At 65.2% G+C, this 56,871-nt stretch carries 52 protein-coding genes (2 of these 52 only partly in view); 33 read left to right on the top strand and 19 right to left on the bottom strand.

Going from position 1 to position 56,871, the window contains the following annotated elements:
- The 21 genes from gyrA to mnhG form a co-directional block, all read left to right on the top strand.
- Positions 1-2,581 carry the 3' portion of a DNA gyrase subunit A gene (gene gyrA / locus J2X92_RS22680; RefSeq protein ID WP_307578957.1) on the top strand. It extends 65 nt beyond the left edge of the window, so only the last 2,581 of its 2,646 coding nucleotides appear in the window; the start codon falls outside the window, past its left edge; its stop codon occupies positions 2,579-2,581.
- Positions 2,578-3,168 (top strand): DUF2059 domain-containing protein, encoded by a 591-nt coding sequence (locus J2X92_RS22675; protein ID WP_093018375.1) that lies wholly within the window; start codon positions 2,578-2,580, stop codon positions 3,166-3,168. Before gyrA ends, J2X92_RS22675 begins: the two co-directional genes overlap by 4 nt.
- Before the next feature lie 70 nt (positions 3,169-3,238).
- On the top strand, positions 3,239-4,306 hold the full coding sequence (gene serC, locus J2X92_RS22670; protein ID WP_307578994.1) for a 3-phosphoserine/phosphohydroxythreonine transaminase: 1,068 nt from the start codon (positions 3,239-3,241) through the stop codon (positions 4,304-4,306).
- A gap of 24 nt (positions 4,307-4,330) precedes the next feature.
- A complete protein-coding gene (gene pheA, locus J2X92_RS22665; RefSeq protein WP_307578954.1) occupies positions 4,331-5,452 on the top strand; it encodes a prephenate dehydratase in 1,122 nt (373 codons plus the stop codon).
- 16 nt (positions 5,453-5,468) lie between these two features.
- Positions 5,469-6,350 carry a prephenate dehydrogenase gene (locus J2X92_RS22660; protein WP_307578952.1) on the top strand — a complete coding sequence of 294 codons (882 nt, stop codon included), beginning with the start codon at positions 5,469-5,471 and terminating at the stop codon, positions 6,348-6,350.
- Position 6,351: 1 nt separating this feature from the next.
- Positions 6,352-8,364: a bifunctional 3-phosphoshikimate 1-carboxyvinyltransferase/cytidylate kinase gene (locus tag J2X92_RS22655; RefSeq protein WP_307578950.1), complete on the top strand. Its 2,013-nt coding sequence runs from the start codon at positions 6,352-6,354 to the stop codon at positions 8,362-8,364.
- Between the two features lie 228 nt (positions 8,365-8,592).
- Positions 8,593-10,281: a 30S ribosomal protein S1 gene (gene rpsA, locus J2X92_RS22650; protein WP_055799200.1), complete on the top strand. Its 1,689-nt coding sequence runs from the start codon at positions 8,593-8,595 to the stop codon at positions 10,279-10,281.
- Positions 10,282-10,352: 71 nt separating this feature from the next.
- A complete protein-coding gene (locus tag J2X92_RS22645; protein WP_019654766.1) occupies positions 10,353-10,679 on the top strand; it encodes an integration host factor subunit beta in 327 nt (108 codons plus the stop codon).
- A gap of 52 nt (positions 10,680-10,731) precedes the next feature.
- On the top strand, positions 10,732-11,073 hold the full coding sequence (locus J2X92_RS22640; protein ID WP_307578946.1) for a LapA family protein: 342 nt from the start codon (positions 10,732-10,734) through the stop codon (positions 11,071-11,073).
- On the top strand, positions 11,063-12,241 hold the full coding sequence (gene lapB / locus J2X92_RS22635; RefSeq protein WP_307578944.1) for a lipopolysaccharide assembly protein LapB: 1,179 nt from the start codon (positions 11,063-11,065) through the stop codon (positions 12,239-12,241). Before J2X92_RS22640 ends, lapB begins: the two co-directional genes overlap by 11 nt.
- 144 nt (positions 12,242-12,385) lie before the next feature.
- Positions 12,386-12,748, top strand: coding sequence for a ComEA family DNA-binding protein (locus tag J2X92_RS22630; RefSeq protein ID WP_307578942.1), 363 nt, complete (start codon positions 12,386-12,388; stop codon positions 12,746-12,748).
- Positions 12,749-12,972: 224 nt separating this feature from the next.
- The gene (locus J2X92_RS22625; protein ID WP_307578940.1) at positions 12,973-13,941 is read left to right on the top strand and encodes a TRAP transporter substrate-binding protein; all 969 of its coding nucleotides are present in this window, start codon (positions 12,973-12,975) and stop codon (positions 13,939-13,941) included.
- Positions 13,942-13,985: 44 nt separating this feature from the next.
- Positions 13,986-14,519: a TRAP transporter small permease gene (locus tag J2X92_RS22620; protein WP_307578937.1), complete on the top strand. Its 534-nt coding sequence runs from the start codon at positions 13,986-13,988 to the stop codon at positions 14,517-14,519.
- A 21-nt stretch (positions 14,520-14,540) separates the two neighbouring features.
- Positions 14,541-15,854 (top strand): TRAP transporter large permease, encoded by a 1,314-nt coding sequence (locus J2X92_RS22615; RefSeq protein ID WP_307578936.1) that lies wholly within the window; start codon positions 14,541-14,543, stop codon positions 15,852-15,854.
- 23 nt (positions 15,855-15,877) lie between these two features.
- A complete protein-coding gene (crcB, locus tag J2X92_RS22610) occupies positions 15,878-16,255 on the top strand; it encodes a fluoride efflux transporter CrcB (protein ID WP_055799221.1) in 378 nt (125 codons plus the stop codon).
- 76 nt (positions 16,256-16,331) lie between these two features.
- Positions 16,332-19,274 carry a monovalent cation/H+ antiporter subunit A gene (locus J2X92_RS22605; RefSeq protein WP_307578933.1) on the top strand — a complete coding sequence of 981 codons (2,943 nt, stop codon included), beginning with the start codon at positions 16,332-16,334 and terminating at the stop codon, positions 19,272-19,274.
- Positions 19,274-19,627: a Na+/H+ antiporter subunit C gene (locus J2X92_RS22600; RefSeq protein ID WP_307578931.1), complete on the top strand. Its 354-nt coding sequence runs from the start codon at positions 19,274-19,276 to the stop codon at positions 19,625-19,627. Before J2X92_RS22605 ends, J2X92_RS22600 begins: the two co-directional genes overlap by 1 nt.
- A gap of 8 nt (positions 19,628-19,635) precedes the next feature.
- Entirely contained in the window at positions 19,636-21,327 is a 1,692-nt protein-coding gene (locus tag J2X92_RS22595; RefSeq protein WP_307578929.1) for a monovalent cation/H+ antiporter subunit D, read from the top strand.
- Positions 21,324-21,812 carry a Na+/H+ antiporter subunit E gene (locus tag J2X92_RS22590; RefSeq protein WP_307578926.1) on the top strand — a complete coding sequence of 163 codons (489 nt, stop codon included), beginning with the start codon at positions 21,324-21,326 and terminating at the stop codon, positions 21,810-21,812. The genes J2X92_RS22595 and J2X92_RS22590 overlap by 4 nt, the downstream gene beginning before the upstream one ends.
- The gene (locus J2X92_RS22585; protein ID WP_307578924.1) at positions 21,809-22,087 is read left to right on the top strand and encodes a K+/H+ antiporter subunit F; all 279 of its coding nucleotides are present in this window, start codon (positions 21,809-21,811) and stop codon (positions 22,085-22,087) included. The genes J2X92_RS22590 and J2X92_RS22585 overlap by 4 nt, the downstream gene beginning before the upstream one ends.
- Before the next feature lie 85 nt (positions 22,088-22,172).
- Complete coding sequence (mnhG, locus tag J2X92_RS22580) at positions 22,173-22,532, top strand: monovalent cation/H(+) antiporter subunit G (protein WP_307578922.1); 360 nt, start codon at positions 22,173-22,175, stop codon at positions 22,530-22,532.
- A 21-nt stretch (positions 22,533-22,553) separates the two neighbouring features.
- Here mnhG and J2X92_RS22575 read toward each other — a convergent pair whose 3' ends face one another.
- Genes J2X92_RS22575 through J2X92_RS22545 form a run of 7 tightly spaced genes read right to left on the bottom strand, consistent with a single transcriptional unit; the run spans position 22,554 to position 30,264 of the window.
- Positions 22,554-23,585 carry an XdhC family protein gene (locus J2X92_RS22575; RefSeq protein ID WP_307578920.1) on the bottom strand — a complete coding sequence of 344 codons (1,032 nt, stop codon included), beginning with the start codon at positions 23,583-23,585 and terminating at the stop codon, positions 22,554-22,556.
- 16 nt (positions 23,586-23,601) lie between these two features.
- Positions 23,602-24,255, bottom strand: coding sequence for a CoxG family protein (locus J2X92_RS22570; RefSeq protein ID WP_307578918.1), 654 nt, complete (start codon positions 24,253-24,255; stop codon positions 23,602-23,604).
- Between the two features lie 33 nt (positions 24,256-24,288).
- On the bottom strand, positions 24,289-25,503 hold the full coding sequence (locus tag J2X92_RS22565; protein WP_307578916.1) for a vWA domain-containing protein: 1,215 nt from the start codon (positions 25,501-25,503) through the stop codon (positions 24,289-24,291).
- A gap of 25 nt (positions 25,504-25,528) precedes the next feature.
- Positions 25,529-26,431, bottom strand: a complete 903-nt coding sequence (locus J2X92_RS22560) for an AAA family ATPase (protein ID WP_055799247.1) — start codon at positions 26,429-26,431, stop codon at positions 25,529-25,531.
- Positions 26,432-26,489: 58 nt separating this feature from the next.
- Positions 26,490-27,281, bottom strand: coding sequence for an FAD binding domain-containing protein (locus J2X92_RS22555; protein ID WP_307578913.1), 792 nt, complete (start codon positions 27,279-27,281; stop codon positions 26,490-26,492).
- 21 nt (positions 27,282-27,302) lie between these two features.
- Positions 27,303-29,753 (bottom strand): xanthine dehydrogenase family protein molybdopterin-binding subunit, encoded by a 2,451-nt coding sequence (locus tag J2X92_RS22550; protein WP_307578912.1) that lies wholly within the window; start codon positions 29,751-29,753, stop codon positions 27,303-27,305.
- Positions 29,754-29,766: 13 nt separating this feature from the next.
- On the bottom strand, positions 29,767-30,264 hold the full coding sequence (locus J2X92_RS22545; RefSeq protein WP_307578910.1) for a (2Fe-2S)-binding protein: 498 nt from the start codon (positions 30,262-30,264) through the stop codon (positions 29,767-29,769).
- A gap of 181 nt (positions 30,265-30,445) precedes the next feature.
- Here J2X92_RS22545 and J2X92_RS22540 point away from each other — a divergent pair, with 181 nt between their 5' ends.
- Positions 30,446-31,588, top strand: a complete 1,143-nt coding sequence (locus J2X92_RS22540) for a helix-turn-helix domain-containing protein (RefSeq protein WP_307578908.1) — start codon at positions 30,446-30,448, stop codon at positions 31,586-31,588.
- A 4-nt stretch (positions 31,589-31,592) separates the two neighbouring features.
- Here J2X92_RS22540 and J2X92_RS22535 read toward each other — a convergent pair whose 3' ends face one another.
- Positions 31,593-31,970 carry a nuclear transport factor 2 family protein gene (locus J2X92_RS22535; protein WP_307578906.1) on the bottom strand — a complete coding sequence of 126 codons (378 nt, stop codon included), beginning with the start codon at positions 31,968-31,970 and terminating at the stop codon, positions 31,593-31,595.
- 248 nt (positions 31,971-32,218) lie between these two features.
- Between J2X92_RS22535 and J2X92_RS22530 the strand changes: the two genes are divergently transcribed.
- From J2X92_RS22530 to J2X92_RS22500, 7 genes are all read left to right on the top strand, one after another.
- Entirely contained in the window at positions 32,219-33,535 is a 1,317-nt protein-coding gene (locus J2X92_RS22530; protein WP_307578903.1) for a DUF6531 domain-containing protein, read from the top strand.
- An 83-nt stretch (positions 33,536-33,618) separates the two neighbouring features.
- A protein-coding gene (locus tag J2X92_RS22525) for an IS3 family transposase (RefSeq protein ID WP_307578901.1) occupies positions 33,619-34,862 on the top strand; the annotation gives its coding sequence in 2 pieces (ribosomal slippage) (positions 33,619-33,916 and positions 33,916-34,862; 1,245 coding nt in all).
- A 118-nt stretch (positions 34,863-34,980) separates the two neighbouring features.
- The gene (locus J2X92_RS22520) at positions 34,981-38,103 is read left to right on the top strand and encodes an RHS repeat-associated core domain-containing protein (RefSeq protein ID WP_307578899.1); all 3,123 of its coding nucleotides are present in this window, start codon (positions 34,981-34,983) and stop codon (positions 38,101-38,103) included.
- On the top strand, positions 38,100-38,678 hold the full coding sequence (locus J2X92_RS22515; RefSeq protein WP_307578897.1) for a hypothetical protein: 579 nt from the start codon (positions 38,100-38,102) through the stop codon (positions 38,676-38,678). Before J2X92_RS22520 ends, J2X92_RS22515 begins: the two co-directional genes overlap by 4 nt.
- A gap of 202 nt (positions 38,679-38,880) precedes the next feature.
- On the top strand, positions 38,881-39,534 hold the full coding sequence (locus J2X92_RS22510) for an RHS repeat-associated core domain-containing protein (protein WP_307578895.1): 654 nt from the start codon (positions 38,881-38,883) through the stop codon (positions 39,532-39,534).
- Complete coding sequence (locus tag J2X92_RS22505; RefSeq protein ID WP_307578893.1) at positions 39,531-39,941, top strand: hypothetical protein; 411 nt, start codon at positions 39,531-39,533, stop codon at positions 39,939-39,941. Before J2X92_RS22510 ends, J2X92_RS22505 begins: the two co-directional genes overlap by 4 nt.
- 54 nt (positions 39,942-39,995) lie before the next feature.
- A complete protein-coding gene (locus J2X92_RS22500; protein WP_307578891.1) occupies positions 39,996-40,340 on the top strand; it encodes a hypothetical protein in 345 nt (114 codons plus the stop codon).
- A gap of 501 nt (positions 40,341-40,841) precedes the next feature.
- On the opposite strand, the gene J2X92_RS22495 is transcribed toward J2X92_RS22500, so the two are convergent.
- The 10 genes from J2X92_RS22495 to J2X92_RS22450 form a co-directional block, all read right to left on the bottom strand.
- The gene (locus J2X92_RS22495; RefSeq protein ID WP_307578889.1) at positions 40,842-41,699 is read right to left on the bottom strand and encodes a substrate-binding domain-containing protein; all 858 of its coding nucleotides are present in this window, start codon (positions 41,697-41,699) and stop codon (positions 40,842-40,844) included.
- A complete protein-coding gene (locus J2X92_RS22490; RefSeq protein ID WP_093018432.1) occupies positions 41,696-42,415 on the bottom strand; it encodes an ABC transporter ATP-binding protein in 720 nt (239 codons plus the stop codon). Before J2X92_RS22490 ends, J2X92_RS22495 begins: the two co-directional genes overlap by 4 nt.
- The gene (locus J2X92_RS22485) at positions 42,412-43,170 is read right to left on the bottom strand and encodes an ABC transporter permease (protein WP_307578887.1); all 759 of its coding nucleotides are present in this window, start codon (positions 43,168-43,170) and stop codon (positions 42,412-42,414) included. Before J2X92_RS22485 ends, J2X92_RS22490 begins: the two co-directional genes overlap by 4 nt.
- A 95-nt stretch (positions 43,171-43,265) precedes the next feature.
- On the bottom strand, positions 43,266-44,738 hold the full coding sequence (locus J2X92_RS22480) for a M81 family metallopeptidase (protein WP_307578885.1): 1,473 nt from the start codon (positions 44,736-44,738) through the stop codon (positions 43,266-43,268).
- Complete coding sequence (locus J2X92_RS22475) at positions 44,735-45,991, bottom strand: Zn-dependent hydrolase (protein ID WP_307578883.1); 1,257 nt, start codon at positions 45,989-45,991, stop codon at positions 44,735-44,737. The genes J2X92_RS22480 and J2X92_RS22475 overlap by 4 nt, the downstream gene beginning before the upstream one ends.
- Positions 45,992-46,024: 33 nt before the next feature.
- Positions 46,025-46,735: an ABC transporter ATP-binding protein gene (locus J2X92_RS22470; protein WP_307578881.1), complete on the bottom strand. Its 711-nt coding sequence runs from the start codon at positions 46,733-46,735 to the stop codon at positions 46,025-46,027.
- Positions 46,732-47,502, bottom strand: a complete 771-nt coding sequence (locus tag J2X92_RS22465) for an ABC transporter ATP-binding protein (RefSeq protein WP_307578880.1) — start codon at positions 47,500-47,502, stop codon at positions 46,732-46,734. Before J2X92_RS22465 ends, J2X92_RS22470 begins: the two co-directional genes overlap by 4 nt.
- Positions 47,499-48,461 carry a branched-chain amino acid ABC transporter permease gene (locus J2X92_RS22460; protein ID WP_307578878.1) on the bottom strand — a complete coding sequence of 321 codons (963 nt, stop codon included), beginning with the start codon at positions 48,459-48,461 and terminating at the stop codon, positions 47,499-47,501. The genes J2X92_RS22465 and J2X92_RS22460 overlap by 4 nt, the downstream gene beginning before the upstream one ends.
- Positions 48,462-48,469: 8 nt before the next feature.
- Entirely contained in the window at positions 48,470-49,330 is an 861-nt protein-coding gene (locus tag J2X92_RS22455; RefSeq protein ID WP_307578875.1) for a branched-chain amino acid ABC transporter permease, read from the bottom strand.
- 25 nt (positions 49,331-49,355) lie between these two features.
- A complete protein-coding gene (locus J2X92_RS22450) occupies positions 49,356-50,561 on the bottom strand; it encodes an ABC transporter substrate-binding protein (RefSeq protein ID WP_307578873.1) in 1,206 nt (401 codons plus the stop codon).
- 187 nt (positions 50,562-50,748) lie between these two features.
- Between J2X92_RS22450 and J2X92_RS22445 the strand changes: the two genes are divergently transcribed.
- The gene (locus J2X92_RS22445; protein WP_307578871.1) at positions 50,749-51,534 is read left to right on the top strand and encodes a FadR/GntR family transcriptional regulator; all 786 of its coding nucleotides are present in this window, start codon (positions 50,749-50,751) and stop codon (positions 51,532-51,534) included.
- A gap of 256 nt (positions 51,535-51,790) precedes the next feature.
- Here J2X92_RS22445 and J2X92_RS22440 read toward each other — a convergent pair whose 3' ends face one another.
- A complete protein-coding gene (locus J2X92_RS22440) occupies positions 51,791-52,759 on the bottom strand; it encodes a LysR family transcriptional regulator (protein WP_307578870.1) in 969 nt (322 codons plus the stop codon).
- Between the two features lie 107 nt (positions 52,760-52,866).
- Here J2X92_RS22440 and J2X92_RS22435 point away from each other — a divergent pair, with 107 nt between their 5' ends.
- The 3 genes from J2X92_RS22435 to J2X92_RS22425 form a co-directional block, all read left to right on the top strand.
- Positions 52,867-54,222, top strand: a complete 1,356-nt coding sequence (locus J2X92_RS22435; RefSeq protein WP_307578868.1) for an aspartate aminotransferase family protein — start codon at positions 52,867-52,869, stop codon at positions 54,220-54,222.
- A 71-nt stretch (positions 54,223-54,293) separates the two neighbouring features.
- The gene (locus J2X92_RS22430; RefSeq protein ID WP_307578866.1) at positions 54,294-55,400 is read left to right on the top strand and encodes a substrate-binding domain-containing protein; all 1,107 of its coding nucleotides are present in this window, start codon (positions 54,294-54,296) and stop codon (positions 55,398-55,400) included.
- Positions 55,401-55,435: 35 nt separating this feature from the next.
- Positions 55,436-56,871, top strand: the 5' portion of a protein-coding gene (locus J2X92_RS22425) for an MFS transporter (RefSeq protein ID WP_307578864.1). 4 nt of this gene lie beyond the right edge of the window; 1,436 of the gene's 1,440 nt are visible here — the first part of the coding sequence; it begins with the start codon at positions 55,436-55,438; the stop codon falls past the right edge of the window.

Raw genomic sequence — 56,871 nt, 5'->3', positions numbered from 1 at the left:
CGATTACGCCATGAGCGTGATCGTTGGCCGGGCGCTTCCCGATGCGCGCGACGGCCTCAAGCCGGTGCACCGGCGAGTGCTGTACGCCATGCACGAGCTCAACAACGACTGGAACCGGGCCTACAAGAAGTCCGCCCGTATCGTGGGCGACGTGATCGGTAAGTACCACCCGCACGGTGACCAGTCGGTCTACGACACCATCGTGCGGCTGGCGCAGGACTTTTCCATGCGTCATATGCTGGTCGACGGCCAAGGCAACTTCGGGTCGGTCGACGGAGACAACGCGGCCGCAATGCGGTATACGGAAATCCGGCTCGCCAAAATTGCGCACGAAATGCTGGGCGATATCGACAAGGAAACTGTCGATTTCCAAGACAATTACGACGGTTCGGAAAAAGAGCCCAAGGTCTTGCCGAGCAAACTGCCCAATTTGCTGGTGAATGGCTCCGGCGGTATTGCAGTGGGCATGGCCACCAATATTCCACCGCACAATCTCAATGAAGTGGTGGACGCCTGCCTGCACTTGCTGCGCAATCCGGAGGCCTCCATCGACGAGTTGATGGAAATCGTGCCGGCGCCCGACTTCCCCACCGCCGGCATCATTTACGGCATCAATGGCGTCCGGGACGGCTACCGCACGGGCCGCGGCAAGGTCGTGATGCGCGCCAAGTGCCACTTCGAGGACATCGACCGTGGCCAGCGCCAGGCGATCATCGTCGACGAGCTCCCCTACCAGGTCAACAAGAAGACGCTGCAGGAGCGCATGGCCGAGCTGGTGCACGAAAAGAAGATCGAAGGCATCAGCCACATCCAGGACGAGTCTGACAAGTCGGGTATGCGCCTGGTGATCGAGCTCAAGCGCGGCGAAGTGCCCGAGGTGGTGCTCAACAACCTCTATAAGCAGACGCAGCTGCAAGACACCTTCGGCATCAACATGGTGGCGCTGGTCGATGGCCAGCCCAAGCTGTGCAATCTGAAGGACCTGATCCAGGTCTTCCTGCAGCACCGCCGCGAAGTGGTCACGCGCCGCACCGTCTTCACCCTGCGCAAGGCCCGAGAACGCGGCCACGTACTCGAAGGCCTCGCGGTGGCGCTGGCCAACATCGACGATTTCATTTCGATCATCCGCAACGCCCCGACGCCGCCGGTCGCCAAGGCCGAACTGATGACCCGCAGCTGGGACAGCAAGCTGGTGCGCGAAATGCTCACGCGTTCACGCGCCGATGGCGGCGTGGTCAATGCCGACGACTACCGCCCCGAGGGCCTGGAGCGCGAGTTCGGCATGGGTTCGGACGGTCTCTATCGCCTGTCGGAAACCCAGGCCCAAGAAATCCTTCAGATGCGCCTGCAGCGCCTGACCGGTCTCGAGCAGGACAAGATCGTTGCCGAGTACAAGGAAGTCATGGCAGAGATCGACGACCTGCTCGACATCCTGGCCAAGCCCGAGCGTGTTTCGGTCATCATCGGTGACGAACTCGGCACCATCAAGCAGGAGTTCGGCCAATCGAAGCTCGGCGCGCGCCGCAGCCTGGTCGAGCACAGCGCTTTCGATCTCTCGACCGAAGACCTGATCACCCCGACCGACATGGTGGTGACGCTCTCGCACAGCGGCTACATCAAGAGCCAGCCGCTCCACGAATACCGGGCGCAAAAACGCGGCGGGCGCGGCAAGCAGGCCACGGTCACCAAGGAAGACGACTGGATCGACCAGCTCTTCATTGCCAACACGCACGACTACATCCTGTGCTTTTCCAACCGCGGCCGGCTCTACTGGCTCAAGGTGTGGGAAGTGCCGGCGGGATCGCGCGGATCGCGCGGCCGCCCGATCGTCAACATGTTCCCGCTGCAGGAAGGCGAGAAGATCAATGTGGCACTTGCCCTGACCGGCGAGAAGCGCAACTTCCCGGCCGACCAGTATGTGTTCATGGCCACCTCCATGGGCACGGTCAAGAAGACCACGCTCGACGAATTCAACAACCCCCGCAAGGGCGGCATCATCGCAGTCAACCTCGATGAGGGCGACTACCTCATCGGCGCCGCCCTCACCGACGGCAAGCACGACGTGATGCTGTTCAGCGACGGCGGCAAGGCGGTGCGCTTCGACGAAGAGGACGTGCGTCCGCTGGGGCGCAATGCTCGCGGCGTGCGCGGCATGTCGCTCGACCCGGGCCAAGGCGTAATTGCCATGCTGGTGGCCGAGGACGAGCAGCAAAGCGTGCTCACCGCCACCGAAAATGGTTACGGAAAGCGCACAAGCATTACCGAGTACACCCGTCATGGCCGGGGAACCAAAGGCATGATTGCGATTCAACAGAGCGAGCGCAACGGCAAAGTCGTTGCCGCCACCCTCGTGCATGCGGACGATGAGATCATGCTCATCACCGACAAGGGCGTGCTAGTGCGCACCCGGGTTGCCGAGATTCGTGAACTGGGTCGCGCGACGCAAGGCGTCACGCTGATCGGGCTCGACGAAGGCGCCAAACTCAGCGGGCTACAGCGAATCGTCGAAAACGACGCCAACGGCGAGACCGAGCCGGGCGCAGACGATACTTCCACATCTTCAACGGAGAACCCTCAGTGAAAAAATTCAAGCTCGCACTTCTGACTGTCGCCCTGGCTGGCAGCTCGATGGCCGCCATGGCGCAGGACAAAGCCGCGCTTATCAAGCAGTTCGTGGACGTGCAACGCCCCGGCATCGAATCCCTCGCACGCGGACTGGTCGAGCAATCGAGCGCGCCCATCGCGCAGGCTGGTTCGCAGTACCTGCAAACGCAAGTGCCCGAAGCCAAGCGCGAGTCGGCTGCCAAGGCCGCCGACGCCGAACTGAAGAAGTACTTCGACGAGGCCTATCCGATCGTGCGCGACAAGGCCGTGCAGCTGGCACCAGGCGCCCTCACCCCGCTGCTCGAGCAGAACTTCAGCGAAGAAGAACTCAAGCAACTGCTGGCCTGGATCAACTCGCCGCTCAGCAAGAAGTACCAGGACCTGAATCCGAAGATGCAGACCGCCCTGACCGAAAAGCTCGTGACCGAAACGCGCGGAACCATCGAACCCAAGATGCGCGCACTCGACGAAAACGTGGCCAAGGCGCTGGGTGCTCCGACCGGCGGCTCGCAACAAGGCGCCGCTCCCGCCAAGGCCCCAGCCAAGGCTCCCGCCAAGAAGTGACGTGACACAACAGCAGCAGCCCAAGCCCGTCGGCACACGCCCGTACAACTTTTCCGCAGGTCCGGCCGCCATGCCGGAGGCGGTGCTGCAACGCGCCGCCTCCGAAATGCTCGACTGGCAAGGCAGCGGAATGAGCGTGATGGAAATGAGCCATCGCGGCAAGGAGTTCGGCGCCATCTGCACCCAGGCCGAAGCCGACATCCGCACACTGCTGGCTGTGCCCGAGAATTTCCACATCCTCTTCATGCAGGGTGGCGGGCTCGGTGAGAACGCCATCGTGCCGATGAACCTGTCGCGCGGCAAATCCGCCGACTTCGTCATCACCGGCAGCTGGAGCATAAAGTCGCAAAAGGAAGCGCAGCGCTATTGCACGGCGAACATCGCCGCCAGCAACGCCGCCGACCATCACACGCGGCTGCCCGACCCGTCGACCTGGCAACTGACGCAAGACACCTCGTACGTGCACTTGTGCACCAACGAGACGATCAACGGCATCGAATTTCATCAACTGCCCGACCTGGCGGCCCTTGGCAGCAATGCGCCGCTGGTCATCGACTTTTCGTCGCACGTGGCCTCGCGCAGCATCGACTGGCGCCGCGTCGGCCTGGCATTCGGCGGAGCCCAGAAGAACCTCGGCCCGGCCGGCCTCACGCTCGTGATCGTGCGCGACGACCTGCTCGGCCATGCGCTCGAGATCTGCCCCAGCGCCTTCAACTACAAGATCGTTGCCGACAACAAGTCGATGTACAACACCCCGCCGACCTGGGGCATCTACATCGCGGGGCTTACTTTCCAGTGGCTGCTGCAGCAAACCGAAGGCACGCTCACGGGCGTGGCCGCCATGGAGCAGCGCAACGTCGCCAAGGCCAAGCTGCTGTACGACTTCATCGACGCGTCTTCGTTCTACGTCAACAAGATCGATCCGGGCTGCCGCTCCCGAATGAACGTACCGTTCTTTCTCGAGGACGAGTCCCGGAACGACGCCTTCCTGGCCGGCGCCCGCGAGGCCGGCCTGCTGCAGCTCAAGGGCCACAAGTCGGTCGGCGGCATGCGTGCGAGCATCTACAACGCCATGCCGCTGGAAGGCGTACAGGCACTTGTGGGCTACATGCGAGAATTCGAGCGATCGCATGCCTAGGCGCATGCCCAGCTGCTCGCACCGATGACCGCCTCCGCTCCAACTCCGCCCTCCTCTTCCGACAACTCCGAGAGCCTTGCCGGTCTGCGCGTGCAGATCGATTCGCTCGACCAGCAACTGCTCAGCCTGCTCAATGAGCGGGCACACGTGGCCGAGCTGGTCGGCGAGGTCAAGAAGCGCGAAGGTACGCCGTATTTCCGCCCCGACCGCGTGGCGCAAGTCATCGAAAAGATGCAAAAGAGCAATGGCGGTCCGCTCAAGGACCTGCATGTTGCGGCCATCTGGCGCGAGATCATGTCGGCCTGCCTGGCGCTGGAATCACCCCAGCGCGTCGCCGTGCTGGGCCCCGAAGGCACCTTCTGCGAACAGGCCGCCATCGAGTACTTCGGCGGCGCCGCCGACCTGATCTACTGCGCCAGCTTCGACGAGGTGTTCCACGCCACGGCGGCGGGCAGCGCCCAATATGGCGTGGTGGGCGTCGAAAACTCGACCGAAGGCGTGGTCACGCGTTCGCTCGACCTGTTCCTGCACTCGCCCACCCACGTGGTCGGCGAAGTCAGCCTGCTGGTGCGCCACCATCTGCTGCGCAGCAGCAGCACGCTCGATGGCGTCGAGGCGGTGCTGGCCCACCCGCAGGCGCTGGCCCAGTGCCAGACCTGGCTGTCCAAGCACCTGCCCAACGCCGAGCGGCGCGCCGTTTCGAGCAATGCCGAAGGCGCGCGGCTCGCGGCCACCAATCCGGCCTGGGCCGCGCTGGCCGGCGAACGTGCCGCCACCCGCTTCGGCCTGCACATCGTGGCGCACGCCATCCAGGACGACTCCTACAACCGCACCCGTTTCTCGGTCATCTGCCTGCCCCAGACGCTGGCCATGCCGCCAGCCTCCGGACGCGATTGCACGAGCCTGATCGTTTCCGTGCCCAACCGCCCCGGCGCCGTGCACGACCTGCTGGTGCCGCTGAAGGTCAACAACGTGTCGATGACCCGTTTCGAGTCGCGGCCCGCCCGCACCGGCCAGTGGGAGTACTACTTCTACATCGACCTGGACGGCCATCCCTCGCAGCCCAACGTGGCTGCCGCCCTGGCCGAGCTCCGCGGTCTCTGCGCGTTCTACAAGGTGCTTGGCGCCTACCCCGTCAAAGCCTGAGCCGGACAGCAAACACATGTTCGAGCAATTGGGATTGATCGGCTGCGGCCTCATGGGCGGCTCCTTTGCGCTTGCGCTCAAGCGCGCAAAACTCGTGAAACGCGTGGTCGGCTACAGCAAGTCACCCTCCACCACCGAGCGGGCGCGCCAGCTCGGCGTGATCGACGTGGTGGCGCCTTCCGCGCTGCTGGCGGTCTCGGGCTCCGACCTGGTGCTGCTGGCCGTGCCGGTCGCAGCTTCGGAAGCCACCTTCAAGGCCATTCGCCACGGCATTTCGAACGACACGCTGGTGATGGACGTGGGCTCGACCAAGGGCGACGTGATCGAAGCCGCGCGCAACGGCCTGCAGGACCAGTTCGCCCACTTCGTTCCGGCCCACCCAATTGCCGGCAAGGAGGTGTCGGGCATCGAGCACGCCGACGCTTCGCTCTACGCCGGCCGCAAGGTCGTGCTGACTCCCGTCAAGGCCACGCTACGCTCCAACGTGCAGCGCGCTTCCCAAGTCTGGAGCGGCATTGGCGCCAACGTGGTCACCATGACGCACGAGGAACACGACAGCGCCTTCGCGGCCGTAAGCCACCTGCCGCACCTTTTGGCCTTCGCCTATATCAACGCCCTTGTCGCGCAGCCGCAGGGCGACCGCTTCCTGGGCCTTGCCGGTCCTGGCTTTCGCGACTTTTCGCGCATCGCGGCCAGCGACCCGGTGATGTGGCGCGACGTGCTGCTTGCCAACCGCGAGCAGGTGCTGCTGCAATCACAGGCCTTCCGCAAGGCACTGCTCGAAATGGAGGCGCTGATGGCGGCCACCGACGCGCAGGCGCTGGAGCATGCGATTGCCGCCGCCAGCAAGGTCCGCACCGGCTGGCAGCCCAACACCGGCCCTTCGCAGGACGCCTGACATGTTCTCGACGGCCTTCCTGGACATTCCTCCCCTGGCGTCTGCGTCGGGCACCGTGCGGCTGCCCGGCTCCAAGAGCATCTCGAACCGCGTGCTGCTGCTGGCGGCGCTGGCGAGCGGCACCACCACCATCCACGACCTGCTCGATTCGGACGACACCCGCGTGATGCTCGATGCGCTGCGCGCGCTCGGCTGCGGCATCGACGCCGCAGGCAGTACGCTGCGCATCACCGGAATGGGCGGCCAGTTGAAGCCTGGCGGACCGCTGCTGCCGCTCTTCCTCGGCAATGCGGGAACCGCCATGCGGCCGCTGACCGCTGCCCTGTCGCTGCTCGGCGGCGAGTTCGAACTGAGCGGCGTGCCGCGCATGCACGAACGGCCGATCGGCGATCTGGTCGATGCGCTGACCCAGCTCGGCTGCCAGATCGACTATCTGGGCAATCCCGGCTATCCGCCGCTGCGCATCCGGCCGGTCGATCATGGCGCGCTGGCGCTCGATGCACCCATCCGCGTACGCGGTGACGTGTCGAGCCAGTTCTTGACCGCGCTGCTGCTGGCCTTGCCGCTGGCAGCTCGCAAAGACATCGTCATCGAGGTCGTCGGCGAGCTCATCTCCAAGCCCTACATCGAGATCACACTGAACCTGCTGGCACGCTTCGGCATCAGCGTGCGGCGCGACGGCTGGGAGCGCTTCACCATTCCCGCCGGCAGCAGCTACAGCTCGCCGGGCGACATCCACGTCGAGGCCGATGCCTCCTCTGCCAGCTATTTCATCGCGCTGGGTGCCATTGCCACGGGCGCCCGCGGCCAGAAGGGCATCCGCATCGAAGGCGTGGGGGCCGATTCGATCCAGGGCGACATCCGCTTCATCGACGCGGCCCGGCAGATGGGCGCAGAGGTCGACAGCGGGCCCAATTGGCTCCAAGTGCGCCTCGGGGTCTGGCCGCTCAAGGCCATCGACCTCGACGCGAACCACATCCCCGATGCCGCCATGACGCTCGCCGTCATGGCGCTGTATGCCGACGGCCCGAGCACCCTGCGCAACATCGCCAGCTGGCGCGTCAAGGAAACCGACCGCATCGATGCCATGGCCAACGAGCTCCGAAAGCTCGGCGCCACCGTCGAATCCGGCCCCGATTTCATCCGGGTGCACCCACTCGCGCAGGCCGACTGGCGGCCGGCCACCATTCGCACGTATGACGACCACCGCGTGGCCATGTGTTTTTCGCTCGCGGCGTTCAATCCAGCCCAGGTGCCGGTGCGCATCCTCGAGCCCCACTGCGTTGCCAAGACCTTTCCGGACTACTTCGAAACCCTGTTTTCGGTGGCCGAGGCGCACGAGATCCCGGTGATCTGCATCGACGGCCCCACCGCCTCGGGCAAGGGCACGCTGGCGGCCGAAGTGGCCCGCCTGCTCGGCTACCACTACCTCGATTCGGGCTCGCTCTACCGCGTGACCGGCCTGGCCATGCGGCGCGCCGGGCTCAGCGCCGACCCGCAGCACGAGGCGCAGATCGCCGCGCTCGCGAGCGCCCTGCCGCTGCACTTCACCGAAGGCAAGGTGCTGCTGGCCGGCGAGGACGTGAGCGACGACATCCGCACAGAAGCCGCCGGCATGGACGCCTCCCGCGTCTCCACCCTGCCCGCGGTGCGTGCAGCGCTTTTGGCCCTCCAGCAGCGCTTTCGGCAGCTTCCGGGCCTGGTGGCCGACGGCCGTGACATGGGCACCGTGATCTTCCCCGACGCAGCGCTGAAGGTCTTCTTGACGGCCAGTGCCGCGCAGAGGGCCGAACGCCGGCATAAGCAGTTGATTTCAAAGGGTATTTCGACTACACTTGACAGTCTTCGCTCCGACTTGGAAGCGCGCGACGCCAGGGACTCATCCCGCAGTGTTGCTCCCCTCAAGCCGGCGCAGGATGCCCGCCATCTCGACAACTCCCAGCTGTCCATCGAGCAATCGATCGACCAGGTGTTGAACTGGTGGCAGGAAGTTCAGCCGTTCAAGCACGCTTGAACGGCTTGAAGTTACAGCCTTTCAGGTCCGCCCGAAAGGCTCGCGCCAACCGGATTCGGGGTAGCGCATACCGCTCCAGCAGGCTCCTCTCGCGCGACAGCGCACTGGCCTGCTGGTTGTTCAACCAACCGGGCACCAGCCCACAAAACCGCCGTCTCCAGACTCACAGCAGCCGCACGCAATTTCGCAAGAGCGCCTGCCAACCCTGCCTGACGGAAGGAACCATAAATGTCTGAATCTTTTGCCGACCTATTCGAAGAGTCCCTGAAGCGTTCCGAAATGCGCACCGGCGAGGTCATCACGGCCGAAGTCGTGCGTGTCGAACACAACCACGTCGTCGTGAACGCCGGCCTCAAGTCCGAAGCGTACGTGCCGATCGAGGAGTTCAAGAACGACAAGGGCGAACTCGAAGTCCAGGCCGGCGACTTCGTTTCCGTTGCCATCGGCAGCGTTGAAAACGGCTACGGCGACACCATCCTCTCGCGCGACACCGCCAAGCGTCTGGCCTCGTGGCTCGCGCTCGAGAAGGCACTGGAATCCGGCGACTTCGTCACCGGCACCACCAGCGGCAAGGTCAAGGGCGGCCTTACCGTGCTCGTCAACGGCATCCGCGCGTTCCTGCCGGGTTCGCTGATCGATACGCGTCCGATCAAGGATCTGACGCCGTACGAAAACAAGACCATGGAATTCAAGGTCATCAAGCTCGACCGCAAGCGCAACAACGTCGTGTTGTCGCGCCGTGCCGTGGTCGAAGCCAGCATGGGCGAAGAGCGCGCCAAGCTGATGGAGACCCTGAAGGAAGGCGCTGTTGTCCGCGGCGTGGTCAAGAACATCACCGAATACGGTGCGTTCGTCGACCTCGGCGGCATCGACGGTCTGCTGCACATCACCGACATGGCATGGCGCCGCGTTCGCCATCCGAGCGAAGTGGTTCAGGCTGGCCAGGAAATCACCGCTAAGATCCTCAAGTTCGACACCGAAAAGAACCGTGTCTCGCTGGGTCTCAAGCAAATGGGCGACGACCCGTGGATGGGCGTTTCGCGCCGCTACCCGCAATCGACCCGCCTGTTCGGCAAGGTCACGAACATTGCCGACTATGGCGCGTTCGTCGAACTCGAACCCGGCATCGAAGGCCTGGTGCACGTCTCCGAAATGGACTGGACCAACAAGAACATCGCTCCGAACAAGATCGTCTCGCTGGGCGACGAAGTCGAAGTCATGGTCCTCGAAATCGACGAAGACAAGCGCCGCATCAGCCTGGGCATGAAGCAGTGCAAGGCCAACCCGTGGCAAGAGTTCGCGCAAAACACCAAGCGCGGCGACCGCGTCAAGGGCCCGATCAAGTCGATCACCGACTTCGGCGTGTTCGTGGGCCTGGCTGCCGGCATCGACGGCCTGGTGCACCTCTCTGACCTCTCGTGGAACGAAGCCGGCGAAACCGCCGTTCGCAACTACAAGAAGGGCCAGGAAGTCGAAGCGATCGTGCTGGCTGTGGACGTCGACCGCGAGCGCATCAGCCTCGGCATCAAGCAGCTCGACAGCGACCCGTTCACCACGTTCACCACGGTGAACGACAAGGGCCAGATCGTGACCGGCAAGGTCAAGACCGTGGACGCCCGCGGCGCTGAAATCGACCTCGGCGAAGACATCATCGGCTACCTCCGCGCCAGCGAAATCTCCCGCGACCGCGTGGAAGATGCACGCAACGTGCTGAAGGAAGGCGACGAAGTCACCGCCATCGTCGTGAATGTGGATCGCAAGACCCGCAACATCCAGCTGTCGATCAAGCAGAAGGACATGGTCGACGAGCAAGGCGCCATGGCCAACCTGAGCCAGCAGTCGGCACGCGAAAACGCGGGCACGACCAGCCTGGGCGCCCTGCTGCGCGCCAAGCTGGACAACAACGACAGCAAGTAAGCTGCATCCGAAGACAGAGCAGGCCCTGGGGCCGCTCTGTCTTTTTTTTCGTCCACGTTTTTGTTTGGCCTATGACCCGCTCTGACCTCGTCGAAGAACTTGCAGCGCGCTTTGCGCAGTTGACGCACCGCGATGCCGAATACGCCGTCAAGACCATCCTCGACGCGATGAGCGACGCGCTGGTGCGCGGGCACCGCATCGAGATCCGCGGTTTCGGCAGCTTCTCGGTCAACCGGCGTCCGCCACGCATCGGCCGCAATCCGCGTTCGGGCGAAAGCGTCCAGATTCCCGAAAAGCGGGTGCCGCACTTCAAGCCCGGCAAGGCGCTGCGCGAAGCTGTGGACGCCAAGACCGCCGAGCTGGATGCCGGCAAGGAAGCCAAGGGCCGCAAGGCCTGATGATCCGCGTGGATGATGCAAACGTAGAATGCTCCCGGCAACGGGAATGGCTATGAAATACCTCCTGTGGCTGCTCAAGGCAGCCATTTTTTTTACGCTTTTTGCTTTCGCGCTGAACAACCAGCACGACGCGACTGTCTACTTCTTCTTTGGCACCAATTGGCGCGCGCCGCTGGTGCTGGTGGTGCTTGCGGCTTTTGCAGGCGGCCTCGTCGTCGGTGCGCTTGGCATGCTGCCCGGATGGTGGAAGCACCGCGCCGCAGCAGCGGCCCAGCAACCCTCCATGCCCGAGCAAACGCCGGCAACGACCGGATCGCCTGCCGCACCCACGCCCACACCGGCACCGTCCATCACCGCCACCGACCTACCTGCCGTACGCCAACATGGACTTTGATCCCAGCTGGCTGCTGATCAGCCTGCCCATCGCCTTCGTTCTGGGCTGGCTCGCCTCGCGCTTCGACATCCGCCAGCTCAAGCTCGAAAACAGGCAAGCCCCCAAGGCCTATTTCCGCGGCCTTAACTTCTTGCTCAACGAGCAGCAAGACCAGGCCATCGATGCGTTCATCGAGGCCGTGCAGAACGACCCCGACACGCAGGAGCTGCACTTCGCCCTCGGCAACCTGTTCCGCCGCCGCGGCGAATACCAGCGTGCAGTGCGCGTGCACGAGCATCTGCTGGGCCGAGGCGATTTGAGCCGCGGCGACCGGGAGCGCGCCCAGCATGCGCTGGCGCAAGACTTCCTGCGCGCCGGCCTGCTCGACCGTGCTGAAGCGGCACTGCAAAAGCTCGAGGGCACGCGCTACGAGAACGAGGCGCGGCTTTCGTTGTTGGCCATCTACGAGCGTTCGCGCGAATGGACCCAGGCCGCCGACGTGGCGCAAAAACTCGACGAGTCCGATCAGGCGAGCTACAGCACGCGCCGGGCCCATCATCTGTGCGAGCAGGCGGCCGAACAGGTCGCGGCTGGCGACCTGGCCGGGGCCAACCGGCTGCTCTCGGAGGCCGTGGCACTGGCCCCGCAGGCGCCGCGCCCGGCCATCGACTCGGCCACGCTGCAATTGCGCAATGGTGAGGCCACGACGGCGTTCAATACGCTCGTCGCACTGAGCGACACCGCTCCGCTCGCGCTGCCGCTGTATGCGGCCGCGTTGCAGCAGTCAGCAGTGGCCGCGCACCGCGAAGCTGAGGCGCTTCAACTGCTGCAGCGCCGCTATGCCGAATCGCCGTCGATCGACGTGCTCGAAGCGCTGATGGCCCTCGGCGGTTCCCCCGCCCATGCGGTTGCAGCGGCAGAGGGCTTGTCGCTCGCCCCGCGCGACGGCTACATCGCGCATCTTGCCCAACAGCCTTCGTTGGTGGCGGCCTCGCGCTGGCTGGCCGGCGAACGCTTCGAGCATGAGCAGTTCCATCCGCAAGTGCAGCGCGCACTCGACCAGGCCACGCGGCCGCTGATGCGCTACCGCTGCGCGGCCTGCGGCTTCGAGGCGCACCAACACTTCTGGCACTGCCCCGGATGCCAGGCCTGGGACAGCTATCCGCCGCGCCGCGTCGAAGAACTCTGAGCAACGTTCCGAACATGTTTCGGAACAATGGTGACCAGCGTCGTTGCGGCATGCCGCGCCGTCAACGCCTTTTTCCCTGTATTCGTTGAACGCGAGCCGGCGAGTTGTCGGCAAACGAAATCAACAACTAGGGAGTTTGAAATCATGCTGAAGAAAATTCTGGCCACGCTGGTCATGCTGTTTGCGGCTGCTTCGTTCGCTGCCGTCGATGTCAACAAGGGCACCGCCGCCGATCTCGATGGCATCAAGGGCATCGGCCCGGCCATGTCCAAGCGCATTCTCGATGCGCGAAAGACGGGCGAGTTCAAGGATTGGCCCGACTTCATGCAGCGCATCAAGGGCGTGAAGGAAAAGAAGGCCGAGAAGCTGTCGGCCGAAGGACTCACGGTCAATGGCCAGGCATTCGGTGGCCAAGCCAGCGCACCGGCAGCCGTCAAGGCCGACAAGGCCGCAAAGCCCGTCAAGGCAGCCCCCGTTGCTGCCGATGCGAAGCCAGCCAAGCCCTGACCGAAAGGCGATAGCGAACGGCCACAAGCCAGTTGCCCGGTCCCGCATCCGCAGACCGTTGGCAGCTCAAAGCAAAACCGCCCTCGAGGCGGTTTTTTTACGTGGGCCGAAGCACCGGACAGTGTTGCCACGCGGCGCCCCGTGGCAGGGAAATGCCTCAGGAGTGGCCCGGAATTTGCACGTATGCTCGTTTCCGTTTTCACTCTCATCGTCCCGGAGCGCTCATGAATCACAAGTTCGGCATTGCCCTGGCCGGCCTCACCCTCGGTGCTGCAGCCTTCGCGCAAACCAAGTGGGATCTGCCCACCGCCTACCCAGCGACCAACTATCACACCGAAAACATCACGCAGTTTGCAAAAGACGTGGACGCCGCCACCGGCGGCAAGGTCAAGATCACGGTGCATGCCAACGCGTCCCTGTTCAAGGCGCCCGAAATCAAGCGCGCAGTGCAAAGCGGCCAGGCACAGGCCGGCGAGATCCTGCTGGCCAACTACGCGAACGAGAACCCGATCTACGCGCTCGACGGCGTTCCTTTCCTCGCGACCACCTACCCCGAAGCAAAGAAGCTCTACGAGGCCTCCAAGCCCGCCATGGAAAAGCTGCTTGCCGCGCAAGGCATCAAGGTGCTGTTCATGGTGCCATGGGCGCCGCAGGGCATCTATTCCAAGAAGGAGATCAGCTCGGTGGCCGACCTGCGCGGCATCAAGTGGCGCGCGTACAGCCCCGCCACCGCAAAGATCGCCGAACTGATCGGCGCGCAGCCGGTGCAAATTCAGCAGGCCGAACTCAGCGCCGCCATGGCCACTGGTGTGATCGAAAGCTACATGAGCTCCGGCTCCACCGGCTACGACACCAAGACCTACGAGCACATCAAGAACTTCTACGACACCCAGGCCTGGATTCCGAAGAACGCGATCCTCGTCAATGCCAAGGCCTTCGATGCGCTCGACGCCACTACCAAGGCCGCCGTCACCAAGGCCGCGGCTGATGCCGAAGCCCGCGGCTGGAAAATCGCACAGGAGAAGAACGACGAATACAAGCGCCTGCTGGTCGAGCGCGGCATGAAGGTTCACAAGCCCTCGGCCAAGCTCGACGCCGATATGCGCCAGGTCGGCGGCATCATGCAGGCCGACTGGCTCAAGGCCGCCGGCCCCGAAGGTGCGGCCATCATCGAAGCCTACAAGAAGAAATGACGAAGCTGCTTCGACCCTCACGCGCCACGCGGGAGCCCTGAGCCGTGCGCCGCTTTCTCGACCGCCTGTACGACGGCGCAGGCGCGCTCGGCGCCTTTTGCGTGTTCCTGATCTTCGTGCTGATGATCCTGGCCGGCGTGGGCCGCCAGATGAACTGGCACGTGAGCGGGCTCAACGACGTGGTGGCGTGGCTGTGCGCCGCCGCCGCGTTCTTTGCAATGGCACATGCCTTCCGGCACGGCGACTTCGTGCGTGTGACGCTGCTGCTCGATGCCGTGCCCGCCAAGGTGCGGCGCGTGCTCGACGTGGTGTGCCTGTTGATTGCGTCGGTGTCGGTGGCCTACCTCACCTACTGGGCCACCAGCTTCACCTACGAGAGCTACGAGTTCGCCGAAATGGCAACGGGCCTCGTCGTCATCCCGATCTGGATTCCGCAATCGACCTTCGTGATTGGCTGCTGGTTGCTGCTGATTGCCATGGTCGATGAACTGGTGGGCGTGGTACGCGGCGAGAAGCCGAGCTACCAGCGCGCCATCGAAGAACGCCACGCCGCGGGCGACTTCTCTTCCGACGTCTGAACCACAACAACAAAGACACCGATGTTCGAAAACCTCTGGATGGGCGCGTTGCTGCTCGCCATCATGCTGTTGTTGCTAGCGGGGGGCGTGTGGATCGCAATGACGCTGGCCATTGTGGGCTGGGTCGGCCAAGCCTTCTTCACCAACACGCTGCCGGGAAAGAACCTGTTTTCGGCCTTCTGGGAAAGTAATGCGAGCTGGGAGCTGGCGGCGCTGCCTCTCTTCATCTGGATGGGCGAAATTCTCTTTCGCACCAAGCTCAGCGAAGAGATGTTCGAGGGCCTGCGCCCCTGGCTCAACCGTGTGCCCGGCCGGCTGATGCACACCACCATTCTCGGCTGCGGCGTGTTCGGCTCGGTCTCGGGCTCGTCAGCCGCCACCTGCGCGACCATCGCGAAGGTGGCGCTGCCCGAACTCAAGCGCCGTGGCTACAACGAGAAGCTGGCCATCGGCTCGCTTGCCACCGCCGGCACGCTGGGCATCCTGATTCCGCCGTCGATCACGATGGTGGTTTACGCCGTGGCGGCCGATGCCTCGATCATCCGCATCTTCCTGGCCGGCTTCCTGCCGGGTTTCCTGCTGATGCTGCTGTTTTCGGGCTACATCGGCTGGTGGAGCCTGCGCAACCCGGACCAGGTACCGCCCGCCGATCCGCCGACCACCTTCAGGGAAAAGATCCGGCTCTCCGGCAACCTCATTCCGTGCGCGCTGCTGATCGTCTTCATCGTCTGGGTGCTGGTGGCAGGCTGGGCCACGGCCACCGAATGCGCCGCCTTCGGCGTGCTGGGGTCGCTGGGCATCGCGGCGTGGGGCAAGAGCCTCACCTGGAAGAATTTCAAGGAGGGAATCATGGGTGCCACGCGCACCAGTTGCATGATCATGTTCATCCTGGCCGGCGCCGCCTTCCTCACCAAGACCATGGCCTTCACGGGCATTCCACGCGAGCTGGCCGAGTGGGTCGACAGCATGCATCTCTCGCCCTATGCGCTCATCGGAGCGCTGGTGGCGGTGTACCTGGTGCTGGGCACGGCGCTCGACGGCATCTCGATGATCGTGCTGACCAGCGCGGTGGTGCTGCCGATGATCCAGAAAGCCGGTTTCGACCTGATCTGGTTCGGCATCTTCATCGTGCTGCTGGTCGAGATCGCCGAGGTCACACCGCCGGTGGGCTTCAACCTTTTCGTGCTGCAGAACATGACCGGCAAAGACAGCAACGTGATCGCCAAGGCGGCCATTCCGTTCTTCTTCTGCCTGGTGCTGTGCATCGTGCTGATCACTCTGTTCCCGAGCATCGTGACGATCTTGCCCGATGTCGTGATGGGCAAAGAAAAGTAAGCGGCCTGCGGATAATCGCCGCCATGCTGCTGAACGCCTTCGTCATCTGCCTCGCCGCCTGCGTCGGCGCCCTCATGCGCTGGGGCTTCGCGCTCTGGCTCAACCCAGGCAGCGCGCTCCCCTGGGGCACGCTCGCAGTCAACCTCATCGGCGGTTACCTGATCGGCGTGGCTATCGGCGTCTTCAACGGACTTCCCGACATCGACCCCGCTTGGCGGCTCATGGTCATTACCGGGTTCCTCGGCACGCTCACCACCTTTTCCAGCTTCTCCGCCGAGGTCGTCGGAATGCTGATGAACGGAAGGCTCGGCCTTGCGCTGGGCACCGTGGCCCTGCACCTGGGCGGGTCGCTGTGCATGACGTGGCTCGGCCTGCGAACCGTGCAGTCCTTCTCGGGCTAAAAGCCTCCGATAACGCCCGCTACCCTGCGGTTATGACCAAGGTCCACCAGAGGGCCGGTCGATAGAATCGATCGCAATGCCCCTGGTCTTCCTCGTCGCTCTTCCATTCATTGCCAGCGTGCTGGCCGCGTTGATGCCGTCGAACGCGCGCAATCGGGAATCGACGCTGGCGGGGCTCGTTGCGCTGGGCTGCGCGTTGCAGGCCGCATGGCTCTTTCCGCAGATCGCGCACGGCAATGTGCTGCGCCAGGAGATCGAGTGGCTGCCGGAGCTCGGCCTCAACCTCGTGTTCCGCATGGACGGCTTTGCATGGCTGTTCTGCATGCTCGTGCTCGGTATCGGCGCGCTGGTGGTGCTCTACGCCCGCTACTACATGTCGGCCTCCGACCCGGTGCCGCGCTTCTTCTCTTTCTTTCTCGCATTCATGGGCGCAATGGTGGGCGTGGTGCTCTCGGGCAACCTGATCCAGATGGTGCTGTTCTGGGAGCTCACCAGCCTGTTCTCGTTTCTCTTGATCGGCTACTGGCATCACCGGCGCGACGCGCGGCGCGGCGCGCGCATGGCGCTCACCGTCACCGGTGCCGGCGGACTCTGCCTGCTGGCAGGCACGCTGGTGCTGGGCCGCATTGCCGGCAGCTACGACCTGGACGTGGTGCTGGCCTCGGGCGACGCCATTCGCGCACATGCGCTGTATCCCGCCGCACTGGTGCTGATACTGCTGGGCGCCTTCACCAAGAGCGCGCAGTTCCCGTTCCACTTCTGGCTGCCGCGCGCCATGGCGGCACCGACCCCCGTCTCGGCCTACCTGCATTCGGCCACCATGGTGAAGCTCGGCGTGTTCCTGATGGCGCGGCTGTGGCCGGTACTCTCGGGAACCGAGCAATGGTTCTGGCTGGTTGGCGGCGCGGGCGCAATCACGCTGCTGCTTGGCGGCTTCGTGGCCATGTTCCAGCGCGATCTGAAGGCGCTGCTCGCGTACTCGACGATTTCCCACCTCGGGCTCATCACCCTGCTGCTCGGCCTCAACAGCCCACTGGCCGCGGTGGCGGCCGTGTTCCACGTCATGAACCACGCGACCTTCAAGGCATCGCTCTTCATGGCCGCCGGCATCATCGACCACGAGAGCGGCACGCGCGACATCCGCAAGCTCAGCGGGCTGCTGCGACTGATGCCGATCACGGGCTCGCTGGCCATCATCGCCAGCGCCTCGATGGCCGGCGTGCCGCTGCTCAACGGCTTTCTCTCTAAGGAAATGTTCTTTGCCGAGACGGTGTTCATCCAGGCGACGCCCTGGGTCAACGTGAGCCTGCCGATCATCGCCACCGTCGCGGGCATCTTCAGCGTGGCGTACTCGGCGCGTTTCGTGTTCGACGTGTTCTTCGGTCCGCCGTGCGAGCCCGACGTGCCGAGGCAGCCGCACGAGCCGCCGCACTGGATGCGCGTGCCGGTCGAGTTGCTGGTGCTGGTCTGCCTGGTGGTCGGCGTGGCGCCGGCCTGGTCCATCGGCGCGCTGCTCGCGGCCGCCGCCATGCCAGTGGTGGGCGGTGTGCTGCCCGAGTACAGCCTGGCCGTATGGCACGGCTTCAACCTGCCGCTCGCGATGAGCTTCGTGGCGCTGGCAGGCGGCTTGGTGCTGTACCTGTCGCAGCGCCGCCGCCGCGCACGCGGCGAGCTCGAACGCACGCCGCTGCTGCACCGCTTCGACGGCCAGGCCTTCTTCGAGCACCTGCTCGCGCAGCTCAGCGAAGTCGGCCGGCGCAGCCGCCGCGTGCTGGGCACCCGGCGGCTGCAGGTGCAGTTGCTGCTGCTGATCGCGGTGGCGGGCGCGGGCGCCGCGGTTTCGCTCTATACGGCACCTGTGGCGCGCGGCACCCGCGAGCTGTTGCCGTTCTCCACGATGTTCGCCATGACCTGGCTCATCGGCGGGGTCTGCGCACTGGCCTCGGCGTGGCAGGCCAAGTTCCACCGGCTCGCCGCGCTGATGCTCGCTTCGGGCGCGGGGCTGGTCTGCTGCGTGACCTACATCTGGTTCTCGGCGCCCGACCTCGCGCTGACGCAACTCGTGGTCGAAGCCGTGACCACGGTGCTGATCCTGCTCGGACTGCGCTGGCTGCCGATGCGCAGCAAGGACGCCGTTCAGTCCGCGCGCACCCGGCTGCGGCCCTGGGGGCGACGCGGGCGCGACCTGCTGGTGGCGACGGCCGCCGGCAGCGGCATGGCGGCGCTGGCGTGGCTGATGATGACGCGCGAGTTTCCGCAGAGCATCTCACCCTTCTTTCTCGAACGCGCCCTCACCGAAGGCGGCGGCACCAACGTGGTCAACGTGATGCTGGTGGACTTCCGCGCGTTCGACACCTTTGGCGAAATCACCGTGCTCGGCGTGGTCGCGCTCACGGTCTATGCGCTGCTGCGCCGGTTCCGGCCGGCGCGCGAATCGATGGCGCTGCCGGTGCAGCAGCGCGCGCAGGCCGACGATGGAAGCAGCGACCTCTTGAACCCGCGCCTCGCCAAGGATACGGCCGTGGGCTACCTGATGGTGCCGGCCGTGCTGGTGCGGCTACTGCTGCCGCTTGCGGTGCTGGTGTCGGTGTACTTCTTCATGCGCGGGCACAACGCACCCGGCGGCGGCTTCGTCGCGGGGCTGGTGATGTCGGTGGCGCTGCTGCTGCAGTTCATCGTCTCCGGCACCGAGTGGGTAGAAGAGCATCTGCGCATCTACCCGCGCCGCTGGATCGCCATGGGCCTGCTGTTTTCGCTGGCCACCGGCGGGGGCGCAGTGCTGGTCGGCTATCCGTTCATGACCACGCACACCGCGCACTTGCACCTTCCGGTGCTGGGCGAGCTGCACGTGCCGAGCGCGCTCTTCTTCGACATTGGCGTGTTCGCACTGGTGCTCGGCGCCACCATGTTGATCCTCACCGCGCTGGCCCACCAATCGATTCGCAGCCACCGTTGGGCCGACGAGCAGCGCGAGAAAGAGGCAATGGCGCAGGCCGAAGCTGTGGAGGGCGTGCACTGATGGAAGCCGTGCTCGCACTCGCCATCGGCGTGCTCACCGGCTCGGGTGTGTACCTGCTGCTGCGCCCCCGCACCTTCCAGGTGATCATGGGGCTCACGCTCATCTCATACGGCGTCAACCTGTTCATCTTCAGCATGGGCCGGCTCAAGCTCGACAGCGAACCCGTGCTGGTGAAGGGCTTCACCGCCACGCTGGCGAACACCGCCGACCCGATGCCGCAGGCCTTGGTGCTGACGGCCATCGTCATCGGGTTTGCGATGACGGCCTTGTTCCTCGTCGTGCTGCTGGCTTCGCGCGGCCTCGCGGGAACCGACCACGTGGACGGTGAAGAGCGGCAGGAGGCAGCAGAGTGACGGCGGTGATGCAAATGCTCGACCGGCTGCTTGACTTCAGCATGCCGCATCTTGTGGCGGTGCCGATCCTCGTGCCGCTGCTCACGGCTGCGTTGATGCTGCTGCTCGGCGAAAGGCGCCGCCGCACCAAGTCGGCCCTGAGCGTGGTCTCGGGCCTGGTGGGCCTGCTGGCGGCGCTGGCGCTGCTGCGCTGGGTCAACGCCCCCGACACCGGCGATGGGCCCGGCTCCATCGGCGTCTATCTGCCCGGCAACTGGCGCGCGCCCTTCGGCATCGTGCTGGTGGCCGACCGGTTGTCGACCCTGATGGTGGCGCTCACCGGCGTGGTCGCCTTCGCGGCCTCGATCTATTCCACCTCGCGATGGGACCGCGCAGGCGTGCATTTCCATCCGCTCTTGCAGCTGCAGCTCATGGGCCTGAACGGCGCCTTCCTGACCGGTGACCTGTTCAATCTGTTCGTCTTCTTCGAGGTGATGCTCGCGGCCTCCTATGGCTTGCTGCTGCACGGTTCGGGACGGCTGCGCGTGCAGGCCGGGCTGCACTACATAGCGATCAACCTGGCCGCTTCGTCCCTCTTCCTGATTGGCGCGGCCCTGCTCTATGGCGTAACCGGCACGCTCAACATGGCCGACCTCGGCATGCGCATCGCCGAGCTCACGCCAGCCGACCGCGGCCTCGTGCATGCGGCCGCCGCCATCCTTGCGACGGCCTTCTTCGCCAAGGCCGGCGCCTGGCCGCTCAACTTCTGGCTGGTGCCGGCGTACAGCGCGGCGGTGTCGCCGGTGGGCGCCGTCTTCGCGCTCTTGACCAAGCTCGGCATCTACACCCTGCTGCGCCTGTGGACGCTGCTCTTCGCACCCGATGCCGGCAGCTCCGCCGCCTTCGGGCAATCCGCGCTCATCGCAATCGGCCTGGCAACCCTGTTCGCGGGCGCCCTTGGCATCGTGGGCACGCAGCGGCTCTCGAACCTTGCGGGCTTCAGCGTGCTGGTGTCGGCCGGGACGCTGATCGCGGCGATTGGCCTCGGCGAACCGGCCGTGTGGGCCGGCGCGCTCTACTACCTGCTGAGTTCCACGCTTGCGGTCAGCGCCTTCTTCCTTTTGATCGACATGATCGAGCGCTGGCGCAACGCCGGCCTGAGCGTCGCCCCGCATGAGCAGGCAGGCAACGCGCCTTTCCTGGCGGAAGACCTGCGCGTGGTCCACGACGTGAACCTCGACGACGAAGCACAGGCGCTCTATGGCCGCGCCATTCCGGCCGGCGTCGCGTTCCTGGGCCTGAGCTTCATCGGCTGCACCTTGCTGCTCGCCGGCCTGCCGCCGCTCTCGGGCTTCGTCGGCAAGTTCGCGATGCTGTCGGGCGCCTTCGTCACCAGCGGCACCTCCACGGCCGCATGGATCTTTCTGGCGCTGCTGATCGCCTCAGGCTTCCTGGCGCTGATTGCACTGAGCCGCACCGGCATGCGCCATTTCTGGACTCAGCCGCATCCCACCATGCCTGCACTGCCTTTGCTCGAAGTGCTGCCGGTGGCCGGCCTGCTCGCGGCTTGCGTGGCACTGACGGTGTGGGCCGGCCCCGTCATGCGCCACGCGCTCATCACCGCCGAAGGGCTGCACGCGCCCGCGGCATACCGCAACGCCGTGATGAATGCGCGGCAGGTGCCCAATCCGGTGGCTCCAGCGAAAGGCCCTGCCCCATGAAGCGCTGGATTCCTTCGCTACCGCTGTCGATTGCGCTGTTCGTGGTGTGGCTCCTGCTCAACCAGTCGCTGGAGGCTGCCACGCTGGCTTCCGCGCTGGTGCTGGCCCTTGCCGTTCCGCTGCTCACGGAGGGCTTGCGGCCCGCCAGGGTTCGCATGCGCAAGCCCTGGGTCGCGCTGCGGCTCGCGGGCCGGGCCTCGGCCGACATGCTGCATTCCGCGCTCTTCGTGGCGCGGCGGCTGCTCACACGCCGCACGTCGCGCATTGCGTCGAAGTTCGTGAACGTGCCGCTCGAATTGCGCGACCCGAACGGGCTCGCGGTGTTGGCGATGATCATGTGCCTCACGCCAGGCACCGCCTGGGGTGAGATTTCGTTCGACAGCAGTGTGCTGCTGATCCATGTGTTCGACGTCGAAGACGAAGCCGCTTTCATCGCAATGATCAAAGAGCGCTACGAGCACCCCTTGATGGAGATCTTCGAATGACGCCTGTTCTTTTCTGGGCCTTGAGACTCGCGCTGCTGCTGCTCGCCGTGGCCATGCTCTGCGCACTTACCCGCCTTTTGATCGGGCCGACCGCGCAAGACCGCGTGATGGCACTGGACTGCCTCTATATCAACGGCATGCTGATGATGCTGGTGCTCGGCATCGTCTATGCAAGCAACGTGTACTTCGAGGCGGCCATGCTGACGGCGCTGTTCGGCTTCGTGGGGTCGACCGCAATGGCCAAGTTTCTCTTGCGTGGGGAGGTCATTGAATGAGCGCCGCGCCGGGCCGCCCCAAGCAAGCGAGCGCCCCCTCGGGGGACAGCGCGGACACGAAGTGCCGAGCGTGGGGGCAACAACCATGAATGACTTCATCGTCGGACCGCTGCCTCTGTGGGCCGAAATCGTCACCGCGGTGTTCGCCGTTCTGGGCGCGGCCTTTGCGGCCATCGGCTCCTTCGGCCTGGTGCGCTTGCCCACCTTCTTCCGCCGCATCCATGCACCAACGCTCGGCGCCACGGTGGGCGTGTGGTGCATGACGATCGCAACCATCGTCTACTTCTCGGTGCAGGGCTACAGCCTGTTCCTGCACGCCGTGTTGATCGTTCTCTTCATTGCGCTCACGGCGCCCATCACCACCATTTTCCTGATGCGCGCCGCACTCTTTCGCGAACGGCAAAAGGGCGGCGACGTGCCGCCAGCGGCGAAGTCGGCGGACTGACGCGGCCAGGCCGCGATTCATTCAGCTCATCGCAAGCTGCTGCATGCCTTTGGCGCGCGCCACTTCCATTTCGCGCGGCAGCGTCACCGCGTTCTTCACCGCGAGAATCTCGGCCATCACGCTCACCGCGATTTCCGGCGGCGTCTTGCTGCCGATGTAGATGCCGATGGGTCCGCGCAGGCGCGCGAGCGATTCGGCCGTCTGCCCGAAGTGCTCGATCATGCGGTCGCGCCGCGCCTCGGCATTGCGACGCGAGCCGATGGCGCCCACGTAGAACGCCTCGCTCTGCAAGGCTTCGAGCAGCGCCAGGTCGTCGAGCTTCGGATCGTGCGTGAGCGCGACCACGCAGCTGCGCCGGTCGGGCTTGAAGGCCAGCACCGCGTCATCGGGCATCTCCGTGGTGATCTCCACGCCCGGCAGAGACCAGGCAGTGCGGTACTCGGCACGCGGGTCGCACAGCGTCACGGCAAAGCCGCTGAACTTGGCCATCGTCGCGAGGTATTCGGCCAATTGCCCAGCGCCGATCAGCAGCATGCGGTATTCGGGGCCGAAGGTGTTGGTGAGCTCGGTGTCATTCACCTTGAGCTCGTCGGGCGCGGTCGCCTCGGCCAGTCGCACGGCGCCGGTGGCGAGCGCAACGGTGCGCTGCATGAGCTTGCCTTGCTCGAGTTTGGCAACCAGCGTGTCGAGCGAGGCCGCGTCGGGGTCGTATTCGAGCAGCAGCTCCAGCGTGCCGCCGCAGGGCAGCCCGAAGCGATGCGCCTCGTCGGCCGTGATGCCGTACTTCACGAGGGCGGGCGGTGTGCCCGGCGGCACCACTTCGCCCTGGCCGTTATTGGCGTGGGCGTGGCTGTAGCGGGCGATCAAGTCGTCCTCGATGCAGCCGCCGGAGACCGAGCCCACCACCGCGCCGTCGTCCGCCAGCGCCATGATCGAGCCGACCGGCCGTGGAGACGAGCCCCATGTGCGCACCACCGTCGTCAGCAGCGCGCGCTTGCCGGCCTGCCGCCAGTCTCGCAGCGTGCGCAGCACCATGACGTCGAGATTTTCCATGGCGTTGTCCGTGCCCTCAGCTCGCGTCGTCCGATGCGGCGGACGCGTCCTTGTCGTCCTTCTTGCCGAGGCCGATCTTCTTCATGAAGCCGGACATGACGCCCGCCTTCTCCGCGGGGGCCTCCGCCGTTTCTTCGGCGGCGGCAGGAGGCGGGCCGTAGCGGCCCTGCATTTCGGCCTCGAAGCGCTTGAAGAAATCGTCGGCGGTCGACTTGGCGGCGCCATCGATGAGACGCTGGCCCAGCTGAGCGATCTTGCCGCCGACCTGCGCCTGCACGGTGTAGTCGAGTTCGCAGCCGACGGGCGAAGGCGTGGCTTCGGTGGAAGCGGCTTCGACGCCGTCGATGACTGGCGGCACCGCGGCGGCGCCGTCCAGCGGCCTGAGCGTCACGCTCGACGAGCCCTTGGCAAACCCCGCCACGCCGCCCTGCCCCTCGAAAGTGAGCTTGTAGCCGTCGGGCGCGACGATGTCCGACAGCGCCACCTTGCCGTTGAACTTGGCCGACACAGGGCCGATCTTGACCGCCAGCGCCACGCTGTACTGGTTGTCGCCCGTGAGCTCGAACTTGTCGCAGCCGGGAATGCACTTCTTGAGCGTCTCGGGATCGTTGAGCGCTTCCCACGCCTGTTGTTGCGTGATGCCGAGGCGGCGGTTACCGAGCATTTCCATGGTGGAGTTTCCTTTTGTCTTTTCTGTGAGCCGCTAGCGGCTGGACCGCATCAGGGCGGCGAGGCTGGCGGCCAGCTGTTCGAGGGCACTGAGATTGTGGACCGCCAGCATCGCGTCTGCATGGCGGTGCAGCACGCTGGCCCCACGGGCCAAAGGGGCGTAGCCCTCGAAGCGCAGCAGCGGGTTGAGCCACAGCAGCCGGCGCGAGTGGCGCTTGAGCCAGAGCAACTCGTTCTCGAGCAGCGCCGGCTCACCGGTGTCGAGCCCGTCGCTGATCACCAGCACCAGCGTACGGCGGCCCGTCAGGCGACGGGCATGCGCACGGCGCAGTTCGGCCAGCGAACTGCCAAGCCGTGTGCCCCCTGCGAAATCGTCGATGGCGAGGCTGGCGGCGCCCAGCATGGCATCGGTGTCGGCCAGCTTGAAGGCGGGCGTCAGGTCGGTGAGCCGGGTGCCGAATGCGAACACGTCGCGCCGCCCGGCCCGCCGGGTCGATGCGTGCAGAAACGCGAGCAGCAGCCGCGCATAGCGCTCCATCGAGCCCGACACGTCGACCAGCACCAGGAGCGGCAGCGGCTGCTCACGGCGGCTCAGCTTGGGCAGGCGCAGGATCTCGCCGCCCGTGCGCGCCGCCTCGTGCAGCACGCCGGGCCAGTGCATCCGCGCATGCTGCTGCCCCGCATCGCTCGCCACGCGCAGCCGGCGCGACGGCAGCGAGGGAATGGGCAAGGTCACGTCGCGTGCCAGCCGTTCGACCAGCCGGTACTCGGCCGCCCCGAGCGCGTTGAAGTCTGCATGCTGCAGGCGATGGCGCTCGCTCGACGTCATGGCCGCATCAAACTCGACCTCCTTGTCTGGCTTGGCCGGCGCGGCGGGCTTGGCCGGATCGCGCGGCGCAGTGAGCGCATCCCGCACACGCGGGCGCCGCTTTGAAGGCTCGGCCTTGCCCTCGGCGCTCGGCAGCATCTGCGCGAGCAGCTTGTTGGCCAGCTCGGGATCGCGAAACCACGCATCGAAGAGTTCGCGAAACACCATGCGGTCCTGCTCGCGGCTCACCATCACGGCTTCCATTGCGGCACTCAAGTCAAGCCTGCTTTCCACGCCCACGAGCGTGGCCGCTTCAGCAGCGAGTGAGATGCGCATGGCATCGGTGCGCACGCCGGCCCGGCGCAGCGCGCGGCCAAAAGCGGTGATGTTGCCAGCCAGCTTGCCGCTGCGTACGTCGCCGAGTTGCTGGATGCCGGTCATGGGCGGCCGCTACCTTCGGCCGCGCTCAGGGCGCAACCGGCTCCTCGGGCTTCAGCAGGTCGGATGCGAGTTCACGCGTGAGCGCGGCCACGTCGTCGCGCTGCTTGAACAGGATGCCGGCCGTGTCGACCACCACTTCGGGATCGAGCTCGACGGTATCGAGCGCAATCAGCGCCCTCGCCCACTCGACGCTCTCCGCGATGCCGGGTGCGCGCTGAAAAGCGTTGACGAAAGGCGCATCGCGCAGCCGGGCGACAAAAGCGGCCACCTGGGCCGAAAGCTTTTCGCCCGCCTCTGGCACCTGCGCGCGCACGATCGCCAGCTCGCGTTCGCGCTCCGGGTAGTCGAGCCAGTGATAAAGGCAGCGCCGCTTGACCGCATCGTTGAGCTCGCGCGTGCGGTTGCTGGTGAGGATGGTGACCGGCGGCACCACGGCGCGCACGGTGCCGAGCTCGGGAATGCTGACCTGGTATTCACCGAGGTATTCGAGCAGGAAGGCCTCGAAGGGTTCGTCGGCGCGATCGACCTCGTCGATCAGCAGCACGGCGCCGGGCGCGGGGGTCTGCAGCGCCTGCAGCAGCGGGCGACGGATCAGGTAGTGCGGCTGGTAGACCTCGGCTTCGACATCGCGCGCCGCGCCGGTGGCTTCCGCCGCGCGCATGTGCAGCAATTGCGCGGCGTAGTTCCATTCGTAAAGCGCTTCGCGTTGCTCCAGTCCGTCGTAGCACTGCAGGCGCAGCAGCTCACGGTTGAGCGCTTTCGACAGCGCCTTGGCCAGTTCGGTCTTGCCCACGCCGGGTTCGCCCTCGAGCAGCAGCGGGCGCTGCAGCTTGAGCGCAAGGAACACGGCCGTGGCCAGGCGGCGATCGGCAAAGTAGCCGGCCTGCATCAAACCGGCGGAGAGGGAATCGATGGTCGGGAAGATCATGGCAAAGCGTAGCGGAAGACGCGAGGATGCCGCGCCTTCCGGTCGGCGCCCGGCTGTTTCAGCCCAGTGCCTTGGTCACCGCGCGCTGCGTCAGCACGCTGATCAGGTTGGCACGGTAAGCGGCCGATGCATGCAGGTCGCTGTTGAGGTCGCTCGCATCGATCTTCACCGCTGCGGCAGCTGCCGCCGTGAAGCTTTTGTTGAGCGCATCTTCGAGCCCGGCATGCCGGAATACGCCGTTGCCGGCGCCGGTGATCGCCACCCGCACGCCGCTGTCGTACTGCGCGAGGAATACGCCGACGAGCGGAAAGTTCGATGCCTTCTGGCGCAGCTTTTCATACACGGCGCGCTTGGGAATCGGAAAGCGGATCGCGGTGATCAGCTCGTCTTCTTCCAGCGCCGTGGTGAAGAGGCCCAGGAAAAAATCGTCGGCCGCGATCTCTCGCTTCGACGTGATCACGGTAGCGCCGGAACCCAGCACCGCGCTGGGATAGCAGGCGGCGGGATCGTTATTGGCCACGGAGCCGCCGATGGTGCCCATGGCGCGCACCTGCCGGTCGCCGATGCGCGAAGCCAGGTCGGCCAGTGCGGGGAAGGCGGCTTTCACGTCGGGGTTGTTGGCGACGTCGAGGTGGCGCGACATGGCGCCGATGGTGATGGTGCCAGCGTCTTTCTTGATGCCGGTGAGTTCCTTGATGCCGCCAAGGTCCACGAGCCGCTCGGGCGCGGAGAGCCTGAGCTTCATGGAGGCGAGCAGCGTCTGGCCGCCGGCCAGCGGCTTGGCGCCGGCGGTGACCAGCTTGGCCGCATCGGCCACGGTGGAGGGCCGTTCGAGTGTGAAGGGGTACATGGTGTGTGGTTCCTTCTGTGTTCAGGGGGCGGGACGGCCTTGGGTGCTGGCGGCCAGCGTGGGCTCTTGCGGCGGCGCGGTTTTCGCGTCGCTGCCGCTGCCTTTCTGCATGGCTTCCCAGACGCGGTTGGCCGATGCGGGCATGTCGAGGTCCTTGACGCCGAGCGGCGCCAGCGCGTCGAGCACGGCGTTGATCACGGCCGGCGGCGAACCGATGGCCCCTGCCTCGCCGCAGCCCTTGGTGCCGAGCGGGTTGTGCGTGCACGGCGTGCACACGGTGTCGAGTTTGAACTGCGGAAAATCGGCCGCCCTGGGCATGGCGTAGTCCATGAAGCTGCCGGTGAGCAGCTGGCCGGTCTCGTTGTCGTACACGCAGTTTTCGAGCAGCGCCTGGCCGATGCCCTGCACCAGACCGCCGTGCACCTGGCCCTCGACGATCATTGGATTGATGATGGTGCCGAAGTCGTCCACCGCGGTGAAGCGGTCGACGCGGACCTCGCCGGTCTGCTTGTCGACCTCAACCTCGCAGATGTAGGTGCCGCCCGGGAACGTGAAGTTGGTCGGGTCGTAGAAGGCGGTTTCGTTAAGGCCGGGCTCGAGCTTGTCGAGCGGATAGTTGTGCGGCACGTAGGCGGTGAGCGCCACTTGGCCGAACGGGATCTTCTTGTCGGTGCCCTTGACCGTGAACTCGCCGTTGGCAAACTCGATGTCGGCGTCGCTCGCCTCCATCAGGTGCGCGGCAATCTTCTTGGCCTTGGTCTCGATCTTGTCGAGCGCCTTCATGATGGCCGCGCCGCCGACCGAGATCGATCGCGAGCCGTAGGTGCCCATGCCGAAGGGCACGCGGCCCGTGTCGCCATGCACCACGTCGACGTTGTCGACCGGAATGCCCAGCCGCGCCGCCACCACTTGCGCAAAGGTGGTCTCGTGCCCCTGACCGTGGCTGTGCGAGCCGGTGAACACCGTCACGCTGCCGGTCGGGTGCACGCGGATTTCGCCGCATTCGAACAAGCCCGCGCGCGCGCCCAGCGCCCCCGCGATGTTCGACGGCGCGATGCCGCAGGCCTCGATGTAGCTCGAGTAGCCGATACCCCGCAGATTGCCCTTGGCCTCGGTGGCGGCCTTGCGCTGGGCATAGCCTTCGACATCGGCCAGCACCCGGGCCTTGTCCATGCAGGCATGGAAGTCGCCCGTGTCGTACTGCAGTGCCACCGGCGTCTGGTAGGGGAAGGTGGTGATGAAGTTGCGCTTGCGGATCTCGTCCTGGCCCAGGTTCATTTCCCAGGCGCAGCGCGAAACGAGGCGTTCGAGCAGGTAGGTGGCCTCGGGCCGCCCCGCGCCGCGGTAGGCATCGACCGGCGCCGTGTTGGTGAACCACGCATCGACCTCGACGTAGATCTGCGGCGTGGTGTACTGGCCCGCAAGCAGCGTGGCGTAGAGGATGGTGGGCACCGCGGTCGCAAAGGTCGACAGGTAGGCGCCCAGGTTGGCGTCGGTGTGCACCCGCATCGCGAGGAACTTGCCATCCTTGTCCAGCGCCATCTCGGCATGGCTCACGTGGTCGCGGCCATGCGCATCGGACAGGAAGCACTCGGAGCGTTCCGCCGTCCACTTGATGTTGCGGTTGAGCTGCTTGGCGGCCCAGGTCAGGCACACGTCTTCGGCATACAAGAAGATCTTGGAGCCGAAGCCGCCGCCCACGTCGGGTGCGATCACGCGCACCTTGTGCTCGGGCAGGCCCAGCACAAAAGCGGTCATCAGCAAGCGCTCTACGTGCGGGTTCTGGTTGGACACGTACAACGTGTAGTCGTCGGTGCCGCGGCTGTAGCTGCCGATGGCTACGCGCGGCTCGATCGGGTTGGGCACCAGCCGGTTGTTGACCAGGTCGAGCTTGGTCACGTGCGCGGCATTGGCAAACACCGCATCGACCGCGGCCTTGTCGCCCAGCGCCCACTTGTAGCACCGGTTGTCAGGCGCCTCGTCGTGCAGCGTGACGCCGCTGGCCGTTTTGGCCGCGTCGGCCACGCTCACCAGCGCGGGCAGCACGTCATAGTCGACCACCACGGCCTCGGCCGCGTTCTTGGCCTGCTCGACCGTTTCGGCCACCACCATGGCCACGTGGTCGCCCACGTAGCGCACTTTATTGATCGCGAGGATCGGGTGCATCGGCTCCTTCATGGGGGTGCCGTCGGGGTTGTTGATGAGCCAGCCGCAAGGCAGCCCGCCCATCTTTCCCTCGATGTCCTTGCCGCTGAAGATACCGACCACGCCGGGCATCTTCAGCGCCTCGGCAATGTCGACAGACTTGATGACCGCGTGGGCGTGCGGCGAGCGCACGAAGACCGCATGGCTCTGGTTGGCCAGCGTGATGTCGTCGGTGTAGTTGCCTGCGCCGGTCAGGAAGCGATAGTCTTCCTTGCGCCGCAGCGCCTCACCGATGTGGGGCAGGTTCGAGAAGTCGGAAGCACCCATGATGTGGCTCCCTTCAGGCGGTGGCAGTTGTCTTGACCGGGGTGCCCGAGGCCATCGCCTCGCCGCCCATCTTCACGGCCTTGACGATGTTCTGGTAGCCCGTGCAGCGGCACAGGTTGCCGTCGAGCAGCTCGCGGATCTCGGCTTCGCTCGACTTTGGATGGTGGGTGCACAGGTCGATGGCGCTCATGACCATCCCGGGGGTGCAGAACCCGCACTGCAGGCCGTGGCACTCCTTGAAGGCCGCCTGCATGGGGTGCATGGTCCCGTCCGGCTGGGCGACGCCCTCGATGGTGGTGATTTCCGCACCGGCCACCTGCCCTACCAGTACGTTGCAGGACTTGACGGCGCGCCCGTTCACGTGAACGGTGCAGGCGCCGCACTGGGCGGTGTCGCAGCCGACATGGGTGCCGGTGAGATGAAGATGCTCGCGGATGGCGTGCACCAGGAATGTGTTGGGGGGTGCGTCGACCGTGGCCGGTCGGCCGTTGACCGTGAAAGCTACCTGCATTTTGGCTGTCTCCGTTGAAGGTGATGGCTGGCTCAGCGAGTGGCATCTTGGATGCCTGCCCCGTGCACTATCCTAGGCAAAACCCTCGCCGCTTGCGCAGCTTGCGCGAAATTCTCAAAATGAAACAACTTGCCAAACGGCAAGAATCAAGAAAAAGACCTCGTCCGAGACACCCGACCCGATGCCCGCTCCCCTCGTCCTGCCCCCGCCCGAGCGCTCGCTCGCCATTGCAGAGGCCCGCCGGGAGCTGATCCACGGCGAAGGTTCGCATTCCCGCGGCAGCGTGCGCATCGAGCCATGGATCGTCCGATCCTGGGAGCGCTGCATCGAAGCCGGGCGGCAGCCGCAGCAGCGCGTGGAGTTCGAACCGGTGGGCCGGTCGGCGGTTCGCCACGTCGCCGAGCACAACCGGAAGCTGGTGGCGGCGGCCCGGCCGGTCATCGAGCGGCTCTCCCGAGCGATTGCCGACACGCAGTATTTCGCCGTACTGACCGACGCCGCCGGCATCGTGGTCGACGTGGGCCCACTGCCCAACGGCACCGATGCCGCCAGCCGCCATGCCCGCAACATCGCGCGCGTCGGCGTCGACCTGTCGGAGCGCGCGATCGGCACCAGCGCCATCAGCACCGCGCTGACCGAGCAGGAATCGGTGTGGCTGCACCGCGGCGAGCATTTCTTCGAAGACACCAGCGTCTACAGCTGCGCCGGGGCGCCGCTTTTCGGCCCGCGGGGCGACTGCATCGGGATGCTCGACCTGACCGGCGTGCACGTGGTCGAGCGGCCGGAGCTGCGGCACTTGGCCACGCTCTCGGCGCGCAGCATCGAGAACATGCTGGTGCTGAACGAACCGTGCGAGTTGCGGCTGCATCTCTCGTGGCCCGGCTGTCCTGTAGGCAACGATGCCACCGAGGGCCTGGTATGCATCGACGCTGAGGGCAAGGTCACAGGCGCCAATGCCGCAGCGCGGCAAATGCTGCACCAGCCGCTCGCAACGCGCGGCCCGAATACCCTGCATTGCAACGACCTGTTCGCGCTGCCGCTGGAGATGCTGTTCGATGCGGCCCGGCGTGGCGAGGCCGTGCTCGAGGTGCCGCTCTGGTCCGGGTTGCGCATCGAGGTGCGGCCGCGGCGCGGCGGCAAGAGACCGGCGAGTGCGGCGCCCGAGGCCCGGCCCCTGCTGCGAGACGTCGAAACCGCGCTCATTCGCAAGGCCGTGACCGACGCCCGCGGCAACGTGGCCGAAGCCGCGCGCACCCTCGGCATCAGCCGCGCTACCGTCTACCGCAAGCTCTGGCGCGGCCGCGCCGCCGGGTCGGCGGACTGAAACTTCAGGCGCCCACTGGCACCTTGTCGAGGAAGCCGGTCACCGAGCGCAGCTTGCCCGCATCGAGCCGGGCGAAGTCGGTGCCCTGGATCAGGTCTTCGGCGCCGCTCGGGCCCAGGGTCCACGAGAACCGCAGGTTGTCGCCATGCGCCTCGGCCTTGCCGAACAGGTTGAAGCGAAAACCCGGGTAGCGCTGGTGCACGGCACCGACCAACGCGCTGATCTGCTCGGGGCCGCTGGCCTGTGCCATGGGATCGGCGTAGTGCGCGTCGGCCGTCCAGTGGGCCTCGATCAGCGCGGCGCGACGCGCGGCATCGGTTTCGTTCCAGACGGCGATGTAGCGTTGGGCAATGGCGGCGGCGTCGTGTGCGGCGATGTTCATGATGACGATTCCTTTCGAGAGCGATACCCGCAACATCGCGGGGTGCAGGAATGGTCGCGCCGCGTGCGCGCGGCGTCGATGACCTCGCAGGTCATGGAGCGCGGCGGCCGCTGCGCCATTCAGTTAGGAGCGGCAGTTCAATTCGATTGATTGCTCCCGCGTCACAACTTCGCAAAAGCGGTTTCAGCTTCAGCTGCTGCTACATTCAGCCCCAATCAAAACAGCCGAAACAGGCAAGGGAGTAAGTCATGAAAAAATTGACTGTGTTGCTGCGCGCGCGTGCGCAAGTGGTGGGCCGGATTTCCGGACTTGTCATTGCTGGTTTGCTGTGCTGCCTGAGCCTCAATGCATTAGCGTCCATAACCGCCGCCACAGAGTACATGTACACGGAAGTGTTGTGGGGAATACCTCCAACCTCATGGAGCACCGACAGAGCGGCGTTGTGTGCAGGCATGAGTTCAGCATGGAATGCAAAAGTGGGCTCGGGGAAGACGGGCTACACCCAGTATGTTGAAGCTAGTGGCTTCTGCGACTTCTACAGCGTAGATAGCGCTACCGGCGTAAAGCGTATTGCGGAATCGATAGGCCCAGCGCACAGATATGTTTGCCCTGTCGGCAGCACGATTTCCAATTTGGGCAATCCTCCGCAGTGCTCATGCAATACGAACGAGGGTTATCAGGAAAACAGTTCCTCATGCGTAGCCAGTGTTCCTGAGCCGAGTGTTGCCGATCCATTGAGTCGAGGCCGATCTGGCGGTCAATGCCAACGGCCCATTGCTGGCGCTTCGACGCCTTACCCGATATTTCCTGCCACGGGCGAGAAATACCGCTCCGAATCCGACATCGTGGATTCAGGACCCGCGCCTCTCTCGTTCGTTCGCACATATCGCAGCAACTGGTCCAGCGATGCTTCCCGCTCCGCCGCGGTTATGGGGCAAGTCTGGACTCACAACCACAACTACACCTTGTCTGCCACTCCGCTCGGCGCTCCGCGAGACATCACCCTGACCCTGCCAGAAGGCTACGTTCGCCTCTTCAGCAAGGCTGCCGGCGCTTCCATCTGGACCGCTAGCAACAGCATAGACACGCTGACGCAACTCAGTTCCGGTGCCTGGAGCTGGAAACGTGCTGACGATGACACTGTTTTCAATTTCAACGCGGCCGGCAAACTCCAGACCCAGGTCGCTCGCAACGGCTGGACGACTTCGTATACCTACGATGGTTCGGGCCGCCTGAGCACGGTCAGCAACACGTTTGGCCGCACCCTGACTCTGAGCTACAACAGTATGGGGAAACTCGCCAACGTCACCGCCCCGGGAGGCAAGACCCTCGGCTACAGCTACGACGCAGCGGGCCGCTTGTCGGTCGTCACTTACCCCGACGCCAAGACCCGCAGCTTCGTCTACGAGAACACCTCATTTCCGCAAGCCCTCACCGGCATCTTCGACGAAACAAACGCACGGTGGGCCACCTTCGCCTATGACGCTCAAGGCAAGGCGATAAGCACCCAGCTTGCCGGCAACGTCGAAACCTATCAGGTCAGCTTGAGCTGGCCCCTTGAATGACAGGACACGGTCTATCGCTTATCTTTAAAGATAGGAGTAGGACTGTGAGTACGACTAGGAATACGGATACCGTCGAAGTGATCATGAGAGACCAGCGCCGCAGGCGCTGGTCTCTTGCAGAGAAGGCCGCACTGGTTCGTCGAAGCTACGAACCTGGCATGAGCGTGTCGCTCGTCGCACGTCAGGAAGGCGTTGCCGCCAGCCTGCTGTTCCAGTGGCGCAAGCTGGAGCGGCAAGGGGCGCTGACGGCTGTATCGGCGGGCGAGGCTGTGGTGCCGGCTTCGGAACTGGCAGCCGCTCGTGCCGAGATCGCCAAGCTACAGCGCGTGCTTGGCAAGAAGACACTGGAGAACGAGATCCTCAAGGAAGCTGTGGAGTACGCCGCAGAAAAAAAGTGGATTGCGCGCTCGCCCTTGCTGGACGGGGACGGCCAGTGAAGGCCGTCTGCCAGGCCCTTGGGTTGGCGCGCTCGAACATTCATCGCTTGCAAGCTCGCCCCGAGTCCTGGATCGACGCCCGGACACGACGCACGGCGCCTGCAAGCGACGTGGCCTTGCTCGACGAGATCAAAGCCCAGATCACCGAGTTGCCGACCTATGGCTACCGGCGTGCCTGCGCGTTGGTGAACCGGCATCGAGCCACCATCGGTGCGCCGCGAGTGAACGCCAAGCGCATCTACCGCGTGATGGCGGCTCATGCATTGCTGCTACCGAAGGCGCCGAGACGGCGCCAGTCCAGCCGGCCCCACGAGGGCAAGGTGGCCGTCGCGCACAGCGACATGCGCTGGTGCTCGGACGGCTTCGAGATCAAGTGTGATTCGGGGCAGACCGTGACCGCGACCTTCACCAAGGACTGCTGCGACCGTGAGATCCTGGCCTATCGGGCATGGGAGGGCAAAGGGCTGCCGGGCGAGCCGGTGCGCGAAATGCTCATCGAGGCCGTGGAGAAGCGCTTCGGCGGCGTCGAGGGTGTTCCCAGTACCCACGCCTTGGAGTTCCTCTCGGACAACGGGGGCGCCTACATCGCGGCCGAGACCCGGCAGATCGCTCGACAACTGGGCCTGAGCCCAGTCAACACGCCCGTGTGCAGCCCCCAGAGCAACGGCATGGCCGAGAGCTTCGTGAACACGTTCAAGCGCGACTACGTCAGCCGCATGGACCTTGCCGATGCGAGAACGGTGATGGCGCAGATGGCCGCAGCCTTCGAGCACTTCAATGAGGTGCATCCGCACTCGGCATTAAAGATGAAATCACCCAGGGAGTTCAGGCAGCATCGCGCTGCCCACCAGCGCCTTGCTCAGATCGAGCAGACGCTACATTGCGAATAGCCCGTGTCCTGAAATACGGGGGCAAGATCAAGCTATCCGTACTTGGGCTCGGCCGTTATCGTCGACCCCTTAGGCACCAGCCGCACCTACCGCTACGGCATCACCCTCGGCAAGCTTTGTGACGGACGGCTCTTATCTTCCTTCGGGCACTGGCGAAGCCGATGCCGCCAGCCGAGTACAGGATGCCAATGGTCTTGTTACCAGAGAGCGCGATTTCAAGGGCATCACGACCACCACCGACTGGGACGTGTCCCGCCGCCTGCCAATAAGCGTGACCGAGGCGCTGTACGAGCCGGGGGTACGCACGACGACCACCCAATGGCACGCTACCTTCAGTCTTCCGATCGTCATTACCGAAGCCGGCCGCAAGACCGCCTTCACCTACGACGCCCAGGGCAACAAGCTCAGCGAAACCGTCACCGACACCCTGGTCAGTCCCAGCACCACCAAGACCCGAAGCTGGACCTACAACCCGCAAGGCCTCGTGGCGACCGAGACAGCCCCCAACGGCGGGGTCACCAGCTTCACCTATGACACGTCAGGCAACGTGCTCACCGTTGTGCGCCCGCTGAGCCACGTGACCTCATACACCTACGACAGCGCCAACCGCGTGCTCAGCCAGACCGCGCCCAATGGCTTGGTCACCACCTACTCATGGGACGCCCGCGACCGCCTGTTGAGCCAGACCGTCGGCGGCCAGCAGACCACCCAGCTTACCTACAACCCCACCGGCACCCTCGCCACATTGGCGCTGCCCACCGGCCAGGCGTTCAGCTACACCTACGACGCCGCCCATCGCCTGACGGGTTGGCGCAACAAGCAAGGCGAATCCGGTACCTTCACCCTGGATGCCATGGGCAACCGGACGGTCGAACAGATTAAAACCAGCGGCGGCAACATCGCCTGGACCACGGTGAGAAGCGTCAACGCCATCAACCGCGTCAGCACCGCCACCGATGGCGTGAATCAGAGCGTGAGCTTCGCTTATGACGCCAATGGCGAACGCATCACGACCGCCAATGGCCTGAACCAGGCCACCCAGCTCGGCCTGGATGGCTTGCGCCGCGTCACCACCATCACCGACCCGGCCAATGCCAGGGCCACCCTGGCCTACAACGCGCTGGACGACGTCACCGCAGCAAGGGATTTCAAGGGCGTCACCACCAACTACGGCCGCGATGCCCAAGGCAACGCCACGATCGAGAACAGCGCCGACACAGGCCAGCGCGTAGTCGCCTACGACACCCTGGGCCTGCCCAAGACCATCGTCGATGCGCTCGGCCAGTCCACCGCCGTGATGCGCGACCTGCTGGGCCGCCCGACCGTGATCACTTTCGCGGACGGCAAGACCACCACACTCACCTATGGCACCGCTGGCGTGAACAAGGGCTACCTCGCCAGCATCGCCGACCGCAGCGCCACCACGCTCTACACCCGGGACGCCTTCGGGCGCGTCACCCTCAAGAAGCAGACCCTGGCCAGCGGCGCGGTGCAGCAGGTCAGCTACAGCTACCTGGCCAACGGGCTGCCCGGCAGCGTCACTTATCCGGGTGGCAGCGTGCTCACGTATGCGTACGATGCGGTCGGGCGCCTCATTCAGATGAACTGGGCGGGCCAACCCCTGGTCACCAACATCTTCTGGAACCCGTTGGGTCAGCCGTTCAAGTGGCAGTGGGCCTTTGCCGACAGCAATGCGGCTACGAGCTTGGGCGCCCTGCGCACCTACGATACGGCAGGGCGCATGACCGCCACCGAGTTCAGCAGCTACGCTTACGACGCCGCCGGGCGGATCACGAGTCTTACTCAGAACCTTTTCGGGCCCGCTGACACGGTCATTACCAACAGCACGGTGACCAATGCCAACACCAGTTGGAGCGTGACCAATGACCCCGCGGGACGCATGACTGGCTTCAACGTCATTACCCCGGCCACTGCGACCAATCCAGCGAACACAGCCGGCTTCACTTACGACGCCAATGGCAACCGCAAGACCAGCACGAGAGGGATTGGAACGCAAAGCACGAGCAGAACCTACGCGCTGCCCTCGTTCGACACCAACCAAGCGACTGGCTTCAGTCAAACGGTAGGAAGCACGACCACCAGTGTCAACTATGCCTTCAACGCGAACCGTGATCTGACGAGCGACGGACTCAATGGCTTCAGCTACGACGCCGAAGGGCGCCTCTCCAGCGCCACCGTGGGCCGCACCGACAGCAGCCCGACCACGCGATATGCGCATAACGCGCTGGGTCAACGGGTCTTCAAGACCGAGCCGGTGTATCCGGCGCAGGGCACGACGGGCAGCCCGCTGGCAGCGTTCTTCGCGAAGGGCTGGACGCCATCAATGGTAGATGCGGAGAAGCTGGGCTATGCCTTCGTCTACGACGAAGACGGCACGCTCCTGGCCGAGATGGGCACGGGCGGGGCCAACAGTGGGGGCAACACGCAGTACGTGTACCTGCCCACGGCCAGCGGGCCGATGCCCGTGGCGGCGGTGATCAACGGGGTGGTGTATGCGGTGCACAGCGACCACCTGAATACGCCGCGGCGCGTCACCAGCGGCAGCGGACAAGTGATGTGGCAGTGGGCTTACTCGGCGTTTGGGGAGACCGCACCCACAACCGCTGCAAAACGGTTCACGGGGCCGGAGACGGTGCCGACAACCGGAGCAACCACCGCAACCCCGGTGACCTTCAACCTGCGGTATCCGGGCCAGTATGCGGACTCCGAGACGGGACTCTTCTACAACGCCAACCGCACCTATGACCCGAGGACGGGACGCTATACACAGCCCGATCCGACCGGTCTTGATGCTGGCTGGAACCTGTTCGCCTATGCTGAGCTCAACCCGTTGCTGTTCACGGACCCCGAAGGACTGGAAACCATCTACAACGTTGGCCCTGTGTCCGTCGTCGCCTATCCCGGCCCTCCAGCGACTGACTATCGCGCGGAGCACGGCTCAAAAACGGGTGCGGGCCATCATGTGCATACGTTCATCGGAAAGCACGAAGGCCCGCGGTTTTTGACGGGCTCGTTTGCTGTTTACCCGGGTGACGAGAAGCTCTGTGCTGGCCCATTCAAAGACGCATTGGACAAGCTCACTGAGGGCGAAAAGCAATACATCAAGCGTGCGCAGATCCAAGTCTTCAATGACGGGAAACTCGGTAATCGCTTGCAAAATCGTAGACTCCGACTAACGCTGCCTCGAATCATGAGTGGCATGCCAAAGGGACGTGAATGAACTCGAATTCGACAGTCGAACACGCTTACTGGCTCGCCTGTAATGAAGATGCCAAGGTAGCCGCACTTGGTCGCACCGTGCTCGAAGCGTTGGCCGAGCGTGGTTGCTACGGCGCCATGCTTCACTTCCTATCGGTTTATGACCTCGGAAATGGCGGTGTCTCGCCGGATGCTGAAATCGTGGCCAAGTGGATCCGGCGAGCGAAAGATATGCATCCAACGCTGACCAGCGCGGACGATCTGTACGCCGCCGGTGCGCGCTGTTGTTGGGACGCGCGATTTGGTGTGACCAAAGCAGATGCCTTGCATCTGCTTCAGCGCGCTGGCGAATCCGGGCATGCGGATGCACTCTGGGAGATGTACGAACAGACCCGTTATGACAATCCACTTGGCTTTGATCGGTCGCAAGTCCTCAAATCGGCCGCACAAGGACTGAGTGCGCAAGCTCTGGTGGAACTCGCGATGGTGGAGCAAAAAAATGATCGCGAGCGCTCAATGACGCTGTTGCGGGCTGCAGAAGTTCTTGGCAGTTTGAGGGCACGAGAAATGCTTGCCCCGCAAGGAAATTCAGCTTGAAGGTGCCGCCTTAACGCTATCAAATGGGTAACTTTGTGCGCCCCTCGAATTGGCAACGCCGCGCAGACTGACGAGATCATCCGGGCAGGTGATGTGGCACTCGGCTTACTCGGCGTTTGGAGATGGCGCACCCACAACTTCCGTAAAGAGGTTCACGGGGCCGGAGACGGTGCCGACAACCGGAGCAACCACCGCAACCCCGGTGACCTTCAATCTGCGGTATCCAGGGCAATACGCCGATGCCGAGAGCGGGCTGTTCTACAACTACTTCCGCTCTTACTCACCGACCACCGGGCGCTACACGCAGTCCGATCCCATTGGGCTCGCGGGTGGCTGGAACAATGGCATCTATGTCCGTGCCGATCCACTCAACTTCACGGATCCCAAAGGACTGGACACAGCCGTCATGATCGGCGGCCCAACATCGAGCAATCCGGCAGGTCACGTCGCCATTGGCTTCACGGGACAAGGGGTCTATAGCTATGGCAGGGGAACATCGCGAGGGTCCAGTTTGACCGACTATCTCGGCAAGCAATCGGGCTACCGCGATACCACTGTGATCATCATTCCCACGACGCCTGAACAGGAAGCCAAGATGATCGAATCGCTCAAATCATGGGAAGGTGTTCCGCTGCCTGATCCGCTCAGGTCCCCCGGGCAAGCAGCCAATGACACCTGCGCCACTCGGACAAATCAAGCGCTGAACGCTGGAGGTATACGCAGCAGCATCCAGCCGCCGGGCAATCCGTTCCCGTACAGCACTGGCGTCATCGCCGGCCCCTACGGCAAGAGCGAACTGTCTATTAAAAAAAGCAATCCTGTTCCGGCCACCCTGAAGGCGTTTGACCGCAAATGAAAAAACTGCTGCTTGTTCTGCTGTCGGTAGCGGCGATGGTTGTCGGGTGTTCGGATCGTCAGGGCGATCAACCGCCTCCCAAGCGGTCGGGCGAGATGGCGACCAAGCGCGAATACTCCGTGCTCGAAGGAGTTGAATCGCAAGAAAGAAGCCGAGTGCATGCCGGCGCGCCCTTGGTTCGCAAACATGCGTTGGGCTCGGAATACGACGCGGTTGGACTGCCCTCGAAGGGGAGCGATCACGGCTACGTGTGGATCATTGCCAACAGCGACACGCTGCCAGATGTCAAGGTGCTGCCCGAGGATGCACTGTTTACTGTCACTCCAAGTCAAGTGGCCGACGTTGCCAAACAGGTCGTCTTGAGCCAAGAGGTTCAGGACTATTTAAATGCTCATGCGACGAAATGATGCGATGAGGCCTGTAGGCTTACTCTGTTTGCCGAGCTTCAATGGAGGCTCGCCATGACCGCCCGTGGACTGCTGGGGCGACTGGCTTTGGTGAGCTGTGCGATCGCTGTTCTGTATCTCGGTGGTTGCGCCTTCAATCACTCTCGCATAGAAGCTGCCTTCGCAAAAGTCTCTCCAAGCATGACTGAGCGTGAACTCGTCGTACTGATGGGCACACCCCATGAGTTTGATTACGGTCAAAAGGTCAACTCGCTTTATGCGAGCAGCCCGTGCAAATCGCCGTGCGTGCGCAGGGCGTGGTACTACAACCGCCTGCAGCCAAGGGGGTTCGAAGCTTGGTCATTCGAGCTTGCGGATGATGGGCATGTGCTTGCCACGTCGCACTGGCTGTCGCCGTGAGGCCGAGAATCACCCACGAATTGGATGGCGCGTACAGCTATCGGAACCCGTTGAGCTACACGGATTCGATGAGACTTGACCTTTGGAGGCGTGAGCTATGGACTACTTCAAAGGCAGGCAATGAAGGACTTACGGCGTTTTTTAGTGATATGGGCGCCTTTCATCGCTGCCTCTATAACCACAATCGTGGCTTCTCACACGCTGTGGGCAACAGAGTGGTACCGAGGGTATCTCGCGGCACTCGGAGTTCTGTGTTGTCTTCTCGGGGCGCGCGTCCTCGCAAAAACGGGCGTAAGGCGTGGGCCACTAGCTGGTGTCAGCTTCGGCCTTCTTGTTGGTCAATGGTGGCTGGTACAAGCGCTCATCTTGGCTTTCTTCTGGCATAGCAACGGGTTTGCTCCATAGCGGGGTGAACTGCAAGACAGTACCCGAGACTCTCACACAGCGGAAGGTGAGTACTCAATGGAAATCTAGCGTCAGAGCTCGACGGAACCCAATGAACTAGTTCGCCAGCGCGTTCGGAAAGAACAGCTGCTCGCCGCCGATCTTGTAGGCCGCGATGGTTTGCTGACCTGCGGGCGAGATCACCCAATCGACGAACTTCTGCGCGCCCTTGCTGTTGAGCGAGGGGAATTTGGTGGGGCTCACGACCATCACGCCGTACTGGTTGAAGAGCCGCTTGTCCCCCTCGACCAGCACCGCTAGGTCGGCGCGGTTCTTGAAGCTGAGCCAGGTGCCGCGGTCCGCCAGCACATAGCCGCCCGACGAGGCCGCGATGTTCAGCGCCGGCCCCATGCCGCAGCCGCATTCCTTGTAGCCCGTGCCCTTGCGCTCGTTGGGCACCGGCTGCCCGGCTTCAGCCAGGCCGGTCTGCGTCCAGAGTCGGCGCTCGGCCGCGTCGGTGCCGCTCTTGTCGCCGCGCGAAACGAAAGGCGCATTGGCGGCCGCGATTTTCTTCAGCGCGGCGACGATATCGCCGCCCTTCGCAGCCACCGGATCGGCCTTCGGGCCCACCAGCACGAAGTCGTTGTACATCACGGGGTAGCGCCTGGCGCTGAAGCCCTCTGCCACGAACTTCTCCTCGGCCGCGGTGTCGTGCACGAACAGCACGTCGGCATCGCCGCGCTTGGCCATGTCGATCGCCTGGCCGGTGCCCACCGCCACCACCTTGACGTCGATGTCGCTGGCCTTCTTGAAGGCCGGCAGCAGCTGCGAGAACAGGCCCGATTGCTCGGTGGACGTGGTCGAGGCCATGGTGATGGTCTCGGCACACGCGGCACCCGCGGCCAGTAAGAAAACCGCCACCGCCAGCGAGGCGCGGACGCCCGCATTGCCGCTGTGCTTGAAAGACAGACTCATGCCAACTCTCCTTTGACGAACAGGCGGGCCTCTTCCGGCAGCGGCCCATGAAAGAAATCGTGCACGGGCAGGTCGGCCAGCACGCGGCCGTGCTCGAGGTAGACCACGCGGCTGGCCAGCCGCTTCACCTGCCCGAGGTTGTGGCTCGCGAACACCAGCGTGCGGCCCGCGGCGGCTTCGGCGATGAGCGACTCGACCTCGCGCTTGGCAGTAGGGTCAAGGCTGGCGGTGGGCTCGTCGAGCAGCAGCACCGCCGGATGCAGCGCCCACGCGCGCGCCAGCGCCACCCGCTGCTGCTGGCCGCCCGACAAGGCGCGAGCGTTGCGGTTTGCCAAGTCTTCCAGCCCCACGCGCGCCAGCGCCGGAATCGCGGCGCGGCGGGCATCGCGCCAGCGCATGCCGCGCAGCCAGAGCGCTATCGCCACGTTGACCGCCACCGACGCGCGCAGCATGTGCGGGCGCTGGAACAGCATGGCCTGGTGGCGGCCCGGCGCGGCGCTTGTGAAACTCCCCGCCGCATGCGGCACCAGGCCGTGCAGCAGCCGCAGCAGCGTGGTCTTGCCGCTGCCGTTGGCGCCGATCAGCGCCACGCGCTCGCCGGCCGCGATGGTGAGGGTCGCGCCTTGCAGGGCCGCCACGCGCCCCAGCCGGACGTCGACGCCGTACAGCGCAAAGACGGTGGTGTCGGCGCTCGCAAGTTGCACGTGTTCGTTCATGGGCGCGCCTCGGGCCGCCACCAGGCCGCCATGCCGCCGCCTTCGCCGCCCCCGCCATCGACCCGCTCGCGCCAGCCGCGGACCGCGGCAATGGCAAGGTTGAGCACCAGCACCACGCCCAGCAATACGATGCCCAAGGCCAGCGCCAGCGGCAGGTCGCCCTTGCTGGTTTCGAGCGCGATGGCCGTGGTCATCACGCGCGTGAAGCCGTCGATGTTGCCGCCCACCACCATCACCGCGCCCACCTCCGACACCGCGCGGCCGAAGGCGGCGATGAGCACCGTGAGCAGCGCATAGCGCTCGTCCCACACCAGGAGCAGCGCCCGCACCAGTGGCCCGGCGCCGAGCGAGCGCAGTTGCTCGCCGTGCGCACGCTCGGCATCCTCGATGGACTGGCGCGTGAGCGCCGTCACCACCGGCAGCACCAGCACCGTCTGCGCCAGCACCATGGCCTTGAACGAAAAAAGCCAGCCCAGGAAGCCGAGCGGGCCAGAGCGCGACAGCAGGAGGTAAACCACCAGTCCGACCACCACCGACGGCAGGGCCAACAGGGTGTTCAGCAGCGTGAGCAAGCCGGCGCGACCGCGAAAGCGCGCCACGCCCAGCCACGCCCCCAGCAACAGGCCCAGCCCGCAGGCCAGCACGCAGGCGCTGGCGCTGACCGCGAGCGACCGCCCGACGATGGCCAGCAACACCGGATCGCCAGACACGAGCAGTTGCCAGGCCGCGACGGCGCTCTGTGCAAAGGTGTTCACTCGGAGGACTTCATGGGTGGAAGCGCCGCAGTATCGCGGTGTACTTCCAATTACCTATGCAACTCTTTGCATAGGTAGCCATACCCTTGCGCAGATCAGACTGTGTCGAGCGGAAACACGGGTCGGCGCACCTTGGAAAACGGGAACAGGCTGTAGTCGGAACTGGTCACGCCCGGGCTGTCGCACTCGACCAGCGCGGCCGAGATCGGCTCGAACACCGGCCGGCAGTACATGCGCGACTTGAGCAGGAGGAAACGCTCCTTGCGCGGGTCGAGCCCCGCGCATTCGAAAACGCCGATGTCCCAAGGCTCCTGCGTGCGTTCGGTCACCACGATGCGCGCCGCGCCGATATCGAACAGCACCGTGCGTCCCATGCTGCTGCGCTGCCCGGTATAGGTGGGGCCGGTGATCACGTACTCGCCGTTGCCAACGGTGCGCACCGTGCCGGTCAGCATGACGGGCTTCTTCGACAAGCCGATGCCTTCCAGCGACACCTTGTTGCCCAGCGCCACCGTGACCGTGGCGCCCTCGCCCGCCGCGATGAGTTCGCCCACGGCCCCAGGGTCGCACAGCGGGCCCACGCCGATGCCGTCGAGCCCCTGCGCGAGGGCCTCCTGCAGCACGTCCATGGTGTCGCAGCTACCGCCGGACATGCAGTTGTCGCCATGGTCGAGCAGCAGCACCGGACGCGTTGCGCCCTGGGCGATGGCCTTGGCACGCGCCACCGATTCGGCCAGGGGCTCGCTGCGGTAGACGAAAGCCTCGCGCTCGTCCCACATCTGCTTCGCGATGCGATCGGCGGTGGCCTGCGCGCGCTCGTGCGACTTCGCATCGACAACCACCACACTCATGCACGGCGCCTCGATGTCGGACAGCGAGAAGCCGGCAAAGATGGACACCGCGAGCGACTCCGATGTTTCGGCTTCGCGTGCAGCCTCGATGGCCCGCTGCATCGCGCCGGTGAAAGACGCGCTGCGCAGCGTGTGCGCCATCAACGGCAACTGGTGCCAGCGCATCGTGGGCTTGCTTCGTCCTGCGAGCAGATCGAACAGCAGCCGCCCGGCGTGTTCGCCGGTCACGTACATGTCGATGTGCGGATAGGTCTTGAAGCCGACGATCACGTCCGCGTTGCCGACCATCGCGGGCGTGACGTTGGCGTGCAGGTCGAGCGCCACGCCAATGGGCACGCCGGGTGCCGCAGCGCGCAGCCGAAGCAGCAGGTCGCCCTCGCCGTCCGCGCTGTTCTGCGCCACCATGGCGCCGTGCAGGTCGAGCAGGATCGCATCGCAGCCAGGCGCCGCATCGACGATGCATTGCGTGAGCGTGGCGTAGGCCTCCGCGTCGACCGGCCCGCTCGGATTGGCCGAGGCCGAAACCGGCGTGACCAGCGTCGCACCGGCCTGCTCGGCCAGGTCGATGAAGGCCGACATCGCGGTGCGCATGCCCTTGTTGTCCTTGTAGGCCTGCTCTCCGAACGTGGGTCCGTCGGGCCCGAAGGCCGCCAGCGGCGTGGGCACCGGCGAGAAGGTGTTCGTCTCGTGGTTGAGCCTTGCGATCAGCACCTTCATGACGACGCCACTCCCGCGCTTTGCAGCATCGCCTGCAGCAGCACATTGCATCCCGCCTCCAGATGGCCGGGCTGCGCGTCCTCGATCTCGTTGTGGCTGATGCCATCGAGGCAAGGCACGAAGATCATCGCCGTGGGGCACACGCGCGCAAGGTACACCGCGTCGTGCCCCGCGCCGCTGATCACGTTCATCCAAGTCATGCCCTGCGCCTGAGCGGCCTCGCGAATGGCCGACACCAGCGTGGTCGTGAAAGGCTGCGGCGGAAAGTAGACGACCTGCTCCACCGTGGCCTCGACCTTGCCCTTGGCGGCGATGCGCTGCACCGCTTCTTTCAGCTCGGCGTCCATGGTCGACAGCACCACGTCGTCCGCCGCGCGCAGGTCGACACTGAGCTTCACGCGGCCCGGAATCACGTTGCGCGAGTTGGGATAGTTTTCGATCCAGCCGACCGTGCCGCGGCCATGCGGCGCGTGCGCCAGCGCGATGCGGTTGACCTCCAGCACCAGTTCGGAGGCCGCAAGCAGCGCGTCCTTGCGCAGCTCCATCGGCGTGGGGCCGGCATGTGCTTCCATGCCCTGCAGCACCACGTCGTACCAGCGCTGACCGAGGGCGCCCTCGACCACGCCGATGACGCGCTCGTTGGCCTCGAGCACCGGGCCCTGTTCGATGTGCGCCTCGAAGTACGCGCCCACGGGCGATGCCGCGGCCGAGGCCGGTGCGGCGCCCGCATAGCCGATCGACGCGAGCGCCTCGGCCACGCTGATGCCGTCGTTGTCGCGCTGCGCCAACGCATGCTCGAGCGTGAAGGCATCGGCGAAAACGCCCGAGCCCATCATCACGGGCACGAAGCGCGAGCCCTCTTCATTGGTCCACACGGCGATCTCCAGCGGCGCCTCGGTGACGATGCCGGCGTCGTTCAGGCTGCGGATCACCTCCAGCCCGGCCAGCACGCCGTAGTTGCCGTCGAACTTGCCGCCCGTGGGTTGGGTGTCGATATGGCTGCCCGTAACAACCGGGGGCAGCGCGTTGTCACGGCCGGCGCGGCGCGCAAAGATGTTGCCGATCTGGTCGACGCGCACCTCGCAGCCGGCTTCGCGCGCCCAGCGGGTGAAAAGGTCGCGCCCCTGCCGGTCGAGGTCAGTCAGCGCAATGCGGCACACGCCGCCCTTCTCGGTCGCGCCGAGCTTCGCCAGTTCCATCAGCGAGTTCCAGAGGCGATCGCCGTTGATGCGGAGTTGGGTGGATGAGTTCATGGCTTTGCAAAAAGAAGAAGGGGTGCGCAGGCACTAAGCAAGGCCCACGCCCAGATAGCGGTCTTTCACTTCATGGTCGGCCATGAAGGCGGCGTTGCGGGCCTCATGCACGATCACGCCCTGCTCCAGGATGTAGTGGCGGTCGGCCAATTGCACGCAGACTTCCAGGTTCTGCTCCACCAGCAGAATGGCCACGCTGGCCGCCTTGATGAGCTTGAGTTGCGCGACGATCTCTTCGACGATGACCGGCGCGAGGCCTTCTACCGGTTCATCGAGGATCAAGAGCCGCGGATGGTTCATCAGCGCGCGGCCGATCGCCAGCATCTGCTGCTCGCCGCCCGAAAGCTGGCCACCGCCATTGCGGCGCCGCTCCTTCAGGCGCGGAAAGATGCGGTAGATGTCGTCGAGCTGCCAGGGTGAGTCGCGCCGCTGGCCGAGCAGCAGGTTCTCTTCCACCGTCAGCAGCTTGAAGACGCCGCGGTGCTCGGGCACCAGGCACACGCCGCGCGTGGCAATGCGGTGCGGCGGCATGCCCGCAATGTCCGCACCTTGAAAGCGCACGCGGCCTCCGGTGGGCGTGACCGCGCCGGCAATGCTCTTGAGCGTGGTCGACTTGCCCGCACCGTTGCGGCCGAGCAGCGTGACGAGCTCGGCTTCGCCGACGGTCATCGACACGCTCTGCAGCACATGGCTCTTGCCGTAGTGCGCGTGCAGGTCTTCGACCTCGAGGATATTGCCGCTCATGCCTTGCCCCCGGTGATCATGTTGCCCAGGTAAGCCGTGCGCACACGCGCATCGGAGCGAATGTCGCCCGGCAGCCCTTCGGCCAGCACGCGCCCCAGCTGCATCACTGTCACGGTGTCGGAAATGTCCATCACGATATTCATGTTGTGCTCGATCAGCACCACGGTATGCGCATCGCGCAGGCCGCGAATCAGCCGCTTCATGTCGTCCAGGTCGTCGATGCCCATGCCCGAGGTCGGCTCGTCCAGGAAGATGGCCTTGGGCTTCGCGGCCAGCGCCATGCCCACTTCGAGACGGCGTTGCTGGCCATGCGAGAGCTCGCTGGCGGGCACGTCGGCCAGCCGCTGGAGGCCCACTCGCTCCAGCACCTCGGCCACCGTTTCGGCGCAGGCACGTTCGCCGACCGGCGCGCGCCAGCAGTTCATGGCTTGGCGCGGCGCAACGCCTTGCGCCGCCACGCGCAGGTTCTCGCGCACCGAAAGGCTCGCGAACAGGCTGGTCACCTGAAACGAACGCGCCATGCCGCGCTGAACGCGCTTGTGGTCGGGCTCGTGCGTCACGTCGTGGCCGTCGAACAAGATGCGGCCACCCGTCGTGGTGCCGGTGCCCGTGAGCATGTGGAACAGCGTGGTCTTGCCGGCGCCGTTCGGCCCGATCACGGAGTGCACGGTGTTGCGCTTGATCTTCAGGTCGACCCCGCCGAGCGCGGCGAACTTGCCGTAATGCTTGGTGACGCCAATGGCTTCGATGAGTACCGGTTGCGTCATGCCTTTTCTCCCTGCACATGAGGCACGGCCGGCGCCGAAGGCGGCGCCTTGCGGAACACGCGGCGCCATGCCCTTTCGCCCAGGCCCCAGAGGCCGCGCTGCATGCCGATGCTCACGCCGATCAGCAGCAGCCCCAGCAGCAGCAGCCATCGCGGCCACAACGTGGACAGCCAGTCGGCCAGCAACACGTAGAAGGCCGAGCCCAGCACCGAGGCGAACAGATTGCCGGTGCCGCCGATCACGGTAATGACCAGGATCATCTCGCTCGTGTGGTACTCAGCGTTCGATAGCGGTGCGATGCCGGTCATCATTGCGTGGAGGCCGCCTGCAAGGCCGGTCACGGCGCCGGAGATCACGAAGGCCAGCAGCTTGAAGCGCTTGAGGTTGTAGCCCACCGCGGCGGCACGGTCCTCGTTGTCGCGAATGGCGAGCAGGGTGCGGCCGAACACCGAATCGGTCACGCGCAGCAGCAGGCCGAAGGCGATGAGGAACATCACGGCCACGAAGGCGTAGTACTTCCAGGGCGTGTCCATGAAGGCGGGGCGCGGCACGTCGAGCAGCCCGTTGTCTCCACCCGTGAGCCCTGAAGCGGTGTACGCCACGAAATAGAACATCTGCGCAAAGGCCAGCGTGAGCATCACGAAGTAGGTGCCGCGCTGACGGATGGCGACCCACCCCACCACCGCTGCACCCAGTGCGCCCATGGCAACGGCAGCAAGCAGCGCGAGCGGCATCGGCAGCTGCAACCGCGTGAGCAGGATCGCGATGGTGTAGCTGCCGAGCCCGAAGAAGATGCCCTGCCCGAACGACAGAAGCCCCGTGTAGCCCTGCAGCAGGTTGCAGCCCAGCGCGGCAAGTGCATAGATCAGCACCTCGCTCGCGAGCGAACCCGAGCGCAGCACCAGCGGCAGGCCCAGCGCGACGATCAGCGCCAGGAGGAAAGTGATTTTTCTTGGCATGGGGTGTTTCATGTGCTCCGGCCAAGCAGGCCATGCGGGCGCAGCAGCAGCACGGCCGCCATCGCGATATAGATCATCAGGCTCGCCCCCGGCGGCCAGATGGTGCTCATGAGGCTTTGCACAATGCCGATCAGCAAGCCGCCGACCAGCGCGCCGCCGAAGCTGCCGAGCCCGCCGATCACCACCACCACGAAGGCGACGCCGAGTGCCTCGACGCCCATGAAAGGCTCGGCCCCGCGGATCGGCGCCGCCAGCACACCGGCCAGCGCCGCCGTGGCCGCACCCAGTGCGAACACCAGGCTGAACACGCGGAACACGTTGATGCCGAGCAGCGAGACCATCTCGGTCGATTCGCTGCCCGCGCGCACCGCGCTGCCCAGGCGCGTGCCTTCGAGCACCCACCACAGCAGCACCGCCAGCACGGCGGTGAAGCCGATCACGAACAACCGGTACTTGGGATAGATGAAGCTGCCCCACATCACCACGCCCTGCAGCAGGTCGGGCGTCGCCACGCTGTTGCCCAGAGGCCCCCAGAACACGATGACGATCTCCTGCACCGCCAGCGCGAGCCCCACGGTCACGAGAATGTGGAACTCGTGCGCCTTGGCATACACGCGGCGCAGCAGCAGCTTCTCCGCGAGCCAGCCAAGCCCGCCCACGAGAAGCGGCACCAGCACCAGTGCGGCCCAGAAGTCGAGCCCCCACTGCATGGCCTGAAAGCACAGGTAGGCACCCAGCAGATAGAAAGCCCCGTGCGCAAAATTCACGAAGCGCAGCAGGCCGAACACGATGGACAAGCCAACGGCCAGCAGGAAATACAGCATGCCGATGCCGATTCCGTTGATGGTCTGGAGCAGGTAGACGGTCATGGGCGCGCCGGTATCCTTGGCGGCCTCAGGCCAGTTTGCAGCCGGTCTTGTCGAGGGGGAGGAAGGACTTGCCCGAACTCACCACCTCGACGAAGTCGGCCGGGTTCTTCATCTTCGACTTGGCCTTGCCCTTGAGCAGGTAGTAGTCCTTGATGACCTGGTGGTCTGCCTTGCGGATTTCCTCGGTGCCCGTGAGGCCGTCGTACTTCATGCCTTCGAGCGCCGCGATCACGGCCTTCTGGTCGACGGTGCCCGCCTTCACGATACCGTCGATGAGGATCTTGGTGCAGACATACGAGCCTGCGAGGCTGTAGTTGGGCACGATCTTCAGCTTGTCGGCCGTGAGCTTCACCAGGTCCTTGTTGAGCGTGGTGTCGGCCGTGTGCCAGTACTGCGCACCGAAGTAGACGCCGTCGCACAGGTCGGCGCCCAGTTCGTCGAACTGCTCCAGCCCCGAGGCCCACGCAATGAGGATCGTCATGTTCTTGTGCATGCCGAAGCTCACCGCCTGGCGCAGCGCGGCCGACGACTGCGCGCCGAAGTTAAGCAGCAGCAGCACGTCGGGCTTGGCGGCCATGGCGTTGGTGAGGTAGCCGCTGAACTCTTTCTCGTTGAGAGAGTGGTAGCTGTTGCCCACGTGCTCGATGCCCTTCTCCTGGAAGATGTTCTTGGCCGCGCCCAGCAGGCCTTCGCCGAAAACGTACTGCGGCGTGATCGTGTACCAGCGCTTGGCCTTCGGCATCGAGGCGATCAGCGGACGCACCGTCTGCTCGACGGCGCCGAAGGTGGGCACCGACCAGCGGAAGGTGGCGGGGTTGCAGTCCTTGCCCGTGATCTCGTCCGCACCCGCGGTGGTGATGAAGATGCCGCCGGCCTTCTCGGCCTCCTTGCCCATGGCCAGCGCTTCCGACGACAGGATGCCGCCCGCGAAGAACTTGGCGCCCTGCTGCTGCGAGGCTTCCTGCACCTTGCGCACGGCGGTGGCCGGCTTGCCTTCGGTGTCCAGCACCGTGTAAGCCAGCGGGCGCTTGAGCACGCTGCCGTATTGCTCGATAGCCAGCTTCATGCCCAGGTCGGCAAACTTGCCGTTCGCCGCGAAGGCACCCGACATCGGAACCGGGCAGCCGAAGCGGATCGCGTCGGCCGATTGGGCGAAGGAGGCGCGGCCACCCAGGAGCGAAGCGGGAGCGGCCGACAAGGCGGCAAGCTGAAGAAGGTGTCTGCGTTGCATGAAATTCTCCGGACGTGGTTGGGAGGTAAGGGAAAGTGCGGCCTGAGGTCGGCAGCGAATTTAAGCGGATAAATAGGATTAATATGCTGGTAAAAACCCGCTAGCAATGGCCGTGCCAAAATCCGGGAAGGCCGGGCCCGATACCTGCTCCAAGTGCCCCCATCACTCTCGAAATGACTGTTCACGCATGAAATCGCCGCAGGACGCCATGACCTTTGGGCAAAACCGCCCCAGGCGGCAAAAGCTCTCCGATGTCATCGTCGAGGACGTCAAGCGCTGGATCGTTGCCGAGCGCAAGCAGCCGGGCGACCGGCTGCCGAACGAGAAGGAATTGATCGAGCTGTTCGGGTATTCAAAGAGCACGGTGCGCGAGGCACTGAAGGCGCTCGAGGTGCGCGGACTGATCTCCATCCGCACCGGCCCCGGCGGCGGCGCCTATCTACAGCAGGTGTCGGTCGACCATGCGTCGGAGCCGCTGCGCAACTTTCTGCACTTTCATCACCTGGACGGGCACCACATCTACCAGCTGCGCAAGGTGCTGGAGCCCGAACTGGCGGTGAGCGTGGTCGGCAAGTTGACGCCCGAACATTTCGAGCGCCTGGAAGCCAACGTGCGCCTTTGCACTCTCGAGCCAACCAACGAGGACGAGCTGCGCACGCAGCGCGAGGCCGAGCTCGCGTTTCACACGATGCTGGCGGAGGCCTGCCCCAATCCGGTGCTCTCCTTCATGTGCCGCTTCTTGAATGACTTGCTGCGCGACCTGGTGGTCTACAAGAAGGCGCTGGACCATCACCACTTTGGCGAGGCCAATGTCGACTATCACACGCAGTTGCTGTCGGCCTACCGAAGGGAAGATGCGGAGGAAGTCCGTCGGTTGATGGCCGAGCACATGGTCGATGCCGAGGCGCACATGCATGAGATGGAGGCGCACATCGGGGCCAAGCATCTGTTGCTGCCTAGCGGGCAGCGTTGATTCAGGGCGCGTGCACAGGACATCGGGTGCTCCCCTCCGCGAATGTCCCCCGCCCTTCGGGCTCCTCCTTTATTTCGCTGCGCGGAGCACCCGATGCCCTGCGCACCAGGGCACGCTGCCGGTCTGCGGCGATCAACGACTGCCCCGAACAACGAGCACGCTGATGAGGTGCCTTGCGCAGCGAATTAAAGGAGGAGCCGAAGGCGGGGGACATTCGCGGAGCAAGGTACCCCATCGGCGGGATCGCACCCCAAATTCAGGCATGCGCTTTCTCCAGGCACTCCTGAAACGCCAGCACCGCGCGTGATGGCTTAGGCGAACGCCGCAGCAAGCTCACGAACCGGCACACATAGTTGAATCGCGCCGGCAACACCGCCTTCATCAGCCCACGCTCCTCGAACACCTGCGCGTAGTGGTCGGGCAAGAAACCGAGAAAGCGCCCCGACAGAATCAGCGTGGCAATCGCCTCCTGGTCGAACCCCGTGGCCTTGCGCGAGAGCTTGGCCCGGTGGCTCAGTTCCATGTTGGGCGAGTGGTAGCCCAGGCCCGCGAAGTGATGCTCACGCAGCTTCGCCCATGTGAGCTTTGCGTTGTTGCTGCCGAAGAGCGGGTGCCCGGCACCGCAATACAGCAGCATCGTCTCGTCGAAAAGGTCCGCATACACCAGGCTCTTCGACGCGCGGTGCGCCGGAATAATGCCGATCTGGAAGTTGCCCTCCAGCACGCCCTGTTCTATCGAGTTGATCGAGCCCACGTGCACCGCCAGGTTCACCTCGGGCGCAATCTCCGTGAAGCGCGCAATCGCCTCGCCAATGCGCGCCTTCGGGTTGGTGGCCGTCTTGTCGAACAGCGCCACCTCCAGCTGTCCGCCCATGCGGTTGTGGATGTCGTCGATGCTGCCGCGAAAGGCATCGACCGAGGCCAGCAGACGCAGCGTCTCGTCATAGACGCGCTGCCCCTCGGCCGTGAGCGCAAAGCCGGCTCGCCCGCGTCGGCACAGCACCAGCCCGAGCCGCGTTTCCAGGTCTTTCACGTGCCGGCTCACGGTGGAGGTGCCGATGTTCAGCTCCAGTTCCGCAGCTGCCATGCCGCCGCAGTCGACCACGCTCTTGAACACCTTGAGCAGGCGGAGGTCCATGTCGCTGAGCTGCCCCAATACGGCGCGGTTCCGTGTACCCGGGGCACCGTTCTGGGCATTGCTTCGGGTCTTGGCCTTTACTTGCATAAAACGTCAAGTGAACATTGATATTGCGCCATTCTCCACACTGAAGGCCTTGCCAACAATCGGCACACCTCATCACCCTCTTTGGAGCCCGCCCCGCGGGAAGCGCCATGACCCTTGCCACACCCGCCATCGAACCGACGCCCGCCCTGCGCACCGACGCCGCCTGGCTCGACGCGCACTGGATGCCCTACACCGGCAACCGCAACTTCAAGGCCGATCCGCGCATGATCGTGGAGGCCAAGGGCGCCTACTTCACCGATGGCGACGGCCGCAAGATCTTCGACGGCCTGTCGGGCCTCTGGTGCTCGGGCCTCGGCCACGGCCGCCCCGAAATCACCGAGGCGGTGAGCCGCCAGATCGCCAAGCTCGACTACTCACCCGCCTTCCAGTTCGGCCACCCGCTCTCGTTCGAGCTGGCCAACAAGATCAAGGACCTGACGCCCGCGGGCCTGGACTACGTGTTCTTCACCGGCTCGGGCTCGGAAGCCGCCGACACCTCGCTCAAGATGGCGCGCGCCTACTGGCGCACCAAGGGCCTCGCCAGCAAGACGCGCCTCATCGGCCGCGAGAAGGGCTATCACGGCGTCAACTTCGGCGGTATTTCGGTGGGCGGCATCGCGGCGAATCGCAAGCTCTTCGGCCAGGGCGTGGAAGCAGACCACCTGCCGCACACGCAAATTGCAGCCAACGCCTTTACGCGCGGCATGTCCGAGAACGGCGCCGAGCTGGCCGACCGCCTGCTCGACCTGATCGCGCTGCACGATGCATCGAACATCGCGGCCGTGATCGTGGAGCCGTTCGCGGGTTCTGCCGGCGTGGTGATTCCGCCCAAGGGCTACCTGAAGCGGCTGCGCGATATCTGCACCGCAAACAACATCCTCCTGATCTTCGACGAAGTCATCACCGGTTTCGGCCGCTGCGGTGCGCTCACGGGTGCCGAAGCCTTCGGCGTCACGCCCGACATCATGAACATCGCCAAGCAGGTGACCAACGGCGCGCAGCCGCTGGGCGCGGTGATTGCCAGCAAGGAGATCTACGACACCTTCATGGCGGCCGGCGGTCCCGACTACATGCTCGAATTTCCGCACGGCTACACCTACGGCGCGCACCCGGTGGCGTGCGCTGCAGGCATCGCCGCGCTCGACGTACTCCAGAAGGAAGACATGATCGGCCGCGTGAAAACGCTCGCTCCGCATTTCGAGAATGCGGTGCACAGCCTCAAGGGCAGCAAGCACGTGACGGACATCCGCAACTACGGCCTGGCGGCGGGGCTGACCATTGCGGCGCTCCCGGGCGAACCCGCGCGCCGACCCTACGAGATCGCGATGAACTGCTGGAAGAAGGGCTTCTACGTGCGCTACGGCGGCGACACCATCCAGATTGCACCGCCCTTCATTTCCGAGAAGGCCGAGATCGACCGCCTGGTCAACGCCTTGAGCGACGCGCTCGCGGAAACGGCCTGACGCACGGCAGCAGGCGGGCAATGGGCGGCTCTGCATAATGAGCCGGCCTCCATTCCCGCCCGCCAGCCCCCGTGCATCAGATCGACCTTTCCTACGCGATCCGTCCCCGCCGCAGCGGTTCGCGGCAGATCCGCAATCCCCTGATGCAGATGCTGCAGGCGGTGCGCGAGCACGGCTCCATCTCGGCCGCCGCGCGCGGGCTCGGCCTTTCCTACCGCCATGTGTGGGGCGAGCTCAAGCACTGGGAACAGACGCTCGGCCGTTCCCTGGTCCAGGGCGAGCAGGGCCAGCGCGCGCAGCTATCCGAATTCGGCGACAAGCTGCTGTGGGCCGAGCGCCAGGCCCAGGCCCGGCTGGCGCCGCAGATCGAGGCGCTGCACGCCGAACTGGAACGCGCCTTCGCCCTCGCCTTCGACGACCGCACCCACGTGCTGAGCCTGCAGGCGAGCCACGACGATGCGCTGGCGCTGCTGCGCACGCATGCGGCCGGCACCGCGCAGCTGCACCTGGACATTCATTTCACCGGCAGCGTCGATGCGATCCGCGCGCTCAATCAGGGCCGCTGCGTGATGGCGGGCTTTCACACGCTGGAGCATCCGCCGCGCGGCTCGCTGGCCCAGCGCACGTACCAGCCGCTGCTCAAGCCGGGGCAGCACAAGCTCATCGGCTTTGCGCGGCGCACGCAGGGCCTCATCGTGGCAGCGGGCAACCCGCTGCGCTTGCGCTCGCTGGCCGACGTGGCACGGCTGCGGGCGCGCTACGTCAACCGGGCAATCGGCACCGGCACGCGCGTGCTGCTCGATGAACTGCTGGCGCAGGCCGGGCTCGATGCCTCGGCCCTCGCAGGCTACGAACGCTGCGAGACCTCGCACGCGGCCGTGGCGCATGCGGTCGCGTCGGGCCAGGCCGATGCCGGGCTCGGGCTCGAATCGGCGGCGCACGCCGAGGGCTCGAGCTTCGTGCCCCTGGTGCACGAGCGCTACCACCTCGCCTGCCTCAGGTCGGCGCTCGACCAGCCCGCCATGCAGGCGCTGTTGGCCGTGCTGCGCAGCGAGACCTGGCAGCACCTGCTGGGCACGCTCCCCGGCTACGACACCGCGGCCAGCGGCGAAGTGCAGTCGCTGCGCGCGCTGCTGCCCTGGTGGACCTTCCCGCGCAAGAAGAAGCACAGCCACTAAAGGGCCGCAAAAGCACATGGGTTAAGGTTGAGCCCATGACGACAGCCGCAGTGCACAGCGACATTCCTGCCCGTCTCGACCGCCTGCCATGGTCTCGCTGGCATTGGCGCGTGGTGATCGCCCTGGGCGTGGCCTGGGTGCTCGACGGCCTCGAGGTGACGCTGGTCGGCTCGATTGGCGCCGTGCTCGAGCGGCCCGACACGCTGGGGCTCAGCGCGGGCCAGATCGGCTGGTCGGGCTCTATCTACATCGCGGGCGCAGTCATCGGTGCCCTGCTCTTCGGCCGCCTGACCGACCGGCTCGGGCGAAAGAAACTTTTCCTGGTCACGCTGGTGGTCTACACCGTAGGCACGCTGGCCACCGCGTTCTCGCCGGACTTCGCCTTCTTCGCGTTCTGCCGCTTCGTCACGGGCCTGGGCATCGGCGGCGAATACGCGGCCATCAACTCGGCCATCGACGAACTCATTCCTGCGCGTGTACGCGGCCGCGTCAACCTGGCGATCAACGGCAGCTTCTGGATTGGCGCGGCACTGGGCGCCGGGCTCAGCCTGGTGCTGCTCGATGCGCGCGTGATCGGGCCGGTCTGGGGCTGGCGCGCAGGCTTCGCACTGGGCGCGGTGCTGGCGGTGGCCATCCTGCTGGTGCGGCGCAACGTACCCGAAAGCCCGCGCTGGCTCATGGCGCATGGCCGCGCCGACGAGGCGCAGCGCATCATCGAAGACATCGAAGCCCAGGTCTGCGCGCAGCACGCCCCGCTGGCAGTGGCCGAAGGCCGCGTGGCCTACGCCGGCGGGCGCCACCGCAGCCCGTCGATGCGCGAGGTGGCGCACGTGCTGCTACGCCGCTACCGCGAGCGCAGCGTGGTCGCGGTGGCGTTGATGGTGTCGCAAGCCTTCTTCTACAACGCTATCTTCTTCACCTACGCGCTGGTGCTTACGCGCTTCTACGGCGTGGCTGAGGACAACGTGGCGCTCTACATCTTTCCGTTCGCGCTTGGCAACGTGCTGGGGCCCCTGCTGCTGGGTCCGCTGTTCGACAGCGTGGGCCGGCGCAAGATGATCGCGCTGACTTACGTGCTGGCCGGCGTCGCACTCGCGCTCACCGGCTGGGCCTTCATGATGGGCTGGCTCGATGCGCGCAGTCAGGCACTGTGCTGGTCGGCGGTGTTCTTCCTGGCCTCGGCCGCCGCGAGCTCGGCCTATCTCACCGTCAGCGAAGTGTTCCCGCTCGAGATGCGCGCCATGGCGATTGCGATTTTCTACGCCATCGGCACAGGCGCGGGCGGCTTCGTGGCGCCGGTGCTGTTCGGCGTATTGATCGAAACTGGCAGCCGCGGCGCGGTGATGGTGGGCTACGCCATTGGCGCGACACTGGTCATCGTCGCGGGATTGCTGGCCCTGCGCTATGCGGCCGATGCGGAGTGCAAGCCGCTGGAGGAAGTGGCGCCGCCGCTCTCATCAGGCGGCATTCC

The sequence above is a fragment of the Variovorax paradoxus genome (assembly GCF_030811855.1).
GTDB classification, from domain to species: Bacteria; Pseudomonadota; Gammaproteobacteria; order Burkholderiales; family Burkholderiaceae_C; genus Variovorax; species Variovorax paradoxus_L.
Note: the sequence above shows the minus strand (reverse complement) of the source record. Positions and strands in the feature narration are given on the sequence as shown.

What these genes read in the sequence shown, in the direction of transcription:
- J2X92_RS22560 (WP_055799247.1), bottom strand. Translation starts at nt 26,431, where the DNA reads ATGATCTTCCCGACCATCGATTCCCTCTCCGCCGGTTTGATGCAGGCC.
- J2X92_RS22625 (WP_307578940.1), top strand. Translation starts at nt 12,973, where the DNA reads ATGAATCACAAGTTCGGCATTGCCCTGGCCGGCCTCACCCTCGGTGCT.
- J2X92_RS22615 (WP_307578936.1), top strand. Translation starts at nt 14,541, where the DNA reads ATGTTCGAAAACCTCTGGATGGGCGCGTTGCTGCTCGCCATCATGCTG.
- J2X92_RS22645 (WP_019654766.1), top strand. Translation starts at nt 10,353, where the DNA reads ATGACCCGCTCTGACCTCGTCGAAGAACTTGCAGCGCGCTTTGCGCAG.
- lapB (WP_307578944.1), top strand. Translation starts at nt 11,063, where the DNA reads ATGGACTTTGATCCCAGCTGGCTGCTGATCAGCCTGCCCATCGCCTTC.
- J2X92_RS22590 (WP_307578926.1), top strand. Translation starts at nt 21,324, where the DNA reads ATGAAGCGCTGGATTCCTTCGCTACCGCTGTCGATTGCGCTGTTCGTG.
- J2X92_RS22600 (WP_307578931.1), top strand. Translation starts at nt 19,274, where the DNA reads ATGGAAGCCGTGCTCGCACTCGCCATCGGCGTGCTCACCGGCTCGGGT.
- J2X92_RS22500 (WP_307578891.1), top strand. Translation starts at nt 39,996, where the DNA reads ATGACCGCCCGTGGACTGCTGGGGCGACTGGCTTTGGTGAGCTGTGCG.
- J2X92_RS22435 (WP_307578868.1), top strand. Translation starts at nt 52,867, where the DNA reads ATGACCCTTGCCACACCCGCCATCGAACCGACGCCCGCCCTGCGCACC.
- J2X92_RS22465 (WP_307578880.1), bottom strand. Translation starts at nt 47,502, where the DNA reads ATGACGCAACCGGTACTCATCGAAGCCATTGGCGTCACCAAGCATTAC.
- J2X92_RS22470 (WP_307578881.1), bottom strand. Translation starts at nt 46,735, where the DNA reads ATGAGCGGCAATATCCTCGAGGTCGAAGACCTGCACGCGCACTACGGC.
- J2X92_RS22585 (WP_307578924.1), top strand. Translation starts at nt 21,809, where the DNA reads ATGACGCCTGTTCTTTTCTGGGCCTTGAGACTCGCGCTGCTGCTGCTC.
- J2X92_RS22440 (WP_307578870.1), bottom strand. Translation starts at nt 52,759, where the DNA reads ATGCAAGTAAAGGCCAAGACCCGAAGCAATGCCCAGAACGGTGCCCCG.
- J2X92_RS22450 (WP_307578873.1), bottom strand. Translation starts at nt 50,561, where the DNA reads ATGCAACGCAGACACCTTCTTCAGCTTGCCGCCTTGTCGGCCGCTCCC.
- serC (WP_307578994.1), top strand. Translation starts at nt 3,239, where the DNA reads ATGCCGGAGGCGGTGCTGCAACGCGCCGCCTCCGAAATGCTCGACTGG.
- pheA (WP_307578954.1), top strand. Translation starts at nt 4,331, where the DNA reads ATGACCGCCTCCGCTCCAACTCCGCCCTCCTCTTCCGACAACTCCGAG.
- J2X92_RS22480 (WP_307578885.1), bottom strand. Translation starts at nt 44,738, where the DNA reads ATGAAGGTGCTGATCGCAAGGCTCAACCACGAGACGAACACCTTCTCG.
- J2X92_RS22660 (WP_307578952.1), top strand. Translation starts at nt 5,469, where the DNA reads ATGTTCGAGCAATTGGGATTGATCGGCTGCGGCCTCATGGGCGGCTCC.
- J2X92_RS22565 (WP_307578916.1), bottom strand. Translation starts at nt 25,503, where the DNA reads ATGACCGGCATCCAGCAACTCGGCGACGTACGCAGCGGCAAGCTGGCT.
- J2X92_RS22530 (WP_307578903.1), top strand. Translation starts at nt 32,219, where the DNA reads ATGAAAAAATTGACTGTGTTGCTGCGCGCGCGTGCGCAAGTGGTGGGC.
- J2X92_RS22475 (WP_307578883.1), bottom strand. Translation starts at nt 45,991, where the DNA reads ATGAACTCATCCACCCAACTCCGCATCAACGGCGATCGCCTCTGGAAC.
- J2X92_RS22640 (WP_307578946.1), top strand. Translation starts at nt 10,732, where the DNA reads ATGAAATACCTCCTGTGGCTGCTCAAGGCAGCCATTTTTTTTACGCTT.
- J2X92_RS22490 (WP_093018432.1), bottom strand. Translation starts at nt 42,415, where the DNA reads ATGAACGAACACGTGCAACTTGCGAGCGCCGACACCACCGTCTTTGCG.
- J2X92_RS22545 (WP_307578910.1), bottom strand. Translation starts at nt 30,264, where the DNA reads ATGCAGGTAGCTTTCACGGTCAACGGCCGACCGGCCACGGTCGACGCA.
- mnhG (WP_307578922.1), top strand. Translation starts at nt 22,173, where the DNA reads ATGAATGACTTCATCGTCGGACCGCTGCCTCTGTGGGCCGAAATCGTC.
- J2X92_RS22605 (WP_307578933.1), top strand. Translation starts at nt 16,332, where the DNA reads ATGCCCCTGGTCTTCCTCGTCGCTCTTCCATTCATTGCCAGCGTGCTG.
- J2X92_RS22495 (WP_307578889.1), bottom strand. Translation starts at nt 41,699, where the DNA reads ATGAGTCTGTCTTTCAAGCACAGCGGCAATGCGGGCGTCCGCGCCTCG.
- rpsA (WP_055799200.1), top strand. Translation starts at nt 8,593, where the DNA reads ATGTCTGAATCTTTTGCCGACCTATTCGAAGAGTCCCTGAAGCGTTCC.
- J2X92_RS22655 (WP_307578950.1), top strand. Translation starts at nt 6,352, where the DNA reads ATGTTCTCGACGGCCTTCCTGGACATTCCTCCCCTGGCGTCTGCGTCG.
- J2X92_RS22505 (WP_307578893.1), top strand. Translation starts at nt 39,531, where the DNA reads ATGAAAAAACTGCTGCTTGTTCTGCTGTCGGTAGCGGCGATGGTTGTC.
- J2X92_RS22550 (WP_307578912.1), bottom strand. Translation starts at nt 29,753, where the DNA reads ATGGGTGCTTCCGACTTCTCGAACCTGCCCCACATCGGTGAGGCGCTG.
- J2X92_RS22555 (WP_307578913.1), bottom strand. Translation starts at nt 27,281, where the DNA reads ATGTACCCCTTCACACTCGAACGGCCCTCCACCGTGGCCGATGCGGCC.
- J2X92_RS22445 (WP_307578871.1), top strand. Translation starts at nt 50,749, where the DNA reads ATGAAATCGCCGCAGGACGCCATGACCTTTGGGCAAAACCGCCCCAGG.
- J2X92_RS22570 (WP_307578918.1), bottom strand. Translation starts at nt 24,255, where the DNA reads ATGGAAATGCTCGGTAACCGCCGCCTCGGCATCACGCAACAACAGGCG.
- J2X92_RS22455 (WP_307578875.1), bottom strand. Translation starts at nt 49,330, where the DNA reads ATGACCGTCTACCTGCTCCAGACCATCAACGGAATCGGCATCGGCATG.
- J2X92_RS22535 (WP_307578906.1), bottom strand. Translation starts at nt 31,970, where the DNA reads ATGAACATCGCCGCACACGACGCCGCCGCCATTGCCCAACGCTACATC.
- J2X92_RS22515 (WP_307578897.1), top strand. Translation starts at nt 38,100, where the DNA reads ATGAACTCGAATTCGACAGTCGAACACGCTTACTGGCTCGCCTGTAAT.
- J2X92_RS22630 (WP_307578942.1), top strand. Translation starts at nt 12,386, where the DNA reads ATGCTGAAGAAAATTCTGGCCACGCTGGTCATGCTGTTTGCGGCTGCT.
- J2X92_RS22595 (WP_307578929.1), top strand. Translation starts at nt 19,636, where the DNA reads ATGCAAATGCTCGACCGGCTGCTTGACTTCAGCATGCCGCATCTTGTG.
- J2X92_RS22540 (WP_307578908.1), top strand. Translation starts at nt 30,446, where the DNA reads ATGCCCGCTCCCCTCGTCCTGCCCCCGCCCGAGCGCTCGCTCGCCATT.
- crcB (WP_055799221.1), top strand. Translation starts at nt 15,878, where the DNA reads ATGCTGCTGAACGCCTTCGTCATCTGCCTCGCCGCCTGCGTCGGCGCC.
- J2X92_RS22460 (WP_307578878.1), bottom strand. Translation starts at nt 48,461, where the DNA reads ATGCCAAGAAAAATCACTTTCCTCCTGGCGCTGATCGTCGCGCTGGGC.
- J2X92_RS22575 (WP_307578920.1), bottom strand. Translation starts at nt 23,585, where the DNA reads ATGGAAAATCTCGACGTCATGGTGCTGCGCACGCTGCGAGACTGGCGG.